The organism is Paenirhodobacter populi, assembly GCF_004022215.1.
GTDB lineage: Bacteria > Pseudomonadota > Alphaproteobacteria > Rhodobacterales > Rhodobacteraceae > Rhodobacter > Rhodobacter populi.
The window spans coordinates 57,672-114,093 of record NZ_SAUZ01000017.1; the positions used below are offsets into that span (position 1 = coordinate 57,672).

The window sequence follows — 56,422 nt, forward strand, 5'->3', positions numbered from 1 at the left end:
CTGGCACGGCAGGCCGAGCGGCGAGTTGAAGGCCTCGTGGTCGATGACGAAGGGCGTGCCGATCATCGGATAGGTCGATCCGACGCCGTGGCCCGAGACGAGCGAGTCCATGTCCACGCCTTCGGCCGGGCGCAAAGTCACCACCTGCGGCATGCGGATGTCGTTGACAAAGAGGAAACCGTTGCGCTTGTCCAGCGCCGCGCTGCCCCAGTTGAAGCCACCGTAGTAGCCCGGATAGATCAGCGTCGGTTCAAGGCTGGGGGCGGTGAATTCGCCCTTGTAGTTCAGCTTTTTGAACGCGATCCGGCAGGCGAGCTGGTCAAAGAATGTGGCGCCCCACATGTCCTGTTCGGTCAGCGGCTTGGTCCCGAAGGACGGCATGTCGACCGTGTAGGGCTGGGTCGGCGAAACGCGGTCGCCAAAGGCCACTTCCTGCGGCACGGGGCGTTCCTCGACCTTCGAGATCGGTTCGCCGGTGCGGCGGTCCAGCATGAACAGCTGCCCGCGCTTGGTCGGCTGGATCAGCGCCGGGGTGCCGTCGGGCAGGTCATAGAGCGTCGGCTGCGAGGCGAGGTCATAGTCCCAGATGTCGTGATGCGCGGTCTGGAAGACCCATTTGTCGCGCCCCGTGGCGATATCCAGCGCGACCACGCCCGTCGAATATTTGTCGGTCAGCGGCGGGCGATCGCCACCCCAGAAGTCGGGCTGCTGATTGCCGAGCGGCATGTAGACGAGGCCGAGCTTTTCATCGAAAGCCGGATGGGTCCACATGTTCGGCGTCGAACGGGTGTAGGTTTCGCCTTCCGGCGGCAGGCGGGTGATCTCGGGGTTGCCCAGATCCCAGGCCCAGACCAGTTCCCCCGTATCGGCGGAAAAGGCCCGGATCACGCCCGAAGGCTCGTCCAGCGCGCGGCCGTCGAAGACCCAGCCGCCGACCACGATCAGGTTGCGGATGATCGTCGGCGCCGAGGTATAGGCGTAGGAGAAGCTATGGCCGAATTTCACATCGCCAAGGCCGGTCATCATCGAAACCTTGCCGTCCGTGCCGAAATCGGTGCAGAGCGCGCCGGTATCCGCGTCGAGCGCGACGATATCGGCGTCCATCGTCACCTGGATGATCCGGCGTTCGCACAGCGCGCCTGCTGCCGGGACCACATGGGTCTCGCCCTCGATCGGATAGGGGGCGGAGACGGCGGCGGGTTCGTAATAGCCGACACCACGGCAGCGGTTCCAGACGGTCTTGGTGTTCTGCAACTCGACCCGGTGACGCCATTTGACATCGCCCGTATCGGCGTTCAGCGCGATCACCTCGGAGGTCGGCGTGCAGGTGTAAACCGTGTCGCCGATCTGCGAGGGCGTGTTCTGCGATTCCGAGGCGCCCACGGCAAGCTCGCCCGAGCGGAACTGCCATGCGATCTGAAGATCCTTGACGTTGTCCTTGTTTATCTTGTCGAAAGCGACGAAGCGCGTGCCCTCGGGATCGTTGCCGTAGAATTCCCAGTTGGCGGTGCCGTCATCCTGCAGCGCGATGGGATCGTTCTGCGCGGCGACGTTGTTTTCGATCACGCCATGCGGCTTGAACATCGCGGCGAAGCCCGCCACCAGCAGCAGGGCAAAGACACCCGCCACGGCGAAGCTTTCCTTGCGAAAGCGGCCGCCGGTCAGCAGCGGATGGATCAGCCCCGCGATCAGCCCCATGACGAGGAAGGGCGCCAGCCGCGGCACGAGGCCCCAGTAGTCGAACCCGACCTCATGGAGCGACCACAGCACGGTGAAGACCGTCAGCGCGGCCAGCAGAGCCGCCGCCGCCGGCCTGCGCAGGATATACAGGATCCCCGCCACCAGCATGACGACCCCGGCGATCAGGTAATACCAGCTTCCGCCGAGCGAAATCAGCTCGACCCCTCCGAGTCCCAGTCCAAGCCCGCTGAGCGCCAGCAGGCCGCCCAGAAGCCACAGGACAATGCGACTCCATCCGGTGGCCGAGGCCCCGGTGGCAGAGATTTTATCCATGTCTTTTCCCAAAATATGTCGGTTCACGACCGCGCGGGGCGGTGATTCCCTCCCGCAACGAAACTGCGCGGTTTCATTAGAGCACTTTTGCGTGTTCCGAAAGACATTTTGTCGCACCCTTGCCCGTGGCGCATGGGGGGCTTGCGGGGGCGGTTCCGTCTCTGGGCCGGACGGGGTGTGTCAGGACAGGCGAAGCAAGGGGGCCAGCCCCCTCGCGGCTTCGCCGCTCACCCCCGGGATATTTCTGGAAAGATGAATGGAGAAGGAACTCCTGCGGAGAGGAAATGCGATCCGCGATCCGTGGAGCCATTTTTCCGTGGATTGTCAGACGGTCAGGTTGCCGCGGTCCACAGGCGGAAACGGCTCTGGCCGGTGATCTCGCGCACCACGCCGGCGTCAAGCATGCGCGCCAGCATCCGTTCGGCGCTGTCGCGGCTGATGCCGGTTGTCAGCGCCGCATCCTCGGTGCTGAGCAGCGGGCGGCTGATCAGCGCGTCGATCAGCCGGGCGGGCGTGCGGCCCTTGATGCCGGCGGTCGTCGCGCGGGCCGAAACGGCCCATGCGTCCAGTCGCCGCAGGTCGAGCATCGCCGCCAGTGCTCCGGACCGGACCGAGACGATCCAGCGTCGCAGGCGTTCCTCGGCGGTGCCGCCGGAGTTCCACACCTGCCGCGCCGTCGCGCAGGGCGCGAAGCCGATCATCCGGTTCTCGCTTGCCGCGATGCGCGAGGCCGCCGTCGCCGGTTCCGTCACCACGCCCGAGGCGGACAGGCTGCACAGCGGCCACAGCCGGTAGGCGAAGGCCGCGCGGGTGAGGGGGTGGGCGTCGTCCAGCTCGGCCAGCCCCATGCCGAAATCCGCGGCGGCGGCGGAAAACTCGGCCCCCGCGAGCCTGCGGCGGAAATCGCCCGGAACGGCGGAGACGGCATCCGGATCGGCCTCGTGCAGGCCGAGGAAGTCGCGCAGCCCGCCGGGCGGGGCAGGGCGCTGTTCCAGCCGCCGCAGCGCCCAACGCGCTCGTGCCAGATCGGTGTGCAGGCGCGGATCCGTCGCCCGTGCCATCAGGTCGCGGCCGATCTCCTCCCGGCGCAGGCGGGTGCCTTCGGCCCAGGCCATCGCCTCGGCCTCGATCAGGGCAAGGCGGGTCACGGCGCCTTCGCCCAGATGTTCGGTCATCATGTCGAGGCGCCCCAGCTCCGCCGCCGCACGGGCAAGCTCGGCCGCCTGCGCGGCCTCGGCCAGCCGCCATTCCCCGGCATCCACCAGAATGCGCCGGTCGGCCCGGGGGCCGGGCTGATCGGCGGGATCGTCGTCCGGCAGGTCGGGCAGGAACCAGGCCGTGTCGCCCGCCTCCGGATCGGGATCATAGGGGGAGGGGAGGCCGAAGGCCTCGTCCGGGTCGTCCTGCGGAAGATTGCGATGCGAAGTCATGCCACCACTATATATCGTGATCGCCCCTCCCCGCCAGAGCGGATGGCGCGCCGCGCTGGCCTCCGGCGCGGCAACGTGGCAGGATCGCGCCCGTCCCAAGCAAGAGCCGGAGCCCCGATGCCGATCCGCAACCGATTTTCCGAGATGCTGCCCGAAATGACCGCCTGGCGGCACGATTTCCACGAACATCCCGAGCTGCTTTACGACCTGCCGCGCACCTCGGCGCGGGTGGCCGACCTGCTGCGCGGCTTCGGCTGCGACGAGGTGGTGACGGGTATTGCGCAAACCGGCGTTGTCGGCGTGATCCGGGGGCGGGGGCGGGGGCCGGGCCGGGTCGTCGGCCTGCGCGCCGACATGGACGCCCTGCCGATCGGGGAAACCACGGGGCGCGCCTATGCCTCGCACACGCCGGGGCGGATGCACGCCTGCGGGCATGACGGGCACATGACGATGCTGCTTGGCGCGGCGAAATACCTGGCCGGGACGCGGAATTTCGACGGCACGGTCGTGGTCATCTTCCAGCCCGCCGAAGAAGGCGGCGGTGGCGGGCTGGCGATGGTGCAGGACGGGCTGTTTGTGCGCTGGAACATTCAGGAGGTCTACGGGATGCACAATCATCCGGGCCTGCCGGTCGGGCATTTCGCCATCCGGCCCGGGGCGATCATGGCCTCGGCCGACAGTTTCGAGATCATCCTGACCGGCAAGGGTGGCCATGCGGCGCGCCCGCATCTGTGCGTCGATACGATGGTCGTGGCGGCGCAGGTCATCACCGCCTTGCAAACGGTCGTGTCGCGCGGTGTCGATCCGATGGAACAGGCGGTGCTGTCCGTCAGCACTATCACCACCGACAGCCCCGCCTACAATGTCCTGCCGCAGGTCGTGCGGATGAGCGGCACCGCCCGCACGATGAGCGAATCCGTCCGCGGCTTCATCGAGAGCCGCGTGAAGGAAATCGTCACCGGCGTCGCGACCGCCCTTCAGGCGCAGGCCGAGGTGATCTGGCAAAGCGGCTATCCGGTCACGGTGAACGGCGCCGCGGAAACCGACCATGCCATCGCCGCCGCCCGCGCTGTCAGCGCCGATGTGGATGCCGATGTCGCCCCGCAGATGGCCGCCGAGGATTTCAGCTACATGCTGCGCGAATGCCCGGGCGCCTATATCCTGCTGGGCAACGGTGCATCCGCCCCCGTGCATCACCCGGATTACGATTTCGACGATGCCGCCTTGCCCTTCGGCGCAAGCTGGTATGTCGAGATCGCCGAAAATCGCCTTGGAGCGCCAGAAGGAGATCGCCATGACCTACAATCCCGCTGAAACCCGCTACGATAGCGCGCAATACAAGCGCTGCGGCCGCTCCGGGCTGCTGCTGCCGCGCCTCTCGCTTGGCCTTTGGCACAATTTCGGCGAGCCGGTGCCGTTGACGACGCAGAAAGAGATGATCTTTCGCGCCTTCGACCTTGGCATCACGCATTTCGATCTGGCCAACAACTACGGCCCGCCTCCGGGCAGCGCCGAGCGCAACTTCGGCCGCATCCTCGCCGACGACCTGAAGGCCTATCGGGATGAGATCATCATCTCGACCAAGGCCGGCTGGGACATGTGGCCCGGTCCCTACGGTCAGGGCGGTGGATCGCGCAAGATGCTGCTGGCGAGCCTCGACCAAAGCCTGTCGCGGATGGGGGTCGATTATGTCGACATCTTCTATTCGCACCGCTTCGACGCGGAAACGCCGCTTGAGGAAACCGCCTCGGCGCTGGCGCAGGCGGTGAAGCAGGGCAAGGCGCTGTATGTCGGCATCTCCTCCTATTCCGGCCTCAAGACGCGCGAGATGGCCGCGCTGCTGAAGGCCGAGGGCGTGCCCCTGCTGATCAACCAGCCCTCCTACAACATGTTCAACCGTTGGGCCGAACAGGACCTGTTCGCCGCCTGCGAAGAGGTGGGATCGGGTGTCATCGTCTTCACCGCGCTGGCGCAGGGACTGCTGACCGGGAAATACCTGAACGGCGTGCCGGAACATGCGCGGATCCATCAGCCGGGCGGCGGATCGCTGCTGCCCGCGCATCTGAAGCCCGAAAACATCGCCCGCGCCCGCGTATTGAACGAAATCGCCGCGCGCCGCGGGCAGAGCCTTGCGCAGATGGCGCTGGCATGGGTGCTGCGGCTGCCCGCCGTCACCTCGGCGCTGATCGGGGCGTCAAGCGCCGCGCAGATCGAGGAAAACGTCAAGGCATTGGAAGAGCTCGATTTCACCGAGGCCGAACTGGCCGAGATCGAAACCTATGCGGTCGAGGGCGGGGTAAACCTGTGGGATAAGCCCTCGCACGATCAGGCGGTCTGAACGGGGAGGGGCGGGCTTCGGCCTGCCCTGTCCGTTTCGCACAGGCCCCCGTGCGCCCGCGCGCAGATTTCCGTCACCGGCGCTATTCCATCACGCTTCTTAGCACGCTAATTAATGTGCCTGCTTATGAATGAGTCGGTGATGGACGACACTCTGCTTCTGGAAAGCCTGCTTCGGGTGATGCGCGAACTGCGCAGCCAATATGACGCCTCGGCGCGCGATCTCGGCCTCACGATGGCGCGGGCGCGGGTGGTGACCATGCTTGCCCGGATGGAGGGGGCGACACAGTCCGAACTCGCCGCCGCGCTGGAAATCGAGCCGCCGACCCTGAAACGCCAGATCGACGCGCTGGAACGCGACGGCTTCATCGAACGGCGCGAGGCGCCGGGCGATCTGCGCAAGCGCGCGCTGTATCTGACCGACCGCAGCCGCGCCGCGCCCACGACCCGCTTTCTGGACCATATCCGCGCCGAGCTGTTGCAGGGCATCTCGCCCGAGGAACAGGAAACGGTGCGCAGGATCCTCGACCGGATCGCTGACAACGCGGTGGCGCTTTCCCGGAAATGAGCGAGCCCGCGCAAAATCCGGCGCCGCAACCCGCGCCGCAGATGTCCTTGCCACGGACGCTTGCCTATATGTCGGCGGCGGTGCTGATCGCGCTTGGCGCGGGGCTGGGGCAGGGGTTCGTCTCGGCCAATATCTCGCAGATCGCCGGGGATCTTGGCGTGACCACGACCGAGGCAAGCTGGCTGTTGATCGCCTTCATCGTGCCGCGCAGTTGCCTGCCGATCCTGCTGATCAAGATCCGCACCCAATACGGCCTGCGCCGCTTTACCGAAATCTCGACCATCGTCTATGTTCTCGCCGATTTCGCCGCCGTCTGGATGGACGATCTGCGCTCGGCCATTCTTGTGGAGTTCCTGTCCGGCTCGGCCTCGGCCTCGCTGTCGACGCTGGCCTTCCTCTACATGATCGAGCCCTTGTCGCAGCAATGGCGGATGCGGCTCGGCCTGCCGATGGCGCTGTGCTTTCTGGCCATGGGACCGTCCTTCGCGCGGGTGATCTCGCCCGCGCTGATCGGCGACGGCGGGCTGTTGCGGGTCCATCTGATGGCGCTTGGCATGGCGCTGATATCGCTGGTGTCGGTCTACGTGCTGCCGCTGCGTCCGGTGCCGCATATGAAGGTGATCCGGCCGCTCGACCTGATCAGTTTCGCGCTGATCGCCTGCGGGTTCAGCGCGGTGATCACCGGCTTCGTCATGGGGCCGCTGCGCTGGTGGACGGATGCGCCGTGGCTGGGCGCGCTTCTGGCGGCGGGCGTCGGTGCCTTCGCCGTGGCGATGGTGATCGAGCTGCACCGCAAGGAGCCGCTGCTGGACATCCGCTGGCTCGCCTCGCCGGCAATGGTGCATCTGACGGGGGCGCTGCTGATCTTCCGCATTATCCTCTCGGAACAAAGCACCGGCGCGCCGCGGATGTTTCAGGTGCTCGGGATCGCGCCGTCACAGCTTGTGACGCTGTTTTCGGTGATCTGCCTGTTCACCCTGCTGGGCACGCTGGCCTGCGTCGCGTGGATGAAGCCGACCCGGGTGCCGCAGTTCCATTTCATCGCGCTGATCCTGATCGCCTGTGGCGCGTGGATGGATTCGCAGGCGACGATGGACACACGGCCCGAACAGATGATCCTGTCGCAGGCGCTGATCGCCTTTGCCGGGATGCTGTTCATGCCGCCCGCGATGATCTCCGGGCTGATCTCGGCGATGAAGAAGGGGCCGCAATACATCCTGTCCTTCATCATCATCTACATCTCGACGCAGAGCGTGGGCGGGATGATCGGCTCGGGGCTGTTCACCACGCTCGTCAACCGCCGGCAAGCCTTTCACTATCAGGGCCTGATGGAAGAGCTGGCGACAACCCGCCCCATCGTCGCGCAGACCCTGACGGATCAGGCCACGGCCCTTGCGCCGCAGATCACCGATGCGGCGCTGCGCCGCGCGCAGGTGGTGACGCAGATGGCGACGGATGCCTCGAACCAAGCCTATGTCATGGCCTATAACGACCTCTATTTCCTCACATTCCTCCTTGCGGTTCTGGCCGCCTCGGCGCTGTGCCTGCATGTCTTCCGGGACTGGTTGGCCGCGCGGATCGAGGCCCGCCGGACCCCCACGCCCGAGACCTCCTCATGACCAGATCCCATATCCTCCCCACCATTGTCGCCGTGCTGATCGGCCTTGCCGGCGTGCTGCTGCTGCTGTTCGCATGGCATCTGCCGCCCTTCGCGCATAGCGACCCCTTCACCGAGAACGCCTATCTGCGCGGCAAGGTCACCACCATCGCGCCGCAGCTTTCGGGCTATCTGCACGAGGTGGATGCCGTCGATTTTCAGGAGGTGAAGAAGGGCGACCTGATCGCCCGGATCGACGACCGGATCTACCGTGAAAAGCTGGCGCAGGCGGAGGCGGGCCTTGCCGCCGCGCAGGCCGCGCTGAAGATCGCCGAGCAGAACATCGCCTCCACCAAGGCGGTGGAGCGCGCCAATCAGGCGGCGCTGGCCTCCGCGCAATCGGTCCTTGCCACGGCGCAGACCAATGCCGAACGGTCGCGCGCGCTGACCCATCAGGGCGTGACTTCGCAGCAGACCGCCGATCAGACCGAACTGGCCCTGCGTCAGGCCGAGGCCGCCGTCCGTCAGGCCGAGGCGCAACTGGATGTCCAGCATGAGGCGATCCTGTCCGCGCAGGTCCAGCTATCGGCCCGGCAAGCGGATATCGCCAATGCTGCGGCCGCGGTCGAACTGGCCCGAATCGACCTCTCGAACACCGAGATCCGCGCCCCCGAGGATGGCCGTCTGGGTCAGGTCAGCGCCCGCACCGGGCAATATGTAACGGCGGGAACGGCGCTCGTCTCGCATGTCGGGCGCGATCTCTGGGTCATCGCGAATTTCAAGGAAACCGAGCTGCACGGCATGGAGATCGGCCAGAAGGTCCGCTTCCGCGTCGATGCGCTGGCCGGCCGGACCTTCACCGGCCGGGTCGAGGCCTTTTCGCCCGCGACCGCCTCGGAATTCAGCCTGCTGTCGGGCTCGAACGCCACCGGCAACTTCACCAAGATCGCGCAGCGCCTGCCCGTGCGGATCGCGATCGACCCCGATCAGGACAGGATCCCCCAACTCGCCCCGGGCATGTCGGTCGAGGTCACGGTTTCCACCCAGGGGTAACGGTCGAAGGATCGGGCGTGAACTCATGAAGAAATGCTTAACATAATTTGCATTATTCGTCATTCGGACGGTCAGGGCATCGTCCGAATGCGACAGGCTCAGGCCAGCCTCTTTCTGACATCGAAGCCGGAGGCGCCACGGTCCGGAATTCCGTCATGCCGATGGCCCCGGCTGAGCCGCCGAACGTCAGAACCGCCAGGTCACGCCAAGAAGCGGCCCGGCCATCGTCACGTCCATCCGGGTGCCGCCGCTCCGGTAATCGACGTTCAGCTGCCGGTAGCCGGCGGACACGTAAAGATTGTCGTTCACCTGATAATTCGCGGTGGCGACGATCTGGAACGTGCGATCCGATCCCACGCCGAAACCGCCCGCATCGGCATAGAAGATCGCCGACCAGCGCGGCGCCAGCGCGACATTCGCCCGCAGCGCGAGGATGGGATCGACGAAATCCTTGCCGGGCGACGCCTGCGCCGCGCCCCCGGCGACCGAGATCGTGCTTTTGACATTCCACGCCCGGGCGCCGGCCAGAACGTCCAGCGACATCCCGTCGTCGGCTATGGCGCGATACCCCGCGGCCAGCGTCAGGGACCGCTGCGAAAGCTTGCCGCGCGCCGGATAACCGGGCGGGATCCGGCCGTCTTTCGAGCTTGAGGAATAGCTGAAATCCCCCAGAACCACGAAGCGGTCCCTGCGGGCATAGCCCGACAGGAAGAAGGCCCCGTCCAGATCCTCCATCACCTCCGAAAACGACTTGTCGAGGGACAGGGTCGGCGTCCCGCTGAACGGCGTCAGCTTCCCGCCAAGGCCCGAGGCCCAGACATAGGGCGTGATCTGCCCGCTCCAGCCGTCCTGCGCGGCGGCGGGCAAGGCGGTTGCGATCGTCAGGGCCGCCGCGGCCAGCAGGTGACGTGCCATCGGGCCTCCCCTCACAGGCTGTCCTTCACGACGCGCCCGCCCTTCATGATGAGCCGCAGGTTGTCGGAATCGGCAAGCCACGACAGGTCGGTGTCGGTCTCGCCGTCGATCACCAGCAGATCGGCCAGCGCCCCTTCGGCGATCACGCCAAGCCGCCCGTCATAGGGCGCACGCGCGCCGGACAGGGCCAGAAGCTGACCGGCAGCGCCGGTCGCGCGATGCAGCGCCTCGAGCGGCGACATGAAGCGCGCCAGTTTCGCCAGTTGCCGCGCCTGACTTTCGCCGCCACCGTAAAGGATGTCCGTGCCGAAGGCCCAGTTCACCCTGTGCTTCTGGGCCCATTCAAAGGCCTGCACGGTGCCTTCCGATACCGCTGTCTGCGCGGCGACCGCCTTGGGATCGGTGTATTGGTTGGCGTCCTCGTCTGCGAGGAACGGCTGGATCGACCACCATGCCCCGGCATCGGCCATCATCCGGACCGTATCCTCGTCGGCCAGTTGCCCGTGTTCGATGGACTTCACCCCGGCCGCAAGGCAGCGCCGGATCCCCGGCGAGGTATAGACATGGGCGCAGACATAGGTGCCCCAATCCGCCGCGGCATCGACGGACGCCCGCATCTCGGCCTCGGTGAATTGCAGCGATTCCAGCGGATCGTATTGCGAGGCGACACCGCCCCCGGCCGCGATCTTGATCTGGCTTGCACCTTTCATCAGCTGTTCGCGGGTGCGGCGCAGGACCTCGGGCACGCCATCGGCGATGGCGGCCATGCCCTGAGCCTCGGGATAGGAGGCGGGATCCAGCGGCATCTTCGGCAAGGTATTGGCAAAGCGGAAATCGCCGTGCCCCGAGGTCTGCGAGATGATCGCGCCCGCCGGGAATATCCGTGGCCCCTCGACGACACCGCGGTCGATGGCCGCCTGCAACGCGAAGGCCGGGCCGCCGACATCGCGCACCGTGGTGAACCCGCGCATCAGCGTCGCACCGGCCTCGCGCCCCGCCACGAGATGCACGAAACCGGGTTCCTGCGTCATGGCGACAAGCTGGCTGACCGCGACCAGCGTCGTGTGCCAATGCGTGTCGATCAGGCCGGGGATGACGGTGCGCCCGCCGCAGTCGATGCGCTCCGCGTCCTCCGGCCCCTGCCCGGGCGCAGGCAGCGCGGCGATGCGGCCATCGCGGACAAGGATGTCATTCCCCTCGCGGATAGACAGCGTCTCGCCGTCGAAAAACCGGAGGTTGGTCAGCAGCAGCGGCCGCCCCGCCGTCTGGGCGCGCAGCTCCCGTGGCGCAAGACCGAAGCCCGCGAACATGCCGATCACCGCCGACATGCCGCCCAGCATCTGCCGGCGCGAGATATCGGCCTCGATCCGCCGCATCGCGGCCAGGGTCTCCGGCGTGCCGCAGTGGCAGAAGTGAAGCCTGCCGTTGGCAGAAGAAGGTGCGAAACAGGCCTGGCACATGGGGTATCCTCCCGTCGAATCCGCGCGCTGCGAGATTGCCGATGCTGAAGGTATCAGCAAAACGAAGGGGAAACTCAATCGCCGTGAAAGAATGCACCCCAATTCGTCTTTCGGCCCGTCGGTTGGCCGGCGCGGCGATTCGCCCCTCGACTCCGCCGCGCCGATAATTGCGGCATATGCGGCTGCGATAGCGTGATCCGGCCCAACAAATAGACACGATCCGCAGGCCGGCGGCGTTTTTCACCCCCTTGCGTTTCGCGTCATTGACGCGAACGGCCGCCGATCGCTATCCGGGAATCATTCAGAGTTGGCGGCTAGGGTTCCGGCACCGAAAGGTGTGACTGGTCCGAGAGCTACCACCAGCGGGGGAGACATCCCCGTTTGGCGCACGGCGGGATAAAAGCCCGGGAGACCTCGTCCAGCCAAGGGATTGGCGGCGATGGTCCGTCATTCCCTCATGTATATGAAAGGAAGGACCCATGTCGACTCGCCGTAGCGTTCTTGTCGCCACCCTTGCCGCGCTGAGCGCATTCGCCCTCTCTCCGGCGCAGGCCCAGACCAAAACCGATTTCAAGGTCGCCTGGTCGATCTATGTCGGCTGGATGCCCTGGGGCTATGCCGCCGATCATGGCATCGTGCAGAAATGGGCGGACAAATACGGGATCACCATCGAGGTGACCCAGTTCAACGATTATGTCGAATCCATCAATCAATATACCGTCGGCGCCTATGACGCCGTGACGCTGACCAATATGGACGGGCTTTCCATCCCGGCCGAAGGCGGCGTCGATACGACCGCGGTGATCGTGGGCGATTTCTCGGCCGGCAATGACGCGGTGATCCTCAAGGACAGCGACAATCTGGCGGATATCGCGGGGCGCAACGTCAATCTGGTGGAATTCTCGGTCTCGCATTACCTGCTGGCCCGGGCGCTGGAAAGCGTGGGGCTGAGCGAGCGGGACCTGAAGGTGGTCAATACCGCCGATCCCGACATGGTCGGCGCGTTCCAGACGCCGGATGTGACGGCGATGGTCACATGGAACCCGATGGTGTCGGAAATCCTCGCCCTGCCCGGTGCCAACAATGTCTTCGACAGCTCCGACATCCCCGGCGAGATCATCGACCTGATGGTCGCCAATACCGCGGTGCTGGCCGACAACCCCGATTTCGGCAAGGCGCTGGCGGGGATCTGGTATGAGACGGCGGCCCTGCTGACCGCCGACACGGCCGAAGGCGCCGCCGCGCGTGCGGCGATGGGCGCGGCCTCGGGCACCGATCAGGCGGGCTACGAGGCGCAGCTGACCGCCACCCGGCTGTTCGACCAGCCCGCGGATGCGGTGGCCTTCGTCACCTCGCCCGCGCTGGAAACCACGATGGACCATGTGCGCACCTTCCTGTTCGAAAAGGGGCTGCTGGGGGCGGGCGGTTCCTCGCCCGATGCGGTGGGCATCGAATTTCCCGGCGGCACGGTGATGGGGGATGCGGGCAATGTCGCCTTCCGCTTCACCGACACCTACATGAAACTCGCCGCCGACGGCGCGCTCTGACGGATGGCCGCCATGCGTCTCGTCAATGTCAGACCCGACCGCACGGTTCGGCTGATGCTTGGCCTGCTGCCGTTCGTGCTGCTGGTGATGGCTTATGTCATCGGCTCGGCCGCGCGGCTTGCCGAGAACCCGAACGACAAGCTGCTGCCCGCGCTTTCCACACTGGCCCAGACCATCAACACGCTGGCCTTCGTGCCCGACGCGCGGACGGGCAACTACATTCTTTGGACCGATACCCTTGCCAGCCTGACGCGGCTGGCTTGGGGGCTGGGGATCTCGACGGCCTCGGCGCTGGTGATCGGGCTGGTGACGGGCATCCTGCCGGTGGCGCGGGCGGCGCTGGCGCCGGTGGTGACCTTCGTTTCGATGGTGCCGCCGCTGGCGCTGTTGCCGATCCTGTTCATCGTGCTGGGTCTGGGCGAGGTGTCGAAGATCGCGCTGATCGTCATCGGGGTGACGCCGATCATGGCGCGGGACCTTGCGCTGGCCGCCGCCGCCCTGCCGCGCGAACAGATCGTCAAGGCCGAGACGCTATCGGCGTCAAGCTGGCTCATCGCCTGTCGCGTGGTGCTGCCGCAGATCCTGCCGCGCCTGATCGACAGCCTGCGGCTGCAGCTTGGCCCGGCGTTCCTGTTCCTGATCGCGGCCGAGGCGATTTCGGCGGATGCGGGGCTCGGCTACCGGATCTTCCTCGTGCGACGCTATCTCGCGATGGATGTGATCTTCCCCTATGTGGCGTGGATCACGCTCCTGTCGGTGCTGATCGACATCGGCCTGAGCACGCTGCGCCGCCGCCTGTTCCCCTGGTCGGAGATGGCGCGATGAGCGGGATCGAGATCCGGAACCTGTGGAAGGAATACGGCGATCAGATCGTGCTGGAGAATATCTCCCTCACCATCGCGCCGCGGGCCTTCGTCGCGCTGGTCGGGCCCTCGGGCTGCGGCAAGACCACCTTCCTGCGAATGATCCTCGGGCAGGAAAGCGCGACGCGGGGCGAAATCCTGCTCGACGGCAAGCCCCTGCCGAAGGAGCCGGGGCCGGATCGCGGCGTGGTCTATCAACGGTATTCGGTCTTTCCGCATATGACGGTTCTGGGCAATGTCATGGCGGGGCCGGAAATGCGCACGGCCCGCATCCTTGGCCGCCGCTTCGGCGCGGCGCGCCGGGCGATCGCCGACGAGGCCCGCGCCATGCTGGCCGAGGTCGGACTGGCGGGGTCCGAGGACAAGTATCCCGCCCAGCTTTCCGGCGGGATGCAACAGCGGCTGGCGCTGGCGCAGGCGCTGATGATGAAGCCGCGGGTGCTGCTGCTCGACGAACCCTTCGGGGCGCTCGACCCCGGCATCCGCGCCGACATCCACGCCCTGATGCGGCGCCTGTGGAACGAGATCGAGATGACGGTGATCATGGTCACCCACGATCTGCGCGAGGCCTTCACCCTCTCGACCCGGATCATCGCCTTTGAGCGGCGCCGGGACCGCCCCGAGGAACAGGCCCGCTACGGCGCGACCATCGCGCAGGACATCCTGATCTGGCCGCCGCGCGTGGCCGGGCGCAGGACCATGTATGAAATCGACCTTCACAGCCTTCGGGACGACCCGACCACGATGGGACAGTTCGCCGGGACGACCCGGCCTACCGGAGATGGACATGCTCAAACATATTCCGCGCTCGGCTGAGGCGATCGCCGCGGACCGGGCCCGTTACGAGGCGCATCAGAAAAGGGGCCTCGAATTCGCCCCCAAGGCATTGCCGGAACCAAGCCCCCGCCCTGCGCCCGCCCCCGCGCCGCAAGAGGTGATCGGAACGGAAACCGTTCCGGGCGGCTGGTATCACGTGCTGAAGCTCGCGCAGGGCGAGCGGCTGCGGATCGCGGCCGGCGGCCCCGGTTCCTCGGTCTCGCTGGCCGTATGGGCGGCGGCCGACAGTTCGGAACGGATGAACCTGCCCGACACGGTGAAACTCCAATGGACGACCGAGCTGCGCCGCGGCCGCGTGGTGTTTTCCGACATGGGGCGGGTGCTGTTCTCGATCACCGAGGACAGCTCGGGCGCCCATGACGTGCTGACCGGCGGCAGTCCGGCGCGCGCGCCCTTCACCCCCGGCGCCCGCAACACGCGCGAGAACATGGTCATCGCCGCCGCCAAGCTCGGGCTGGACAAGCGCGACCTGCCGGCGCTGCTGACCTTCTTCGCCCCGGTCCGGGTCGATGCGGGGGGCGGGTTCTTCTGGAACCCCGCGCTTCTGGCGGGCGACGACTGGGTGGAGCTGCGCGCCGAGATGGACCTGCTGATCGCGCTGTCGAATACCCGCCATCCGCTCGACCCCTCCGGCCCGACGACGGGCGAAGGACCGGCCATCACCGTGACGCGGCTTGCCGCCGCGCCCATCGCCCAGGACGACCTGTGCCGCACCGCCACCGCCGAAGCCGTCCGCGGCTTTGAAAACAACGCGCGCGCCTGAGGGTCACGACAATGGAACAGATCCACGACATTCCCGCCAACCGCCCCTGGTCGGGCCTTGTGAAAAAGGGCCAGACCATCCGCATCATCGACAGCTACGGCCAGCAGGCGATCGACACGATCTTCTACAACGCCCATGACGTCGCCGAGCGCTATTCCAGTCAGGACACGATGCGTGAACAGAATGGTGCCTATATCACCACGGGCACCAAACTGATGTCCTCGGAAGGCAATGTGATGCTGACCGTCACCGCCGATACCTCGGGCCGGCACGACACCAACGCCGGCTGCTGTTCGTGCGAAAGCAACACGGTGCGCTTTGGCCATGACACCCGCCATCTGCATGCCTGCCGCGACAATTTCATCCTCGAACTCGCCCGGCACGGCATGACCAAACGCGACATCGTGCCCAACATCAACTTCTTCATGAACGTGCCGATCAGCCAGAATGGCGCGATGACCATCGACGACGGCATCTCCGCGCCCGGCGATCACGTCGAGATGCTGGCCGCGATGGATGTGCTGTGCGTGATTTCCAACTGCCCGCAGATCAACAACCCCTGCAACGGCTTCGACCCGACGCCGATCCGCGTCGTGATCCGGGGGTGAAAGCGATGTTCAGCAAGGTCCTTGTGGCGAACCGCGGCGAGATCGCGGTCCGCATCCTGCGCACGCTGAAGAAGATGGGGATCGCCTCGGTCGCCGTCTATTCCGATGCCGACCGCTTTGCCCCCCATGTGCGTCTGGCCGACGAGGCGGTGCGCCTTGGCCCCGCGCCCGCCGCCGAAAGCTACCTGAACGCCGAGGCGGTTCTGGCCGCCTGCCGCGCGACGGGGGCCGAGGCGGTGCATCCGGGCTATGGCTTCCTGTCCGAGAACACCGGCTTTTCCGCGCGTCTGGCCGCAGCGGGCATCGCCTTCATCGGCCCGCGCCCGGAACATGTCGAGGCCTTCGGGCTGAAACATACCGCGCGGGAACTGGCCAAGGCGGCGGGCGTGCCGCTGCTGCCCGGCTCCGGCCTCTTGTCCGACGCCGATGCGGCGGCGGAGGAGGCCGCCCGCACCGGCTACCCCGTGATGCTGAAATCGACGGCGGGCGGCGGCGGCATCGGCATGAGCCTGTGCCCTGACGAGGCCGCATTGCGCGCGGCCTTCGCCGGCGTGCAGCGCACCGCCAGCGCCAGTTTCGGCGATGCGCGGGTCTATCTGGAACGCTTCGTTCCGGATGCGCGGCATGTCGAGGTGCAGGTCTTCGGCAATGGCACGGGCCGGGTGATCGCCCTCGGGGAACGGGACTGCTCGCTCCAGCGGCGCAACCAGAAGGTGATCGAGGAAACCCCGGCGCCGCTTTTGCCCGATGCGGTGCGGGCGCGGCTGCACAGGGCGGCGGCGGATCTGTGCGCGCGCGTCTCCTATGCCTCGGCGGGGACGGTCGAATTCATCTACGATCCGCGCCGCGCGGAGTTCTATTTGCTTGAGGTCAACACCCGCCTGCAGGTCGAACATCCGGTGACCGAGGCGGTCTTCGGCATCGATCTGGTCGAATGGATGATCCGGCAGGCCGCGGGCGAGGATCCGATCCCCGCGACGATGCCCGCCCCGCAAGGCGCGGCGATCGAGGCGCGGCTTTACGCCGAAATGCCCCATGCGGGCTTTCGCCCCTCGGCGGGACTGCTGACCGAAGTGGTCTTTCCCGATACCGCCCGCATCGACGGCTGGATCGAGACGGGCAGCGAGGTCACCACCTTCTACGATCCGATGCTGGCCAAGATCATCGTCCACGCCGCAGACCGTTCCGCCGCGCTCGCCGGATTGCGCGATGCGCTGGCGCGCACCCGCGTTTCGGGGATCGAGACGAACCTCGAGTATCTGCGCGCCATCGTCGGGTCGGAGCTTCTGGCCTCGGGCAAGGTGGCGACGACGGCGCTGGCGGCCTTTGCCTTCGCGCCCGAGGGGATCGAGGTGCTGTCCCCCGGCCCGCAGTCGAGCCTTCAGGAACTGCCCGGGCGGCTGGGGCTGTGGCATGTCGGCGTGCCGCCCTCGGGGCCGATGGACGCGCGGTCGCACCGCAACGCCAACCGGCTTCTGGGCAACCCGCCCGACACCACCACGCTGGAAATGACGGTGAGCGGGCCGGTGCTGCGCTTTCTTGCCCCGGCGCGGGTCGCGCTGGCCGGGGCGCGGATGCGGCTGACGCTCGACGGCACGCCGGTCGAGGGGCCGGTGGTCGAGGTGCCGGCGGGCGCCACGCTTGCCATCGGCGCGATCGAGGGGCCGGGCCAGCGCGCCTATCTGGCGGTCGCGGGCGGGTTCGACGCGCCGGAAATCCTCGGCTCGCGCGCGACCTTCGCGCTTGGCCATTTCGGCGGTCCTGCGGCGGGGGTGCTGAAGACCGGCGACGTGCTGCATATCGGCCGGGCCAAGGTGGGCCCGCCCCTGCCCCCGGAGCCCGGCGGACTGACCCATGACTGGGTGCTTTCGGTGGTCTACGGTCCGCATGGCGCGCCGGATTTCTTTCGTGACAACGACATCGCGACCCTGTTTTCCACCGCATACGAGGTGCATTTCAACTCGGCCCGCACCGGCGTGCGGCTGATCGGTCCGGCGCCGGACTGGGCGCGCAGCGACGGCGGCGATGCCGGGCTGCATCCGTCAAACATCCACGATACCGCCTATGCGATCGGCGCCATCGACTTTACCGGCGACATGCCGATCATTCTTGGCCCGGATGGGCCGAGCCTCGGCGGCTTCGTCTGCCCGGCGGTGGTGACGGCGGAGGATCTGTGGAAGCTTGGGCAACTGCGCCCCGGCGACCGGGTGCGGTTCCGCGCGGCGGAACGCCCGGCGGATCCGGTGGCGGGGCCGGCGCTGCTGCGCATGGGTTCGCCCGTGGTCAGCGCCGTGGAGGGCGCCGTGCCGGTGACCTATCGCCGGCAGGGGGATGAAAACCTGCTGGTCGAATACGGGCCGATGGTGCTGGACATCGAGCTGCGGCTGCGGGTGCAACTGCTGATGCAGGCGGTGCGGGCGGCGGCTCTGCCGATGATCGACCTCACCCCCGGGATCCGCTCGCTGCAACTCCACTACGACAGCAGGCGGATTTCCCGCGCCGACCTTCTGGCGGAACTGCAGCGGATCGAGGCGGCGCTGCCCGCGGCGGATCAGGTCCGGGTGCCTTCGCGCACCGTCTGGCTGCCACTGTCGTGGAACGATCCGCAGGCGGAGCTTGCGATGCGCAAGTATCAGGATCTTGTGCGCCCGAACGCGCCATGGTGCCCGTCGAATATCGAATTCATCCGCCGGATCAACGGGATGGAGGACGAAGCTGAGGTGCGGCGCACGATCTTTGATGCCCGCTATCTGGTGATGGGGCTGGGGGATGTCTATCTGGGCGCGCCGGTGGCGACGCCGGTCGACCCCCGCCACCGGCTGGTGACGACGAAATACAATCCGGCCCGCACATGGACGCCGGAAAATGCCGTCGGCATTGGCGGCGCCTACATGTGCATTTACGGGATGGAGGGGCCGGGCGGCTATCAGCTTTTCGGCCGCACGATCCAGGTCTGGAACACCTGGCGGCGGACGGCGGCCTTTCGCGACAGGCCGTGGCTGCTGGATTTCTTCGACCAGATCCGCTTTTTCCCGGTCAGTCATCAGGAGCTGGAAGAGGCCCGCGCCGCCTTCCCCCACGGCGGCTATGATCTGCGGATCGAGGAAGGCACCTTCGACTGGGCGGCGGAAAAGCGGCGCCTTGCCGAGGAGGCGGACAGTATCGCCGCCTTCAAATCGCGCCAGCAGGCGGCGTTCGGGGCGGAAAGGGCGCGGTGGAAGGCGCTCGGGCTCGATCATTTCCTGCCCGATGAAGGCGCGCGGCTGGAAGGCGCGGACCTGCCCGCCGGCTGCATTGGCGTGGAAAGCCCGGTGCCGGGCAATCTGTGGAAATACCTTGTCGCGCCGGGGGCGCGGGTCGCCGCGGGCGATCCGATCGCCATCCTTGAATCGATGAAGATGGAAATTACCGTGCCGTCGCCCGCGACGGGCCGGCTGCGCGAATTGCGCGCGGCGCCGGGCCGGACGCTGCGCGCCGGCGATGTTCTGGCCGTGATGGAGACCGAATGATGCTGTTGCCCCCGATGATGACCCTGCATTCCATCCGCGCCGCCTATGCCGCGGGCGCGACCCTCCTCGATATCGTCGAGGAAGTGATCGCCCGCCGGGCGCGGCTGGCCGCGCGGGACCCGGCGGTGTTCATCACCCCCGTGCCCGACGCGGCGCTGCGCGCCACCGCCCGCGAACTGACCGCTCGCGGGCCGCAGGGCCTGCCGCTTTTCGGCATCCCCTTCGCGGTCAAGGACAATATCGACGTGGCGGGCCTGCCCACCACGGCGGCCTGCCCCGCCTACGCCTATGACCCAGCGGCGGATGCGACCACGGTGGCGCGGCTGATCGCGGCCGGGGCAATCGTGATCGGCAAGACCAATCTGGACCAGTTCGCCACCGGGCTGAACGGCACCCGGTCGCCCTACGGGGCGCCGCGTTCGGTCTTCGATCCGGATCATGTCTCGGGCGGGTCTTCCTCCGGTTCGGCGGTCGCGGTGGCGGCGGGGGTCTGCGCCTTCGCGCTCGGCACCGATACGGCGGGGTCGGGCCGGGTGCCGGCGATGTTCAACAACCTCGTCGGCATCAAGCCCACGCCGGGCCTTGTCCCCTGCACCGGGGTGGTTCCGGCATGCCGGTCGATCGACGTGGTGACGGTGCTGGCCCTGACCGTGCCCGAGGGGGTCGAGATCCGGCGGATCATGGAAGGTCACGATCCCGCCGACCCGTTTTCGCGCCATGCCGCCCCGGTGGCCCTGCCCCCGCGCCCGCGCATCGGCATCCTTCAGGGGGCCGAGCGGAATTTCTACGGCAATGCCGAGGTCGAGGCGCTCTATGACGCCGCCGCCGCCCGGGCCGAGGCGCTTGGCGCCACGCTTGTCCCCTTTGACTACGCCCCGTTCCGCGAGGCGGCGGCGCTGCTCTATGACGGGCCGTGGGTCGCCGAGCGGCTGGCGGCGGTCGAGGGGTTCCTCGCCACCAACGCAGGGGATTTCGACCCCGTGGTGCGCGGGATCGTCGAGGGCGCGCAGAACCGCAGCGCGGTCGAGGCGTTCCGCGGTCTCTACCGGCTGAAAGAGCTGTGCCAGCAGGTCGCCCCGGTCTGGGAGGCGGTCGACATGCTGATGCTGCCCACATCGCCCACCACCTGCACCGTGGCGGAGATGCTGGCCGATCCCGTCCGGCGCAATAGTGAATTCGGTCTTTACACCAATTTCGCCAATCTGATGGGGCTTGCCGCCATCGCCGTGCCGGGCGGGTTCGGCGCCTCTGGCCTGCCGGCCGGGGTGACGCTGGTGGGGCCGGGCTTCAGCGACGATGCTTTGGCCGGGTTTGCGGCGGCCCTGCATGCGGCGGCGGCCTGCGGTCTGGGGGCCGACCGTGCCGCCCCCGTCCCGCCCGCTCCTCTGCCCGATTTGCCCGAGGACTGGCTGACCCTTGCGGTGGTGGGTGCGCATCTGACGGGGATGCCGCTCAACCACGAACTCACCGGCCCGGGCGGCGTCCTTCTTGCGCGGACGCGCACCGCGCCCGGCTACCGGCTTTACGAGCTGCCGGACAGCGTGCCGCCGAAGCCGGGCCTGATCCGCGACCCGGATTTTACCGGCGATGGCATCGAGGTGGAGCTGTGGGCGCTGCCCGCCGCGGCCTTCGGGCGGTTCGTGGCCCGCATTCCGGCGCCGCTGGGGATCGGCAAACTGGAACTGGCGGATGGCGGGCAGGCCAGCGGTTTCCTGTGCGAAGGCCATGCGCTCCGCGATGCGCGGGAAATCACGTCCTTCGGCGGCTGGCGCGGCTGGCTGGCCGCGCGATAGGATCCGGGCGGGGCGTCAAGACGCCCTGCGCCGGTGGTTTCCCGGCGACACGCCGACGATCCTCTTGAACGCGCGGGCGAAGGCGGCCTGCGATCCGTAGCCAAGACGATGGGCCACCTCGGCCACGGAACTGCCCTCGCGTTCCAGCCATTGCGCGGCCAGCCGCATGCGCAGATCGGTGACATAGCGCAGCGGGCTGATGCCGACGGTCGCGGTGAACCGCTCGGCAAAGACGGATCGCGACGACCCCATCAGCCGTGCCATCGCCGGGATGTCCCAGTCCCGCGACGGATCCTTGTGCAGTGCGACCAGCACCTGGGCGAGGCGCGGATCGCGCAGCGCGGTGATGACGGTCGAGACATTGTCGCAGCCGCATTCCACCCATCCGCGCACGATCAGCGCCGCGATCACATCGGCCAGACGCGCCAGAATGCCGGCCGAACCGGGCCGGTCCTGCGCCATCTCGGTTTCCATGGCGGAGAGGATCGCGCGCATCTCGGGCTGGCGGTGCAGCAGCGCATCGACGGACATCGCCTCGGGCATGAGTGCGACCAGCGGGTGCATTGTCGCCAGATCAAGCTCCATCGCGCCGGTCAGGATCATCGTGTCCTTGCTGCGGCAGGCGGTGGCGTCGCAGGCGCGGATTTCGCAAAAGGCGGGGCAGAGCGGTTCGGGCGTATAGCTGTCGAAATCGCGGGCGGCGACGCGGGGGCCTGACAGGATCCGGTGCGGATGCCCGCGCGGGATCAGCACGGCGTCGCCGGCCCGCATTGCGCGGGGGGCCTGATCGGGCAGGATCAGCACCGCCTCGCCCTGCCCGATGAAGTGAAAGCGCGCGCCCCCGTCCGCCCGGAAATTGACCCCGAAGGGCGGGGACAGGCGCAGCCGCCAATAGCTGGCCCCGCGCAGGCGCATCCCAAGGAGCACCTCGCTGACGGCATCGCGGCTGCCCGCGGTTTCGGAGCTTCGATCAAACATGGCGGACAGACTGGCATGATTTGTCCGGAATTTCCACGCACATTCTGATCATCCGCATTCATAGCGCCAAGGATCGACCCATGCCGACCGACACCACCATGATCGACACGCCCGCCTTTGAAACGACCGCCCCGCCCGAGGCGCCCACGCATGCGGCCTGGGGGGCCGTCTTTTCCATGTCTCTCGGCGTTTTCGCGCTGGTCACGGCGGAGTTCCTGCCCGCCTCTCTCCTGACGCCGCTGGCGCAGGGGTTGCGGGTCAGCGAGGGCATCGCCGGTCAGGCGGTGACGGCCACGGCCTTCGTCGCGCTGCTGACCAGCCTGTTCATCTCGACGCTGGCGCGCGGGATGGACCGGCGGGTGGTGCTGATCGGGCTGTCCGTCCTGCTGATCGCGTCGAACCTGATCGTCGCCGCGGCGCCGGGGGTTGTGACGCTGCTGTTCGGCCGGGTGCTGATGGGCATCGCCCTTGGCGGATTCTGGAGCCTGTCCGTCGCCATGGTGATGCGGCTGGTGCCGGCGGCGATGATCCCGCGGGCGCTGTCCATCATGTTCATGGGCGTGTCGGCGGCGACGGTCTTTGCCGTGCCGGTCGGCAGCTATCTGGGCGCGATCATCGGCTGGCGCGGGGTCTTTCTGGCGGCCGCGGTGCTTGGGGTGCTGGCGCTGATCGTTCAGGCGGCGACCCTGCCCGCCCTGCCCGCGCGCGGCAATGCGCGGGCGGGCATGCTGATCGAGGTCCTGACGCGGCCCGGCATCGGGATCGGCATGGCTGCGGTGCTGTTGGTCTTCGCCGGGCATTTCACCTTTTTCACCTATATCCGCCCCTTCCTTGAAACCGTCACCGGCGTCGGCATCGATGGCGTCACGGCGATCCTGTTCGGCTTTGGCATCGCCAATTTCGCCGGAACCTATCTGGTGGCCTACGCGATACGGTGGTCGCTCCGCGCCACGCTGATGCTGCTGCCGCTGATCATGGGGGGCCTTGCCGTTCTGCTGGTGACCTTCGGAGGTGTCACGGTTCTGGACGCGGCGCTGATCGCGGTGTGGGGGCTGTTCTTCGCCGGTGTTCCCGTGTCCTGGTCGACCTGGATCACGCGTGCCATTCCGGATCAGGCCGAGGCGGGCGGCAGCCTGATCGTGGCGGCGATCAACATCGCCATCGCGACGGGGGCAGGACTTGGCGGTGTGCTGCTGGAAAGCACGGGCCCGCGCGGTGTCTTTCTGGCCAGCGGCCTGATCCTGATCGCGGCGGCGGCGCTGGTGACGGCACGGGTCAGGATCGGCCCCGCGACCTAGGTCGGATGCCCCAACGCCCTGTTGCTGCCCAGGGGCGATCTTTGATACCCTTGTTTCCAACGAGGGCAAAATGCCCCGGGCAGCAGCACAGGCGAACCATGACATTCCCGATCCCGGCGTTGCGGACGGCGCTTTCCCTGACCACGGTGGTTTTCGCACTGGCGGGGTGTTCGCTTTTCCATCGGCATACCGAACAGGAATGCATGGAGCGGGCGATGTATTTCGAATCCAACCGCTCAAGCCGCGACGGGATGATCGCCGTTGGCAGCGTGGTGATGAACCGGGCACAGTCGGGCCGGTTCCCCGGCTCGGTCTGCGGTGTCGTCGGGCAGAAGGGCCAGTTCGCCCGGGGGATCATGTCGCAACGGATGCACTCTGACCCCAAGGTGCAGGAAGTGGCGCGCTCCGTGCTGAAAGGCGAGCGCCATCCGATGATCGGGAACGCGATGTTCTTCCATACCGCGGGCCACAGCTTTTCCTATGACAACATGCACTATGTCCTCGTGGCGGGGGGCAACGCCTTTTACGAAAAACGCGCCAGCAGTCTGGTGACGCAGCCGGTCCCGCCGCCAGCGATCGAGGGGGTGACGGGGCGCTGAATGCGGGGGCTGCCTGACGTAACGGCACGGAAGCACAACGGATTTCCGCCATGATCCGGCCCGACGGCCGGTGACCCTGCCGGCAGGAGGTGGGCCAAGACGAGGCCCAAATGCGCGCCCTGTCAGTGGCCCCCTGAAAACATGGGGAAAAACCAGCTTCAATTTGTCGCAGTTCGGGTCTAAGACAAAGGGGAATCTGTTACCAACCTCACAAGGCAGGCAATACAAGATGACCGATCTTCCCGGCTATCCAAGCCGCCGCAGCTTTCTGAAAGCATCTGCGGCCGGCGTGGCGATCGCGGGCGTGGCCGGCACCGCACAGGCGGAAGCGACCCCCCAGGCACCCCCCCTCGAAGCCTACGAGCCCGCCTATTTCACGCCCGAGGAATGGCAGTTCATCCTTGCCGCGACGGCCCGCCTCATCCCGTCCGAAGGCAATGGCCCCGGCGCGATCGAGACCCGCGTGCCGGTGTTCATCGACCTGCAGCTTGCCGATGACTACGGCCGCGCCGACGACTGGTACATGATGGGACCGCATGATCCCACGGCGGGCGCTGACCGCGGCTGGCAGACGCCGCTGAACCCGGCGCAGCTTTACCGCCAGGCGATCCCCGCCTTCAACGCCTGGTGCGAGGCGCAATACGGCAAGGCCTTCGCCGTGCTCGACACCGCGCAGCAGGACGCGGCGCTGACCGCCCTGCAGAAGGGCGACGCGGATCTGGGGGACGAACTGAAGATCTTCTTCGCCACCCTGCTCGCCAATACCAAGGAAGGCTATTTCGCCGATCCGATGTATGGCGGCAACCACGGCATGCAGGCCTGGGTCTATATCGGCTTTCCGGGCGCCCGGGCCGCCTATCGCGAATGGCCCACGCGCCACAACATCAAATATCCGCTCGGCCCCGTGTCGATCAAGGGCGAGAGGGCTTAATCATGGCACGTCAGGAAGCAAAGAAGGACGTGGTCATCGTCGGCCTCGGCTGGACCGGCTCGATCATGGGGATCGAACTGGCGCAGGAGGGACTGGAGATCGTCGCGCTGGAACGCGGCCGCGACCAGCACACCGTGCCCGAGTTCAAATATCCGAACCAGATCGATGAGCTGAAATACGGCGTCCGGTTCAAGAACATGCAGCACCCTGCCCAGCAGACGGTGACGGTGCGCCGCAATCTCGATGAAACCGCCCTGCCTTATCGTAACATGGGCTCCTTCCTGCCCGCAAACGGGGTGGGCGGCGCCGGCACGCACTGGAACGGCCATACATGGCGCCCGCAGGAGGTGGAATTCCATCTGCGCAGCTACATCCGCGACCGTTGGGGCGAACAGATCATCCCCGAGGACATGACCATCGCCGATTATCCGGTCAGCTATGCCGAACTCGAACCCTTCTTCACCCAGTTCGACAAGGTCGCCGGCATCTCGGGCTATGCGGGCAACCTGAACGGCCAGATCCGCGAAGGCGGCAACCCGTTCGAGGCGCCGCGCTCGGAAGACTATCCGATGCCGCCCCACCCCGCGACCTACGATTCGGCCAAATTCGGCGAGGCGGCCAGGGCACTCGGCTATCATCCCTTCACGATGCCCGCGGGCATTGCCTCGACGGCCTACACGAACCCCTACGGGATGCAGATGGGGCCGTGCAACTTCTGCGGCTTCTGCGAGCGCTACGGCTGCTATCAGTATTCCAAGGCCTCGCCGCAGACGGCCATTCTCGATGCGCTGAAACGCTACCCGAACTTCTCCTACCGGACCCATGCCGAGGTGCTGCGCGTCGAGAAATCGGCGGATGGCAAGACCGCGACCGGCGTGACCTATTTCGACGAGGCGACGCAGGAAGAGGTCTTCCAGCCCGCCGACATCGTCATCATGTCGAGCTATCAGCTCAACAACGTCCACCTGATGCTGGTCTCGGGCATCGGCCAGCCCTACGATCCGGCTACGGGCGAGGGCGTCACCGGCAAGAACTACGCCTATCAGATCACCGGCGGCACCACGCTCTTCTTCAAGGACGAAATCTTCAATCCGTTCGTCGGGCATGGCGCGAACGCCACCGTCATCGACGATTTCGGCATGAACCAGAACGATTTCGGCGCGCTCGGCTTCATCGGCGGATCGTATCTCTTCTCGGGCACCTTCAACGGCCAGCCGATCCGCTCGATGCCGCTGCCGACGGGCACAGCCGCCTGGGGCGCCGCCTGGAAGGAGGGCATCGGCGAATGGTATGGCCATTCCATGACCATCGCCACCCACGGCTCGGTCATGTCCTACCGCACCCACAGCCTCGACCTCGACCCGACCTACACGGACCGGCACGGCCGCCCGCTGATGCGGATGACCTATGACTGGAACGACAACGAGCTGAACATGGAGGCCTATCTGACGGGACAGATAGAGAAATTCGTCGATTTCCTCAAACCCGATGCCGTGGCCAGAGGGCACAAGCTCCCCGGCGCGCATTACGACGTGCGCCCCTATCAGTCGACCCACAACACCGGCGGCCACATCATGTCGGAAACCCCCGACACCGGCGTGGTGAACAAGTTCAGCCAGGTCTGGGGCATGCACAACGTCTTTGCCTGCGGTGCGGGGAATTTCGTGCAGAACACGCAGTATAACCCGACGGGCCTTGTCGGCGCGCTGGCCTATCACACGGCCCATGCGATCCGGACGCAATACCTGTCCAATCCGCGTCCGCTGGTGTGAGGAGCACGAAAATGGTCACATTCCTGCGTATCCTCGGCGGTCTCGTCATCCTCGGCGTGCTGGCGCTTCTGGCGTTCCTGTTCGTGCCGGTGCAGCGCACCGCCCCCACGGCGCAGCTTCCGGCGGACTGGACGCCCGCGCCCGGTCAGGGCGAATATGTCGCCATCGCCTCGGACTGCGTCGCCTGCCATACGGCGCCCGACGGCCAGCCCTTCGCCGGCGGCCGCGCGATCGTCAGCCCGATGGGCACCATCTGGTCGACCAATATCACGGCGGACAAGGAAACCGGCATCGGCAACTGGACGCTCGACGATTTCCGCGCGGCGATGGTCGACGGGGTTACCCCGGACGGCACCCATCTGTATCCGGCGATGCCCTATGAAAACTACCGCCTGATGACGGAAGAGGACATCCGCGCCCTCTACGACTACCTCATGCACGAGCTGCCGGCCGTTCACGCCGCGGCGCCGAAGACCGAACTGACCTTCCCCTTCAACCTGCGCTTCGGCATCCGGGCGTGGAACTGGCTCGCGCTGTCGCACGGGGCGGGCTTCAAGCCCGAAGGGCGGAGCGAGCTTGAAGATCGCGGCCAGTATCTGGTCGAAGGCCCGGCCCATTGCGCCGCCTGCCACAGCCCGCGCACCCGGTTCATGTCGCAAGACGGCATCCTCGCCACCGACAGGTCCTTCCTGACCGGCGGGGTGATCGACGGCTGGAACGCGCCCGCGCTGCGCGGCCCGGAGTCCGCCCCGCAGAAATGGACCTTGGACGAACTCGCGACCTATCTCGCCACCGGCCGCAACGCCCATTCCACCGCGAACGGCGAGATGGGGCTGGTCGTCGAACATTCGCTGCAATACCTGACGGATCGCGACAATCTCGCCATCGCGGCCTTCCTGAAAGGCATCGACGGCGCGGCGGTCGAAGTGCCCGAAACCTTCGCCGCCATCACCGGCGCGCAGCCCCCGGCCGAGGCGGATGCCGCGGGCGCGGAAACCGAACGGCTACTGACCGAGGCATCGCCCGATATGCCGCTCGGCGCGCGGCTCTACCTCGACAACTGCTCCGCCTGTCACTTCGTCACGGGCAAGGGCGCGCCGGGGATCTTCCCGGAACTTCAGGCCAATGAGCTCGTGACGGGGTCGGAAACCAAGCCGCTGATCTCCATCATCCTGAACGGCGCCGAGGTGCAGGGCACGCAAAAGCGCCCGATGAATCTGGTGATGCAGGGCTATGCCGACCGGCTGACCGATGGCGATGTGGCGGAACTGGCGAACTTCCTGCGCACCGCATGGGGCAACGATGCCGCCCCGGTCACCTCCGCGGATGTCGCCAAGGTCCGCGCCGAGGGCGTCCACTGACCCGGATGGGGGGCCTCCGCGCCCCCCATTCACACCCCGAAAGCGCCACAGGCCCGTCGTTTTTCCATAAATATCCCGGGGGAGTCCGAAGGACGGGGGCAGCGCCCCCTCTTCGCTCTCCACCCGCGACAGCCTCAGGCATCGCGCGCCGCGGGATCTTGCAGGAATCGGATGATCGCGGAAAAATCCTCGCCGCCATAGCCGGCCCCGGCGAAGGCTTCGTAAAGCCGTGCCGCATGGGCGCCCAGAGGAATGCTGGCCCCGGACGCTTCCGCCGCCGCCCGCGCCAGACGCAGATCCTTGAGCATGAGCGCCGCGGCAAAGCCCGGACGGTAATCGCGGTTGGCGGGCGATGTGGGCACCGGACCCGGCACCGGACAATTCGTGTTCACCGCCCAACACTGCCCGGATGAGGTTGAAATCACGTCGAAAAGCGCCTGATCCTCCAGCCCCAGACGCGCGCCCATCGCAAAGGCCTCCGCCGCCCCGATCATCGAGATCCCCAGCAGCATGTTGTTGCACAGCTTCGCCGCCTGCCCCGCGCCCGCGCCACCGCAGGGGATGATCCGGCCCGCCATCGGTTGCAGGATCGGCGCGGCGGCGGCGAAAGCCTCGGGCGTCGCGCCGACCATGAAGCTCAGCGTGCCGGCCTCGGCCCCGACGGTGCCGCCCGAAACCGGCGCGTCCAGCGTCAGCCGCCCGTCCAGCAGCGCATGGGCCTTGCGGGCGCTGTCGACGTCGATGGTCGAGCTGTCGATGACGATCACGCCGGGGCCGGTCAGGCGGGCCAGCTCTTCCCACACCTGCAGGACCAGCGGGCCGCTCGGCAGCATGGTGATGACGGCATCCGCACCCGCGACCGCCTCGGCGATCGAGGCGGCGATGGTGACGCCGCGCCCGGCGGCGGCGGTGCGCGCCTCGGGCGACAGGTCGAAGCCGGTCACGTCATGCCCCGCTTTCACAAGGTTTCCGGCCATCGGCCCGCCCATGTTGCCAAGGCCGATGAAGGCGATCGTGGTCATGTCTTCCTCCCGTATGAAATGCCCGGTCCATGGCCGCCGTTCCGGGGTCGGAACGCCTCCTGCGGCGATGGCCGGGTCGCCCTTAGCCTATGGCGCGCGGGAAACGGGTCAAGCCGTTTCCCGCGTATCGTCCACCGGGATCAGCCGGTGACGGTGAAGCTCCATCCCGTCGCGGATCAGCTGGCTCACCTGCCGCACGATGGGCGATTGCCAGACATCGCGGTGGCAGGTCATCCAGTAGGTGCGCCGCAAGACCAGCTCGCCCGGCAGCACCGGCACCAGATGGGCAAGGCGCCGGGCCAGAAAACAGGGCAGGACCCCCAGCCCCGCGCCATCGGAAACCACGGCCAACTGGCTGAAGATGCTGGAGCTTTTGAAATTGCAGCGAATGCCCGGATGGACATCTTCGAGATAGTCGAGGCCGCGGGCGAAGATCATGTCCTCGATATAACCGATGAAGGGATGGGCCAGCAGATCGCCCCTTTCCCGGATCGGCGGGGCCTGCCGCAGATAGGTTTCCGATCCATAGACCCGCAGCATGTAATCGCCAAGCGCCTCGCTGTGATAGGGCGAGGCGGGCGTGGGGTCGAGCGCGATCATCAGATCCGCCTCGCGCCGCGACAGCGTGCCGACCTGCGGCAGCGTCACCAGTTCCAGCCAGAGGTTGGGGAACCGCTCCATCAGCCCCGCCCGCAGATGCTGGCAGAAGAAGCTGGCGAACCCCTCGGGCATCGAGATGCGGAACACCCCGCGATGGCCGGACACGGTGCCCGACATTTCCTCGCGCAGGCGCTCCGCCTCGCGTTCCATGCGTTCGGCGGCGGGCAGCATCCGGCGCCCCTGCGGGGTCAACTCGTAACCCCGCGCGGCGCGGTCGAACAGCCGCATCTTCATGCGCGCCTCGAGCCGGTCGATACGGCGCGCGACGGTCACGTGGCTGGTGCCGATCTGCCGCCCCGCCGCCGACAACTGGCGGAAGCGGGCCACGGCCAGAAAATACGGCAGGTCGTCCCAATCGAACATCTTTCCCCCCTGTCTGAACGTTTCTGAACAAGGCCTGTTCACAATTCGCCTTGGAAACAGGCTTGCCTGAACAGAATTTATCCGCAATCCTGAATTCGTCGGATCGGGGAGAGGAGCCCCGGCACGACTTCAAGACATATGATCGGGGTATTTCGCCCGACGGATGCGGCGACGTGTCCAGTCACATGCTTACCATCGGGGAGGATGGAATGCGCAGCTATTATCTTTCGACGGCGCTCGCGGGCGCCGCCATGGCTTTTGTCACCCTGCCGGCCGCGGCGCAGGGGATCAGCGACAACATCGTCAAGATCGGCATCCTGAACGACCAGTCCGGCGTCTATGCCGACTTCGGCGGCAAGAACAGCTATGAGGCCGCCCGGATGGCGGTCGAGGATTTCGGCGGCACGGTTCTGGATGTGCCAGTCCAGGTGGTCACCGCCGATCACCAGAACAAGGCCGACATCGCCTCGAACATCGCGCGGCAATGGTATGACACGCAGCAGGTCGACACGGTGATGGAGCTGACGACCTCTTCGGTGGGGCTGGCGGTTCAGGCGCTGTCGAAGGACGCGAAGAAGATCACTATCAACACCGGCGCGGCGACGACCGAACTGACCGGAGAGCAATGTTCCCCCTACGGGTTCCACTGGGTCTATGACACCCACATGCTGGCGGTCGGCACCGGCGGCGCGCTGGTCGAGGCGGGCGGCGAAAGCTGGTATTTCCTGACCGCCGATTATGCCTTCGGCTATTCGCTGGAAGAGAACACCGCGAATTTCGTCAAGGAAAAGGGCGGGACCGTGCTGGGGGCGGTGCGCCATCCGCTGGCGACCAACGACTTTTCCTCGTTCCTGTTGCAGGCGCAAAGCTCGGGCGCGCAGGTGATCGGGCTGGCGAATGCCGGGGCGGATACGCAGAACGCCATCAAACAGGCGGCGGAATTCGGCATCACGCAGGGCGGGCAGAAGCTGGCGGCGCTGCTGTTCACGCTGGCCGAGGTGCATGGGCTGGGGCTTGATGCCGCGCAGGGGCTGAACCTGACCGAGACCTTCTACTGGGACCGCACCGACGAAACCCGCGCCTTCGCCAAGCGGTTTCAGGAACGCACGGGCGCGATGCCGAACATGGTCCATGCCGGCACCTATTCGGCGGTGACCTCCTATCTGAAGGCGGTCGAGGCCGCGGGCACCGATGACAGCGACGCGGTGGCGGCCAAGCTGCGCGAGCTGCCCGTGCATGACGTCTTTGCCCCGAACGGCAGGGTTCAGGCCAACGGGCGGATGGTGACGGATGCCTATCTGATGCGGGTCAAGTCCCCGTCGGAATCCACGGCCCCCTATGACTATTACGAGATCGTGGCGACGATCCCCGGCGATCAGGCCTTTCTTCCCGCCGAGCAGTCCGGCTGCCCTCTGGTGGAATGAGGCCGTGATGAACGCCATTCCTGCCGCCGCGCCGGAAGAGCCGCGGGTGGTGCTGACCGCCCGCGGACTCGGCAAGGACTTCGCCGGGTTCACCGCCGTCAACAATGTCGATCTGGATGTGGAACATGCGCGGATCCACGCCCTGATCGGCCCGAATGGCGCCGGAAAAACCACTGTCTTCAACCTGATGACCAAGTTTCTTCAACCAACGCGGGGGCAGATCACCCTGCTTGGACAGGACATCACCAAAACCCGCCCGGACCGTATCGCGCGGATGGGGATGGTGCGGTCGTTCCAGATCTCGGCCGTGTTCCCGCATCTGACGGTGCTCGAAAACATCCGCGTCGCGTTGCAGCGTCCGAACCGGCTGGCCACGCAGTTCTGGCTGCCGCTGTCGGCGCTGGACCGGCTGAACGGCCGGGCCGAGGAACTGATCGAGACGTTCGGGCTGGCGGAATGGACCGACACCCGCGCGGCCGAATTGTCCTACGGGCGCAAGCGCGTGCTGGAAATCGCGACGACGCTGGCGCTCGATCCGCAGGTCCTGCTGCTGGATGAACCGCTGGCGGGCATGGGGCTGGAGGATGTGCGCATGGTCGCGGGCATCATCCGCGAACTCGGCAAGACGCGGGCGGTGCTGATGGTGGAACACAACCTGTCGGTCGTGGCCGACATCTGCGACCACATCACCGTCCTGCAACGGGGCGAGATCATCGCCAGCGGCAGCTATGCCACCGTCTCGCAGGATCCCCGCGTGCGCACCGCCTATATGGGGACGGAGGAACCATGAACCCGCTTCTTGAGGTCAGCGACCTGCAGGCCTGGTATGGCGAAAGCCATGTGCTGCACGGGGTGAACCTGCATGTGAACGAGGGCGAGACGATCTGCATCCTCGGCCGCAACGGCATGGGCAAGACGACGACGCTGCGCACCATCATGGGCATCCTGCGCAAGCGCCGCGGCACGATCCGCTTTGCCGGCGAGGACATGATGGGCGTGCCGCTGCACCGCTCGGCCCGCGCCGGGCTGGGCTTCGTGCCCGAGGAGCGGGGCATCTTCGCCTCGCTCACCGTCGACGAGAACATGACCCTGCCGCCGAAAGTGGCCGAGGGCGGCATGACGTCCGATGAGATCTACACGCTGTTTCCCAACCTGCTGGAACGGCGCGGATCGCAGGGCACCAAGCTTTCGGGCGGCGAACAGCAGATGCTGGCGATGGCGCGCATCCTGCGCACCGGCTGCCGCTGCATCCTTCTGGACGAACCGACCGAGGGTCTGGCCCCGGTCATCATCCAGCGCATCGGCGACGTGCTGCGCACGCTCAAGGCGCGGGGCATGACCGTGGTTCTGGTCGAACAGAACTTCCGTTTCGCCGAAAAGGTCGCCGACCGTTTCTACCTGATGGATCACGGGCAGATGGTCGAGGAATTCCCGACAGCCGATCTGCCACAGCACCGGGACGCGCTGCATCGCGCCCTGGGCGTATAGGGAGGGGACAGGATGACAACCATTCTCGGCGTGCCCTTGCAGGCGCTGCTCGGCCAGCTTCTGGTCGGGCTGATCAACGGATCCTTCTATGCGCTGCTCAGTCTCGGGCTTGCGGTGATCTTCGGTCTGCTCAGGGTCATCAACTTCGCCCACGGGGCGCAATACATGCTGGGGGCCTTTGCGGCGCTGCTGCTGCTGAAGGGGCTGGGGCTGAACTACTGGTTCGCGCTGGTGCTGGCGCCGGTGCTCGTCGGGCTGTTCGGCGCGGTGATCGAGCGGCTGTTCCTGTCGCGGCTCTACAAGCTCGACCCGCTTTACGGGCTGTTGTTCACCTTCGGTCTGGCTTTGACGATCGAGGGGGTGTTCCGCTGGCTCTACGGGTCCTCGGGGCAGCCCTATTCGGTGCCGGAGCTGCTCAGGGGCACGGTCAATCTGGGCTTCATGTTCCTGCCCATCTATCGGGGCTGGGTGGTGATCGCCTCGCTTGTCGCCTGCCTTGTCGTCTGGTTCGTGATCGAGCGCACCAAGCTGGGCGCCTATCTGCGGGCCGCGACGGAAAACCCGGTGCTGGTGCAGGCCTTCGGGATCAACGTGCCGCTGCTGCTGACGCTGACCTATGCGCTTGGCGCGGCGCTGGCGGCATTCGCCGGGGTGCTGGCCGCACCGATCTATCAGGTCAGCCCGCTGATGGGGACGAACCTGATCATTGTGGTCTTCGCCGTGGTGGTCGTGGGGGGCATGGGCTCGATCCTCGGCGCGGTGTTCACCGGCTACATGCTGGGCATCGCCGAGGGGCTGACCAAGGTGTTCTTCCCCGAGGCCTCGAACATCGTGATCTTCGTCATCATGGCGATCGTCCTGTTGCTGCGCCCGGCCGGGCTTTTCGGAAAGGAGGCCTGACATGTCGGGTCATCACCCCACCACGCCGCTGACGCCGACCGCGCGGCCCCATTCCGCGGCCGCGGTGATCCGCAAGGGTCTGCTGCTGGTCGTGCTGGTGCTTTTGCTGGCGGCGCCGTTTCTGGTCTATCCGATCTTCGCGATGAAGCTGTTGTGCTTCGCGCTGTTCGCGGCCTCGTTCAACCTGCTCCTGGGCTATACGGGCCTGCTCAGCTTTGGCCATGCCGCGTTTTTCGGCGGGGCGGCCTATTTCACCGCCCATGCGGCCAAGGTCTGGGGCCTGACGCCGGAGCTGGCGCTGGTCGTCGGCGTTGCCGGGGCCTCCGCGCTCGGTCTGGTGTTCGGGCTGCTGGCGATCCGCCGTCAGGGCATCTATTTCGCCATGATCACGCTGGCGCTGTCGCAGATGTTCTTCTTCTTCTGCCTTCAGGCCCGGTTCACGCATGGCGAGGACGGCATCCAGTCGGTGCCGCGCGGGGCGCTGTTCGGGCTGATAAACCTGTCTGGCAACTATGCGATGTATTACTTTGTTCTGGCGGTCTTTTTGATCGGTGTCGGGATCATCTACCGCTTCGTCAATTCGCCCTTCGGCATGATCCTGAAGTCGATCCGCGAGAACGAACAGCGCGCGGTGTCGCTTGGCCTGTCGGCGGCGCAATACAAGCTCGGTGCCTTCGTGATGTCGGCGGCGCTGGCGGGTCTGGCGGGCGGGCTCAAGGCGCTGGTCTTCCAGTTCGCCACGCTGACCGATGTCGGCTGGCAGATGTCGGGCGAGGTGATCCTGATGTCCCTGCTGGGCGGGATCGGCACGATCATCGGCCCGATGGTCGGCGCCGGTCTGGTGGTCACGCTGCAAAACGTGCTCGCCACGTCGGAATTCCCGGTGACGGTCATCACGGGCCTTGTCTTCATGGTCTGCGTGATGGTCTTCCGCCGCGGCATTCTGGGCGAGTTCTATGCCTCGCGCCTTGGCCGCAAGCTGGGCTTCGGCCTGCCCGGCTGATTTCTGACAGAACCGGGGGGCGGTTGTCCCCCGGACCTTTCGCCAGACGCCGCAGGCGTCGGAACAGAAGATGGCACCCCCATGGAACATTATGACTTCATCATCGTCGGCGCCGGCAGCGCGGGTTGCGTTCTGGCGGCCCGGCTGTCCGAGGATCCGCGCAACCGCGTGCTGCTGATCGAGGCGGGCAAGCGCGACAACTACCATTGGGTGCACATCCCCGTGGGCTATCTGTATTGCATCAACAACCCGCGCACCGACTGGTGCTTCAGCACCGAGCCGGAGCCCGGCCTGAACGGCCGCGCGCTGGCCTATCCGCGCGGCAAGGTGCTGGGGGGCTGCTCCTCGATCAACGGCATGATCTACATGCGCGGACAGGCGGCGGATTTCGACGGCTGGCGGCAGCTGGGCTGCACCGGCTGGGGCTGGGACGATGTGCTGCCGCTGTTCCGCGCGCAGGAGGATTTCTACGGCGGCGCCTCCGACATGCACGGCGCGGGTGGCCCGCTGCGGGTGGAAAAGGCGCGGGTGCGCTGGCAGGTGCTGGATGCCTTTCTGGAGGCCGCCGAACAGGCAGGCATTCCGCAGACGCCCGATTTCAACACCGGCACTAACGAAGGCGGCGGCTATTTCGATGTGACGCAGAAGAATGGCTTTCGTTTCAGCGCGGTGCGTGCCTTTCTTAATCCTGCGTTGAAACGGCCGAACCTGCGGGTGATGACCGAAACGCAGGTCGAGCGGCTGTCGATCGCCTCGGGCGAGGTGCAGGGTGTGATCGTCCACGGCCCGGCTGGACGGAGTGAAATTCGTGCCCTGCGCGAGGTGATCCTGTCGGCGGGTGCGATCGGCTCGCCGCATATCCTCGAACTGTCGGGGATCGGCGCGGGGGCGCAGCTTGCGGCGCTTGGCATCACCCCGGTGCTGGACCGCCGCGATGTCGGCGAGAACCTGCAGGACCATCTGCAATTGCGCATGATCTACAAGGTGACCGGCGTGCCCACCCTGAACGAAAAGGCTACGCGGCTGACGGGCAAGGCGCTGATCGGGCTGGAATATGCGCTGAAACGGTCGGGGCCGATGTCGATGGCGCCGTCGCAGGTGGGCATCTTCACCCGCTCCGGCCCGGAAAAGGCGACGCCCGATCTGGAATACCACCTGCAACCCGTCAGCCTCGACAAATTCGGCGAGGGGGTGCACCCGTTCCCGGCGATGACCGCTTCGGTCTGCAATCTGCGGCCGGAAAGCCGGGGCTCGGTCCATGCCCGGGTGTCGGATTTTCGCGCGGCCCCGGCGATCCGGCCGAACTATCTGTCGAGCCCCGCGGATACCGAGGTGGCGGCCCGCGCCATCAGCCTGACGCGGCACATCGCCTCGATGCCCGCGTTCATGAAATACCACCCCGAGGAATACCGCCCCGGCCCGGATTACCAGACGCGCGAGGATCTGGTCCGCGCGGCGGGCGAAATCGGCACGACGATCTTCCACCCCGTCGGCACCTGCCGGATGGGCACGGATGACGGCGCCGTGGTCGATCCGCAACTGCGGCTGCGCGGGATCGGCCGGTTGCGGATCGCCGATGCCTCGGTCATGCCGCGCATCACCTCGGGCAACACCAATGCGCCGACGATGATGATCGGGGAAAAGGCGGCGCGGATGATCCTTGGGTGACGAGGACCTTCAGCCTTCGACCCCCGACCAGTCCAGCACGATGAACGGCTCCGCGATGCGGCGCGCGGCGATGTCGGCATAGAGGGCCGCTGGATCGTCGGGCGCGCGGATCCGCACCAGACCGTCGAGCGGAATCCGCCCCTCGGCCAGCCAGCGCAGCGCCCGCTCGAACCCGCCGAAGATGCTGTGCGGCGCGTTGTTGTAGCCCCCGAGGAGTTCCTCCCACCGGAAATCGCGCCCGAGCAGCGGTAATTGCCATTCCCAGCCCGACCGCAGGGTGATGAGGCCGTTGAACACGACATCGAGCAGATCATGCGCCGAGATGTCGGTCAGCTTGCGCCACGGCACGCCGATCAGCACCGCCTCGCCGTCTCGGCGCAGCATCCGGCAGCCGTCGCGCACGGCGCCTTCATGCCCCGAACATTCGACGATCAGCGCCACCTTGCCGGGCAGCTCCGCATCGTCGAGCGGCATGGCCGCGCGCACGTCGGCAATGCCGCTTTGCTCCGCCATCGCCCGGCGACCGGGATCCGGGTCGACCACCGTGACCCGGTATCCGCCGATGCGGAACAGATGCGCCGCGAGGAAGCCGACAGGCCCCGCCCCGGTGACGATGACCGGATCGCCCGGCCGGGCGCGGGTGGTCATCAGTGTGGTCATCGACACGCCCATCAGCCGCGCGATCACCGCCGTTTCGGGGGCCATTCCGTCGGGCAGCGGCAGGGTCAGCGCGGCGGCATGGGTCTGCACCGAACGGTGCGGCCCCATGGCAAAGCGCAGCGCGCCCGGCCGGACGCCGGTGACGGCAGCGCCGACCTCGTCCACCCGGAACACCGCCGCATAGCCGGGACGGATGGGGAAATCGTCGCCATTCGCCCAGCCAAGCTCGGTCCCCTGACTGACGAGGGTGCACAGCGTCCGGCCGCGGATTTCATCCGGGGCGAGCGGCGCATCGGTGCAGGGCGCGAGCGTAAAGCTGTTGCGGGCGGGAAACAGGATCTCTTGCGGCATTCCGGCCCCCTATCCCCGCGCCTTCGGCGACCATTGCGGCGGACCACCGGCCCGTTCCGCGCCAAGCGGGCCGTCCATGCTGACGATTTCCAGAAACTGTCCCCACGGCGTGCGCAGATAGCACCATGTCAACCCCTCCATCGGCCCGGCGTCGACATAGGTCGGGCCATCGAAGACATCGACCCCGGCCGCGCGCAGGCGATCGGCGGCGGCAAGGCAATCGTCCACCTCGAAGGCGATGTGATAGCCGCCGGGCTGCGAGTTGCGTGGGACGGGGCTGTCGGCCTCGGGATCGCCCGCGTATTCGAAGATCTCGAGGTTCGCGCCGTTGCCCGCCCGCAGCACGCGGATGTCACGGATGCGGCTGGCCTCCGCCGCGCCCAGACGGCGCGCCATATAGGCGTCGTCCACCAGCAGCGGCCCGGTGGAGAGGCAGGTGACCGCGCCGAACAGGGTCTCGAAGAACGACACCGCCTGCGCCATGTCGGGCACGGTGAAGCCGACATGCTGAATTCCATGAACCTTCATCGGATGATCCTGTTGTCAAAGGGAAAGCCCGGCCCGATCAGGCCAGGACGGCTGCGCGATCCTGTGCGGCCTGCGGCACCTCGGCGGGTGCCGGCGCCTGCCGGCCCCGGATCAGATCCGCGGCCTTTTCGGCGATCATGATCGTTGCCGCATTGGTGTTGGCCGAGGGGATCAGCGGCATGACCGAGGCATCGGCGATCCGCAGCCCCGTCATGCTGCGCAGCCGCAGATCCGGCGTCACCACCGCCATGTCGTCATGCCCCATCCGGCAGGTTCCGACGGGATGGTGATCGGTCTTGGCCATGCGGCAGGCGTAATCGAACAGCGCCCCGGGGGTGTTGACCTCGGGTCCCGGCAGGGCCTCGCGCCGGATGTAGGGGCGCAGCGCGGGCTGGGCCAGAATCTCGCGCGCCATCCGCAGCCCTTCGAGCGACATTTCCAGATCATAGGGATCGGACCAGTAGTTCGGATCGATCAGCGGCGCGGCGGCCGGATCGGCCGAGGCCAGCCGCACCGTGCCCCGCGAGCGCGGCCGCATCAGCGCGGAATTGAGCGTGACGCCCGAGCCCGAGAGCGACACGATGCCCTTCTCGATCCCCGAGCCCTGACCGAAATGGAACTGCATGTCCGGCCATTCCGCCGCCGGATCGGCATACCAGAAACCGCCCGTTTCAAACAGGGAAGCCGTCACCGGACCGGATTTGAACAGCAGATATTGCAGCCCCGCCAGCGCCGAACGGTCGAGCCGCCGGACCGGATCGTAACTGTGCGGGCCGGTGCATTCCGCCAGCACGCACAGGTCGAGGTGATCTTGCAGGTTCTCCCCGACGCCGGGCAGATCGTGCCGCACCGGCAGGCCGGTGCCGCGCAGATGATCCGCCGGGCCGATGCCCGACAGCATCAGCAGACGCGGCGAGCCGATGGCCCCGGCGCTCAGCACCACCTCGCGCGCGGCGGGGATGAATTCGCCGGTGGCGGTTTCGATCCCGGTGGCGTGGGTGCCGTCCAGCCGGATGCGGGCGACCGTCAGGTCGGTGCGCACCGTCAGGTTCGGCCGCGCCGCCGCCGCGCGCAGATAGGCGACGGCGGTGGAGGACCGGCGCCGGTCGCGCTGCGTGAGTTGATAAAACCCCACCCCCGCCTGCGTCGCGCCGTTGAAATCCGGATTGTAGGGCATGCCCCATTCCTGTCCGGCGCGGATGAACGCCTCGCAGATCGGCAGGGCGCCCTTGGGGTTCGACACGCCAAGCGGGCCGTCCTCGCCGTGATAGGCGTTGAACAGGCGCTCATTGCCCTCGGCCCGGCGGAAATAGGGCAGGACATCGCGATAGGACCAGCCCTCGCAACCCGCCTCGGTTTCCCAGCGGTCGTAGTCGCGCCGGTTACCGCGCGCGTAGATCTGGGCGTTGATGCTGGACCCGCCGCCGATGACCCGCGCCTGCGTATACCACAGCACGCGGTCCCGCATGTGGCGCTGCGGCACAGTGGACCAGCCCCAGCTGCCGACGCCCCGCGTCATCCGCGCGAATCCCGCCGGCCAGTGATACAGGAAGGAACGGTCGCGCCCCCCTGCCTCGATCAGCAATACCGATGTTTCAGGATCTTCGGACAGCCGCGACGCCAGGACGCAACCCGCCGATCCTCCTCCCGCGACTATATAGTCGAAGCCGGTCATACACTCCTCCAGTATGTAACCAGTTCGTTATTTGCGCCACTATGGGGATCGGAAATGAAACGTCAAACGAAATCTTGCACCTGCCCATTACTCGGTGGTGTGTCGGCTCGGTGGATCACATAAATGTTGACCGGCCGCCTGTCCGTATGTAACTAACTAACTCGTTACTTTGTGAAGAGGGAGGCTTCATGAACGGACATTACCGCACGCCCCTGCGGCGCGCGACCGGGCGGACATAGCCCATGTCACCGGAAGCGAAAAGAAAGACATCCCCTGTCGCATTCGTGACCGGCTCCACACGGGGTATCGGGCTGGCGATCGCGACGGAACTGGGCCGCCGCGGCTTTTCGGTCGCGCTCAATGGCCGTGATGAGGGTGAGGCCATGACAGGCGCCCTCGACCAGCTGCATCGGGCCGGCATCCGGGCGATCGCCGCGGCGGGCGACATGTCGAAACCGGAAAACCACCGCCGTGTTCTTGACCGGATCGAGGATGACCTCGGGGCGATCGACTGTCTCGTGTGCAATGCCGGCGTGGGCCCCCTGCGGCGCACCGACCTTCTGGACGTTGCCGAGGACAGCTTTGACCATTGCCTTGCGTCCAATGCGCGCGGCCCGTTCTTTCTGGCGCAGGAATTCGCCCGGAGGGTCGGCGCGCGACAAGGGGGGCATCGGTCGCTCGTCTTCATCTCTTCGGCGAACGCCGAGGCGGCCTCGTTGAACAAGGCGGAATATTGCGTGTCCAAGGCCGCCGTCGCGATGGTCGCCAAGGTGTTCGCGATGAAGCTCTCGCCTCTCGGGGTGCAGGTCGTCGATGTCCGGCCGGGGATCATCCGCACGGATCTTTCCCGCCCGGTGCTGGCGGAATACGAACGGCGCATCCGCGAAGACGGGCTGACGCTGAGCCCGCGCATCGGCCTTCCCGAGGATATCGCCTGCACCGTCGCGGCGATCGCTGCGGGGGATCTGCCCTATCTGACCGGCGCCGTCCTGCCGGTTGACGGCGGCCTGTCCATGGCGAGGTTCTGACATGCAGATCAACGGGAAAACCGCCGTCTATCTGGTGCTCGGAAACCCGATCGCGCAGGTCAGATCGCCGGGCGTCTATACCGACTGGTGCCGGGAACGCGGCATCAACGCCGTTTTCGTCCCGTTCCAGCCCGCGGTCGAGGCCGGGGGCGAGGTCTTGAAGGCCTTGTCCCACGTGCCGAATCTGGCGGGCCTGATCGTCACCATTCCGTTCAAGCCCCTTGCCGCCGGACATTGCCGGACGCTCACGCAACGCGCCCGGGCGGCGGGGGCGGTGAACGTGATGCGCGCCAACGGCGACGGGACGTGGCATGGCGATGCGCTCGATGGTGTGGGCTGCGTCGCGGCGCTGCGCGGGCATGATGTCGCGATCCGGGGAAGCCACGTCCATGTCACCGGATCGGGCGGCGCGGGGGCCTCGGTCGCGGCGGCGCTGGCCGAAGCGGGCGCGGCGCGGCTGTCTGTCGAGGATCTGGTCCCCGAACGCGCGGCGGCGCTGGCCGGGCGTCTGCGGCAGACATTCCCCGGTCCGGATGTCCGCACCGGCCGGGACGGCGTGGAGACGGCCTCGATCATCGTCAACGCATCGCCCTCTGGCATGCAGGCGACGGATCCGTTGCCGCTGGCACCCGAGGTCTTCGCCCCCGGCAAGGTCTTCGTCGAGATGATCATGCAACCCGCATGCACCCCGATGATGGAACATGCCCGAGCGCGGGGCAGCCTCGTCCTGCCCGGCGCGGAGGTGCTGGAGGGGCAGAAACACGAAACACTGAGGTTCTTTGGCTTGTCTTGATGACCCCGAGCAGGGGATGGGAGGAGGAAACCATGAAATACGGAACACTGGGGATGATCGCGGCGGCGATCTCGCTGAGCGCGGCGCAGGCCATGGCGGTCGAACTGACCGCGGCGCATGTCAACCCGCCGGGAGAGCCGTCCAACATCGCCTTTCAGGAACTGGCGAAGCGGCTGAACGCGGGGGAGACCGGCATCACCTTGCAGGTTTTCCCGCAAGGGCAGATCGGCGGCGAGACGGACGCGCTTGAACAGGTCCGCTTCGGCGCGCTGTCGATGACGACCGTGGCCAATGCCTCGCTGTCCTCTTTCGCGCCGTCGGCGGGCGTCTATGACCTGCCCTACCTGTTCCGCGATGGCGACACCCATCCGTGGATCGTCGTGGACGGCGAGATCGGCAAGGATATCGAAGCCAGGATCGAGGCCGAAACCGGGATGGAGGTCCTTGGCTGGTGGAGCGGCGGCCTGCGCCATGTCTTCACCCGCAACAGCCCCGTCACCACGCCCGCGGACATGTCCGGCCGCAAGCTGCGGGTGATCGGCAGTCAGGTCTATCTGGACAGCTTCAACGCCATGGGCGCGCTGGCCACCGCCATGCCCTACGGCGAGGTCTACACATCGCTGGCGACGGGCGCCATCGACGGGGCGGAAAACGACACCTCGGGCTACAGGAACGTGAAGTTCTACGAACAGGCGCCGAACCTCAGCCTGACGGGGCACTTCTTCTTGTTCAAGCCGGTTCTGGCCAACCGCCGCGAGATGGATCGCCTGTCGCCCGAACAGCGCGCGGAATTCGACCGGATCTTCGCCGAGGTGACCGCCATGCAGCGCGACCTGTTCCGCAGCAATTTCGAAAGCGACATCGAATGGCTGAAGGCGAACGGCGTCAATGTGGTCGAGGTCGACCGCACGGCCTTTGCCGAAAAGGTCCAGCCCGTCGTCGAAAAGCTGTCCGCCACCTTCGGGGCCGATCTGGTCCAGCGGATCCGCGATGCGCAGTAACCCGATCCCTTCCCGGTCAATCGCAGAGGCCGGTTTCTCCGGCCAAGTGAGGTCATGATGCGGCGTTCCATTGTCACGCTGGAAAACTGGGCCGTCCGGCTCGAAGGGGCGATCCTGTTCGTCACCCTCTTTTCCCTGATCGTCCTTCTGGTGCTGCAGGTGCTGTTCCGGTTCGTGCTGCAGGCCCCGCTCGCCTTCACCGAAGAGGCGGGGCGGGTCTTCTTTGCCTGGCTCGTCTTCGTCGGTGCGGCACGGGCCCTGTATGTCTCTCAGCATTTCATGGTGGATATTCTTTACAATCACGTCCCGGCGACGCTGCAAAGGATCTTCGGCTATGTGTCCGACGCGGCCTCGCTGGGGCTTGCGGTGATCTTCGCCTATGCGGGCTTTCGCATGATCGGGCACGGCGGCCAGATCCTTCCGGTGCTGGGTGTCCCGGCATGGGTGCAGAACCTGGCGCTTCCTGTCGGGATGTCGCTGCTCGCCTTTCACGCGCTCTGCTTCATCCTGCGCCGCGAACATGTCGGCGACGGCGCGAAGCATGATTTCGAAGAAGAATAGGAACCGAAAATGATCAGCTGGATCTTGTTGGCAATCTTCGTCCTCATCGTCATCCGGGCGCCGATCTTCGTGGCGCTCGGCGCGCCGGCCATGGCCTATCTCTGGCTGCGGGGCATCCCGATCGAACTTGCGCCCCAACGCATGTTGGGGACGGTGAACGAATCCATCCTGCTTGCCGTGCCGATGTTCCTGCTCGCCGGGGCGCTGATGAACCGCTACGGGGCGACGGCGCGGATCTTCGATTTCGCGCAGGCGGTGATCGGCCATGTGCGGGGCGGGCTGGGGTATGTGACGGTGCTGGCCTCGATGGTGTTCTCGGCCATGTCGGGATCCGCGGCGGCGGATGCGGTCGGCGTGGGCAAGATGACCGTCGCCGCGATGCGCAAGCGCGGCTACGACCCGAATTTCGCCGCGGCCGTGACGCTCAGCTCGGCGACGCTGGCGCCGGTCATCCCGCCCTCCATCATCATGATCATCTACGGCGCGACGGCGAATGTCTCCATCGGCAAGATGTTTCTGGGTGGCGTGTTTCCCGGCCTGCTCATGGCCGCGTCGCTGATGGCGATGGTCGGCTGGCTCAGCGCAAGGCGCGGTTACGGCCGGGGCGAGCCCTTTGCCTGGAGCCGGGTGTTCAGGACCTTCTGGCGCGCCGGGCTGGTGATGCTGACGCCCGTTCTGGTGATCGGCGGCATCTTCTCGGGCGTCCTGACGCCGACCGAGGCCAGCGCGATCGCCGTCGTCTACGTGATCTTTCTGGGCATCGTCTATCGCAAGCTCAATTTCGGAGAGTTCTATCGCAACCTGATCCAGACCGGCACGGCGGTGGGGGCGCTGATGATGGTCGTGGCGGTCTCGGGTCTGGACGCCTGGGTGATCGCGCGCGAACAGGTGCCGGTGATGCTGGCCCAGAACGTGTCCGAGGTGGTGTCGAGCCCGACCCTCGTCTTCATCGCGATCCTGCTGGTGGTGCTGGTCCTGGGTCTGTTCATGGACGCCACCCCGGTGATCCTGATGCTGGTTCCCGCGACGACGCCACTGGTGACCGCCTTCGGCATCGACCCGCTGCATCTGGGCGTGCTGTTCTGCATCGTCTGCGTGCTGGGTCTGATCACGCCGCCTGTCGGGGTTGCGCTATATGGCGTGGCGCTGGTGTCGCGATTGCCGATGGAACGGATCTTCGTCGCCTCGCTGCCCTTCTTCATCATGCTTCTGGTGCTGGTCGCGGTGATGGTGGCTTTCCCGCCGATCATCACCTGGCTGCCGGGCAAATGGGGATAGGGATCTGATCGGGAGGCCGGATACCGGCCTTCCGACTTCATCGGGTGCGGTCATTGCAGGAAATCATAGCTCCGCAGGATCCAGCTCACCTGATAAGCGATGGCGATCACGACAAGCGCCAGTTGAAAACGTTTGTTCGCAATGAACATCGCGCTGACCGACAGCAGGACGAAAGCTGCCTGACGGACAAGATATTCGACGCCAAGAGCCCGGAAATAATCGCTGCCCTTGATCAGCGTGTCGCCGACATCCATCACGAACAGGATCGCGAGAAGACCGAAAAACCATCGCTTGCGAGATTCGAAATAATCCTCGAATCCCTTGTAGTCGTTCATCTGATCCGGAAACAGCAACGCCGTCAGCGCCGCGAAGATCATCGTGTAGACGACCAGAAAGAGATAGATGGGGAAGGTCCATTCGCGGATGCGCGAAAGATGGAACTCATACCACCAGAAATGCACGATCGAGATGAGCAGGAAGATGACCCAGCCCAGATGAACCGCATATATCCTGTTGCTTCCCGGGTGCTGGACGAACCGCGTCAGACCATTGACGAGCCGCGCCAGACTGAGGCCGAGAACCATGCCGATGATGATGCGGATATGCGCGAAATCTTCGGGATGCGGGACGGGTGTATCCATGTTCGCGGATCGTCTTTCCTGTGTTCAGCTATCCTTCGAGGCCGTCATGGACGCCGCCTCCGCCGCAACCGAACCGCCCCGGATTTTCCACGGGCGGTCCGTATCAGGGTATGCGACCATCGCCGGGGCGTCCAGCGGGGGTGAGAGGGCGGTTCCCGGCGGGTCGTGCTGGAATAGGAACGGGGTCATGGATCGCTGTGCGGCAATTCCGGTCTTCGCGGGCATTCCATCCCGGGCGCGTCGAAATCCTCCGCACGTGTGGACCGCGCCTCTGCCGAGGCACAGTCGCGGATCGTGTTGCCAGATATCGAACGGGGTCGGACCCCTGCCCCGTCCCGCCAAGACCTCCATCTGCTCTCCGCTGGACTGAGCCGGGTCGAGGCGTTCCAGCCGATGGTCCTGTTTTCCTTGCGATGAAATCTCGGGTCGCCGCATCCATCCGCGGCCTTAGCCAATCGGACCTGTGCCCGGAGCGACAGCGTTCGGCCGAGGCTGTGTCAAAACGCGCCTTTATGACAGTGACGTAGAACGAAATTCCCTCGTGAGCCAACCTTGGGCCATATACGCGCGTCGATGTGGAGATAGGTACCACTGTGGAGAACCGCATTCTCCGCTGCGACGCAGAATCCGGGTTTCGACAAAACTCGGTCCGGACGCATCGGCAAAGTTCCGCCGGTTCTGATGCAAGGCTGGGAACCGACCCAGGGGTTGCCGGATTGATCGATACCGTGCGCCCGCACGGATTTCAGGAGCGGTTGCAGATGAACCCGACCCCGCCGAGTTTCGCGATACGCAGGGGGCAAGAATGACCTCGAGCCGCGGGGACATACGCATCGGCGTATCGGGCTGGACCTATCCGCCCTGGCGCGGCCACTTCTATCCGAAAGGGCTGGTGCAGAGGCGCGAGTTGGCCTTTGCCGCATCGCGCTTCCCGACGCTTGAGATCAACGGGACGTTCTACGGGCTCCAGCGCCCCGAAAGCTACAGCCGATGGGCGGAGGCGGTGCCCGGAGATTTCGTCTTCGCGGTCAAGGGCTCGCGCTTCATTACCCACACGAAACGCCTGCGCGATGTCGAAACCCCGCTGGCGAATTTCCTGGCCTCGGGCCTGCTCTGCCTCGGGCCGAAACTCGGGCCTCTGCTGTGGCAATTCCCGCCGAGCTTCAGCTTCGACGCCGGGCTGATGCGCGATTTTCTGGATCTGCTGCCGCAGGACACGCAGGCCGCCGCGCGCCTCGCGCAGCGCCACGACGGGCAGGTCGAGGGCAGGTCCGCGACCCAGACCGATGCGAAGCGCCCCCTGCGTCATGCGGTCGAGATCCGCCACGAAAGCTTCCGCACCCCGGCCTTCATCGACATGCTGCGCGACCACAACGTCGCGCTGGTCTGCGCCGATACGGTGAAATGGCCGCGGCTGATGGATCTGACCTCGGATTTCGTCTACTGCCGCCTGCACGGCCAGACCGAGCTTTACCGTTCGCAATACAGCGACGACGATCTGACCCGATGGGCCGGGCGCGTGCGGGCATGGACCGCGGGCAAGCCGATGCGCGACGGCGATTTCGCCGGCGATCCGGGGCGCGACATGCCCCGCGACGTGTTCCTGTTCTTCGACAACACCGACAAGCTCCACGCCCCCGACAATGCGCGCCACCTGATGGACATGCTGAATGTCCGCTGGGACCGGGCGGAAACGGCCGCATGAGCCCGGATCCGCACGACCGCGCCTGTTGCTGCCGCAAGGGATGGTCTTCGTCTCGTCCCGTCTATGGGCCCGTCGATGGGGATGAAACAGTTGACGCTTACCGCGTCCCACCTACAATCCGGCCATGATGTTCCATCGGGGAGGCGGTCCATCTTGAAATACCCTCTGTTCCTGTCGGGCGGCGGACGGTCCGCGGATGCGATCATGGCGCGGGACTGGTCCGAGACGCCTCTCGGACCGATGGATGACTGGCCACAATCGCTCAGGATCGCGCTTGGCATGATGCTCGCCTCGCACTTTCCCAAGGCGATCGTCTGGGGCGAGGCGCTGACAACGTTCCACAACGACGCCTTCCTGCCGATCATCGGCGAAAAGCCCGATGCGATCGGCCGGGGGTTCGACGAGGTCTGGTCCGAGATCTGGCCCGACCTCGAACCGATGATCCAGCGCGCCTATGCCGGCGAGGCCACGTTCATCGAGAACTTCCCCCTGACGATCCGCCGCCACGACTATCCCGAGGAAGCCTATTTCACCTTCTGCTACAGCCCGATCCGCGACGAGACCGGCAAGGTCGCCGGCATGATGGACACGGTGATCGAAACGACGCAGACCGTCCTGTCGCAACGTCAGCTTGGCGTGGTGAACGGCGAACTGGCCCACCGGATGCGCAACATGCTGACGATGGTGACGGTGATCTCGAACATGTCCCTGCGTCATGCCCGCACCCTCGAGGAAGGGCGCGCGGCGCTGTCGCAGCGGCTGGCGGCCCTTGGGCGGGCGCAATCGCTGCTGCTTGCGGAAAAGGGCTCCGCGATGGATGTGGCCGATCTGGTCGAACATGCCTTCGCGCCGCATGCCTGCCTGCGCGACCGGCTGATCCTTTCGGGGGGTGAATGCCCGTTGCCGTCGAAACAGGGGCTGTCGCTTTCGCTGGCGCTGAATGAACTGATCACCAATTCGATCAAATACGGCGCGCTGTCCGGCGCGGGCGCGGTGCGGATCGACTGGACCCAGACCGGGCCGGACGATCCTTTCCGCTTCATCTGGACGGAAACCGGGGTCGAGAATGCGCATGAACCCGAACGCCGGGGCTTCGGGACAAGAGTGCTCATGGAATTCGTTCCGGCGAACTTTCTGGGCGAGGCGCGGCGGGAATTCGGCGGGGATCGCTTCGTCTACGAACTCATCGCGCCGCTGGCCGTCGTCCGGTCGGCGCCTGCCCCCGGCGCGCGAGGCGACGGCATGACGGCCGACCCTCAGGCCGGGAACGAAACCGCCCGGCCCGCGTTCCCGTCCTGATGATCGGGGGCCGCCGGCCCTTTGCATTGCGAGGAACGGAGCGGACGGATGGCACCGAAATCCTTCTGGAAAGGTTATCTCAAGCTTTCCCTCGTGACCTGCGCCATCTCGATGCAAAGGGCGGTGTCCGAGAATGCCGGGATCCGCTTTCACACGCTGAACGGCCAGACCGGCAACCGTGTCGTCAGCCGCTATGTCGATGCCGTCACGGGCAAGCCTGTGGGCGAGGAAGATCAGGTCAGGGGCTATCCGCGCGGCGAGGATGATTACGTCATGCTCGAAGACGACGAGATCGACTCCGTCGCGCTGGAAAGCAGCCGCACGATCGACATCGCGACCTTCGTGCCCGCCGATACGATCGAATGGATCTGGTATGACCAGCCCCATTACCTGTCGCCCGACGATCCGGTGGGTCAAGAGGCCTTCTGCGTGATCCGCGACGCGATGGCCGCAACCGGAACGGTGGGAATTTCGCGGCTGGTTCTGTATCGGCGCGAGCGGGCGGTGATGCTGGAACCGCGCGGCAAAGGCATCGTGCTCTGGACCCTGCGCTATGGCGACGAGGTGCGCGACCCGGCTTCCTGCTTCGACGGGCTGACGGAAGACAAGCCCGAAGCGCCGCTGATGAAGCTGGTGAAGACGCTGATCAAGGCGCGCACCCAGCCCTGGGATCCGGCGATGGTCCACGATCCGGTGCAGGACCGCCTGCAGGAAATTATCACCGCCAAGAAGAAGGGCCGCAAGCGCCCAGCCAAGGCCAGCCCGCAGGAGGACAAGCCCGGCAATGTGGTCAACATCCTCGACGCCCTGCGCCGCAGTATCGACCGCGACGGCAACGATACCTGAGGGCGCATTTGATCCCACCCGGGTCCTCCTTCTTCCCGTCGTTTTTCCATAAATATCCCGGGGGTGAGGCTGAAAGCCGAGGGGGCAGCGCCCCCGTGCGCCCCCGCCGCGCGCATAGGCGGTTATGATTCTGTGAACCTGCTCCAAAAGCGCTTTGAAACCCGCGTCCGGGGCGTGTGGAGAGCGGAAGAAAGGGGGCCAGCCCCCTCGCCCGTTCCGGGCTCACCCCCGGGATATTTATGGAAAAACGACGGGAAGAAGGTTTGGCAGGACGGTTCCGGAAACCGCCTCCCGGTTTTCGGGCTTCAGACCTTCAGTGGCGCCGCGGCGGCGCGGAAATCGGCCCAGGGGTCGTCGTCCAGTGCGGCAAGGCGGGCGGGCGTATTCCCGATGGTGAAATGTCGCGGCCCGATGTCGGGACCAAGTTCGGACCAGCCGAGCGGCATCGAGACCGCGGCGCCCGGCCGCGCCCGCGGCGAATACGGGGCGACCGCCGTCATCCCGCGCTGGTTGCGCAGATAGTCGATGAGGATACGACCACGGCGCTTGGCCTTGGTGATCGTCGCCACATAAAGCGCCGGGCTGTCGGCGGCCATCGCGACGGCCATCGCCTTGGTGAAGGCCTTGAGCGCCGGCCAGTCGGCCTCCGGTTTCAGCGGCGCCACGACATGCAGCCCCTTGCCGCCCGAGGTCTTGACGAAGGGTTCGAGCCCGGCCTGTTGCAGCCTCTCGCGTACTTCCCGCGCGGCGGTGATCACCGCCTCCCATGCGACGCCCTCGCCGGGGTCGAGGTCCATCACCAGCGTGTCCGGATGCTCCCAGTCGGCCAGCGTCGCGCCCCAGGGATGGATTTCCAGCACCGCCGCCTGCACCAGCCCGATCAGCCCGTCCAGATCGTTGATCGATACAAGCGGCGCCTCGCCGGGTTTCGCCGGATCCGGGACCAGGGTGATGGCCGGGTTCAGCCCCTTCCAGGCGTGTTTCTGAAAGAAGGTCTGGCCCGCGATCCCGTCCGGCCCGCGCAACAGCGCCAGCGGCCGGCCGGTGATGTGGGGCGCGATCCGGCGCCAGACGTCGGTGTAGTAGTCGGCCAGCCCTTCCTTGGTCACGCCCTCGTCGGGCCAGTAGAGCCGATCGGGATGGGTGAGCTTCACCCGCCGCCGCTGCGGCCGGGGCGCGGGGTCCGAGGTGGGCGTCTCGCGGATGATCTCGGCCGCCGGCTTGTCCTCGCGCAGGCCGCGGAACGAGGCATGACGCAACTGTCCATCCGCCGTCCAGGCGCGGAATTCGACCTCGGCCACCAGTTCGGGGCGGACGAAATGCACCTGCCGGGCCTGATCCGCGGTCAGCGGCTGGTCGAAGGGGCTTTGCGCCACTTCCAGCGGCGCGAGGCGGGCATGAAGGTCGCGCGCGACAGCGGCGGTGAAGCCCGTGCCCACGCGCCCGACATGGCGCAGCCCGCCGCCCTTTTCATGCACGCCGAGGATGAGCGAGCCGATCGCGTCGGGCATCGTGCCCGACGGCATGTAGCCCGCCACGACGAATTCCTGCCGCGCCGAGCATTTGGACTTCACCCAGTCCCGCGTGCGGCCCGAGCGGTAGGGCGCGTCGCGCAGCTTGGAGATCACGCCCTCAAGGCTCAGCCGGCAGGCGTGGCGCAGGACCAGCGCGCCGTTCTCGTCGAAATGGCGGCTGTAGCGGAGGGGACCCGTCTCCGCGCCCAGCAGGGTTTCCAGCGCCGCCTTGCGCCGGATCAGCGGCAGCGGGCGCAGATCGCGGCCATCGAGATGCAGCAGATCGAAGGCGTAGAAGGTGAAACGATCCAGCCGCCCGGCGGCAAGATCGGCCTGCAAGGCCGGGAAATCCGACGCGCCGGAGCCTGTCTCGACCACCAGTTCGCCGTCGATCAGCGCGGTCTTGGCGGGCAGGTCGCGCAGTGCCGCCACGACCGCCGTGCCGAACCTGTCCGTCCAGTCGAGCCCGCTGCGGGTCAGCAGCTTCACCTCTCCCTCCGCGATCCGCGCCTGCAGGCGGTAGCCGTCGAACTTGATCTCATGCAGCCATCGCGCGCCCGAGGGTGGTGTGGCGCGCAGGGTGGCCAGTTCGGGCGCGACGAAATCTGGCAGGTCGCCGGGGGGCGCATCCCCGATCCCGGCGGGCGCCGGTGGATCGCCCGAAGATGAGGCCGTCGTTTCAGGCGCGCGGGCCGCCTTGGACGCGCCGCGGCCTTCGGATCGGGACGCGGCGGTGCCGCCTTTGGCTGTCTTGCGTGCCGCCGGCTTTTCCCCTTCTGCCTCGGCCGCGACCTCCTCGATCAGGCGGCCGGTCTTCACCGATTCCGGGCGCTCGACAAGAATGTCCGGCGCCCCCTCGGGGCGGGCCGCCGCATCGTCGGCCTTGATCAGCAGCCAGTTCTCGCGCGTTTCGCCACGCTTGCCGCGCATCCGGACCAGATGCCAGCGCCCGGTCAGCTTGTCGCCGTGCAGCTCGAATTCCAGATGGCCCTTGGCATAGCCCTGTTCCGCATCCCCGACCGGGGTCCAGGTGCCGCGATCCCAGACGATCACCGTGCCACCGCCGTAAGAGCCCTTGGGGATCGTCCCCTCGAAATCGCCATAGGACAGCGGATGATCCTCCACCTGCACGGCCAGCCGCTTTTCGCCGGCGACGAGGCTTGGCCCCTTGGTGACCGCCCAACTGCGCAAGACCCCGTCCATTTCAAGCCGCAGGTCGTAGTGCAGCCGCCGCGCCGCGTGTTTCTGGATGACGAAGCTGTGGCCGGCCTTGCGCGCCTTGCGGCCCTTCGGTTCCGGGGTCGCGGCGAAGTCGCGCTTCTTGCGGTAGGTGTCGAGTGTCGCCATGGCTATCGCGCCTTTCGCTGCGCGGGGGCGGCCTTGCCGCCCGTCTTGCCGGTCTTGCGCCCCCCACCCGCGCTTTTGCGCAACGCGGTCATCAGATCGACCACCTTGCCTTGTTCAGCCGCCTTGCGCTTGGGGATCCGGCGGCCTTCGGCCTTGGCCTTCACCACCTCGGCCAGCGCCGCCTCATAACGGTCGTCGAACGTCGCCGGATCGAAGGTTCCGGATTTGGTGGCGATGATATGTTCCGCGAGATCAAGCATTTCGCCGGTGATCTTGATGTCGGGAATGTCCGCGAAGGCCTCGGCGGCGGGCAGGACCTCATAGTCGAAATTCAGCGTGGTGGCGATCAACCCCGCCCCATGCGGGCGGATCAGCACATTGCGCACCCGCCGGAACAGCACCGTCCTCGCCAGCGCCGCGACCTTCGTCGCGCGCATCCCCTCGCGGATGAGCGCATAGGCCTCGCGGGCGTCGCGGTCGGCGGGCGCGAGGTAATAGGGGCGGTCGAAATAGGTGTCGTCGATCTCGCCGCAGGGGATGAAGGCCGATACTGCCAGTGTCCTGTCGCTTTCCGGGACGGCGGCGGCAACCTCTTCGGGGTCGAGGGCGACATAATCGCCCGCGCCGACCTCATAGCCCTTGACCTGATCCTCGCGATCCACCGGGGCGCCCGTCTCGCTGTCAAGGAACTCCCGCCGCACGCGGTTTCCGGTGGCCCGGTTCAGGGTGTTGAACGCGATCCTGTCCGAGGTCGATGCCGCGGTATAAAGCCCGACCGCGCAGGACAGCTCCGCAACCTTGAGAAAGCCCTTCCAGTTTGCCCGCGGCGCCATGGCACGCCCTCCACGATGGTTGCTGCCAAACCGATCCCGCGCCGGTTTTGTTCCCTTGGGGACCGGCCTTCACGCGATCCGCCGGGCGGAAGACGGAACCTGCGCCGGGCATCCGCGTTAACATATCCTCAATACGAGCGTTTCAGGAGAGCCAGATGACCCTATCACGCTACCTTCCCCTGCTCGTTGCATTCGGCTTCGGCTATGCGTTCCATGCGATGTCGAGGCCGGTCGAAGCGGTGCCCCGCCCCCGTCCCGCGGGCGACAAGGAGGCATCCCGCCACATCCGTGAAGCCGGGCCGGAGGGGATGACGGATCCACCGCCGGACTGGGGCCTTGTCGACGAGCAGGCCGACGAATCCTTTCCCGCCAGCGATCCGCCGTCGAACTACTGAACATCCGCCCGGCATCCCCTGCTATGGAACCGCTCCGGCGGCGGGTTGCCTGACGGCCCATACCCGACGAAAGGCCAGACAGATGACCGACTATCCCAAGCCCCCGTTCCCCGAACAACACCAGTCGCTGCCCGGCAGTTTCATGAAGATGCAGCCCCGCCCCGATCACGGCGAGACGAGCTGGAAGGGCGCCGGCCGGCTGCAAGGCAAGGTCGCGCTGATCACCGGCGGCGACAGCGGCATCGGTCGCGCCGTCGCCATCGCCTATGCCCGCGAGGGCGCCGATCTGGCGCTGTCATGGCTCGATGAAACCGAGGACGCCGCCAGCACCGCCGATCTGGTGCGCGAGGCCGGGCGGGACTGCCTGTCGATCCCCGGCGATATCTCGGACCCCGGCCATTGCCGCGAGATCGTCAAGGCGGTGGTCGAGTGTTTTGGCCGCATCGACATTCTGGTCAACAACGCCGCGCATCAGGCGCTGTTCGACAGTATCGAAGATATTCCGGACGAGGAATGGCGCCATACCTTTGCCGTCAATATCGACGCGATGTTCTATCTGACCAAGGCGGCGGTGCCGCATATGCCCGAGGGCGGCGCGATCATCAACACCGCCTCGATCAATGCCGATACGCCCAACCCCAAGCTGCTGGCCTATGCCACGACCAAGGGCGCGATCCAGAACTTCACCACCGGCCTCGCGCAGATGCTGGCCGGGCGCGGTATCAGGGTCAATGCGGTGGCGCCGGGGCCGGTCTGGACGCCGCTGATCCCCGCCAGCATGTCGCCCGAACAGGTGGCGGAATTCGGGGCGAAATATCCGATGAAGCGCCCGGCGCAGCCGGTCGAGCTGGCCTCGGCCTATGTCATGCTGGCCGAACCGATGTCGAGCTACGTTTCGGGCGCAACCATCGCCGTGACCGGCGGCAAGCCGATGATGTGAGACGGGTGCGGCCGCCTTTGAGCGAGCGGGGTCAAGATCGAGGTCCGGCTGCGTGGAGAGGGTGGCAGGGGGCCAGCCCCCTCGCCCGTTCCGGGCTCACCCCCGGGATATTTATGGAAACACGAAAGGGAGAAGAGAGGAGAAGGTTCGCCCGGCGTCTTTGACAGGCGCGCCTATTCCTGTGTGGCGCGGGGTTTGAAGCGCGCCTGAAGCACGAAGCCCGAGGCCGGATAGGTGAACCGGACATGGGTCACGAGCATCCCGAGCTTCCACGTGCGGCGCTCGATGATCAGGCAGGCCGCGCCGTTGGCGATCCGTAGGTCGGCGGCGTGGGCGGCGTCCGCGTTCCCGGCGCTGATGCGGTGTTCCGCCTCGGACCAGGGAACATGCTCGATCAGCCACGGGCTGGGGGAGATGCGCGCGAATTCCTCGGTCCGGGCTTCGGGGACGACGACGGGGTTGATGATCCGTTCCTCGAGGCAGAAGGGGATCTCGTCCGCTAGATGCATGCAGCGCAGCGCCACGACCCGGTGACGCGCGCCAAGCCCGGCGCCCTTGCGTTCGGCGGTGGTGACGGCCCTTTCGGACCGCTCCAGCAGGTCGTAGCGATAGCTCTTGCCCTGCGCCAGAACCTCATCCCGCACGTCATGGATTTCGAGGATCGCGTTTTGCGACCTTTGCGGCAGGACCACGCTGCCGATCTTGCGTTTGCGCAGGATCAGGCCCGCGCGGGCAAGTTCGGTCACCGCCTTGCTGACCGTCATCCGCGAACAACCGTATTGCCGGCCGAGTTCCAGCTCGGACGGGATGCGGTGACCCGGCGGCCATGCGCCCGACAGGATCTTGTCCTCGATCCCGGAGCGGATCGCCTCGTGCAGGGAACCTTTGGTTTCGCTCTCGGACATCGCCTCAGGCCAGCATGGACGCACCGCGGTCGATATAGGTATCGAGGAATTGTTCAAGCCGTTGCGGACGCGGCTTGCGGAAGACCTCCTCCGGCGGGCCGGAAAACAGGAGCCGCCCCTGATCGAGGAAGTTGATCTGGGTGCCGACGCTGGCGGCAAAGCCGATCTCATGCGTGACCACCACCATCGTCATGCCCTCGGCGGCAAGGGTGCGCATCACGGTCAGCACCTCGCCCGTCAGTTCGGGGTCGAGCGCGCTGGTCGGTTCGTCGAACAGCATGATCTTCGGTTCCAGCGCCAGCGCGCGGGCGATGGCCACCCGCTGCTGCTGACCGCCCGAAAGCTGCGAGGGATAGTGATGCGCCCGTTCGGCCAGCCCGACCTTGGTCAGCTGCGCCATCGCGCGGGCCTCGGCCTCGGCCTTGGGCAGCTTGCGCACCACCTTCAGCGCGGCCGAGACATTGCCGAGCGCTGTCATATGCGGCCAGAGGTTGAACTGCTGGAACACCATGCCGATATTCGCCCGCACCGCGCGGGTCTGGGCGCGGGACTGGCGCGCGCGATAGCCGCTGTCCTGCTCGCTGAAGCCAAGCGGCTGGCCCTCGATCAGGATCCTGCCGCTGGTGGTTTCCTCCAGAAAGGCGATGCAGCGCAGCAGGGTGGATTTGCCCGATCCCGAAGGTCCGATCAGGCACGACACCTGCCCCGCCGGAATGTCGAGGCTGATGTCGTGCAGCACCTCGGTCTGGCCGAAGCTTTTCGAGACGTTGACAACCGAGATGGCGGGGGTGGGTCTGGTCATTTCAAGGCCAATCTGTAGCGCGAGAAATACCGCTCGGCGAGGCGGCCGAGCGTTCCCGCGAGTTCCACAAGCGCCCAGTAGACAAGGGCGAGCACGACGAGCGATTCAAGGAAGGCATATTGCTGCGAGCCGATCGCCTGCACCGTCAGGGTCATCTCGGGCACGGTGATCAGCGACAGGAGCGCGGTTTCCTTCAGCAGGATGATCGCCATGTTGACCGAAGGCGGCAGCACGATCAGCGCCATTTCCGGCAGGAGGATGCGCAGGACCGTCTGGCCGCGCGAAAAGCCGAGGCAATCGGCGGCCTCGACATGGCCCGGGGGGACCGACTGGTAACCGGCGCGGAAGATCTCGGCGTAATAGGCGGCGCCGTAGACCGACAGGCCCAGCAAGCCCGCCGGGATCGGGTCCAGCGTGATACCGATATAGGGCCCGCCGAAGTAAAGCAGGAAGATCTGCACGAGGAAGGGCGTGCCGCGCAGCACCTCGACCGGGATGGCCAGCACCGCGCCGATCAGCGGGCCGCCGTAATGGCGCGCCGTGGCGATGACGAAGCCGAG

Annotated in this window: 49 protein-coding genes and 1 riboswitch (2 of these 50 only partly in view); of the genes, 33 read left to right on the forward strand and 16 right to left on the reverse strand. The window is 66.5% G+C overall.

Going from position 1 to position 56,422, the window contains the following annotated elements; genetic code table 11:
• Both D2T30_RS14790 and D2T30_RS14795 read right to left on the reverse strand, forming a co-directional pair.
• Positions 1-2,013 carry the 5' portion of a membrane-bound PQQ-dependent dehydrogenase, glucose/quinate/shikimate family gene (locus D2T30_RS14790; protein WP_128209509.1) on the reverse strand. 396 nt of this gene lie to the left of the window's left edge, so 2,013 of the gene's 2,409 nt are visible here — the first part of the coding sequence; the start codon lies at positions 2,011-2,013; its stop codon lies beyond the left edge, outside the window.
• A 332-nt stretch (positions 2,014-2,345) separates the two neighbouring features.
• Positions 2,346-3,443, reverse strand: coding sequence for a hypothetical protein (locus D2T30_RS14795; protein ID WP_128209510.1), 1,098 nt, complete (start codon positions 3,441-3,443; stop codon positions 2,346-2,348).
• Positions 3,444-3,560: 117 nt separating this feature from the next.
• On the opposite strand from D2T30_RS14795, the gene D2T30_RS14800 reads away from it, so the two are divergent.
• The 5 genes from D2T30_RS14800 (at position 3,561) to D2T30_RS14820 (ending at position 8,998) form a co-directional block, all read left to right on the forward strand.
• Positions 3,561-4,757, forward strand: a complete 1,197-nt coding sequence (locus tag D2T30_RS14800; RefSeq protein ID WP_128209511.1) for an amidohydrolase — start codon at positions 3,561-3,563, stop codon at positions 4,755-4,757.
• Positions 4,738-5,781, forward strand: a complete 1,044-nt coding sequence (gene mgrA / locus D2T30_RS14805; protein WP_128209512.1) for an L-glyceraldehyde 3-phosphate reductase — start codon at positions 4,738-4,740, stop codon at positions 5,779-5,781. Before D2T30_RS14800 ends, mgrA begins: the two co-directional genes overlap by 20 nt.
• Positions 5,782-5,922: 141 nt before the next feature.
• Positions 5,923-6,348 (forward strand): MarR family winged helix-turn-helix transcriptional regulator, encoded by a 426-nt coding sequence (locus D2T30_RS14810; protein WP_128184891.1) that lies wholly within the window; start codon positions 5,923-5,925, stop codon positions 6,346-6,348.
• Between the two features lie 41 nt (positions 6,349-6,389).
• Positions 6,390-7,967 (forward strand): efflux MFS transporter permease, encoded by a 1,578-nt coding sequence (locus D2T30_RS14815; RefSeq protein WP_380730249.1) that lies wholly within the window; start codon positions 6,390-6,392, stop codon positions 7,965-7,967.
• Positions 7,964-8,998 (forward strand): HlyD family secretion protein, encoded by a 1,035-nt coding sequence (locus D2T30_RS14820; protein ID WP_128209514.1) that lies wholly within the window; start codon positions 7,964-7,966, stop codon positions 8,996-8,998. The genes D2T30_RS14815 and D2T30_RS14820 overlap by 4 nt, the downstream gene beginning before the upstream one ends.
• Positions 8,999-9,184: 186 nt before the next feature.
• On the opposite strand, the gene D2T30_RS14825 is transcribed toward D2T30_RS14820, so the two are convergent.
• Positions 9,185-9,913: an outer membrane beta-barrel protein gene (locus D2T30_RS14825; protein WP_128209515.1), complete on the reverse strand. Its 729-nt coding sequence runs from the start codon at positions 9,911-9,913 to the stop codon at positions 9,185-9,187.
• A gap of 11 nt (positions 9,914-9,924) precedes the next feature.
• Complete coding sequence (locus D2T30_RS14830; protein WP_128209516.1) at positions 9,925-11,373, reverse strand: metal-dependent hydrolase family protein; 1,449 nt, start codon at positions 11,371-11,373, stop codon at positions 9,925-9,927.
• 303 nt (positions 11,374-11,676) lie between these two features.
• Positions 11,677-11,786: riboswitch (guanidine-I (ykkC/yxkD leader) on the forward strand.
• A 66-nt stretch (positions 11,787-11,852) separates the two neighbouring features.
• Between D2T30_RS14830 and D2T30_RS14835 the strand changes: the two genes are divergently transcribed.
• The 7 genes from D2T30_RS14835 to atzF are packed head-to-tail and all read left to right on the forward strand — an operon-like array spanning position 11,853 to position 21,293.
• On the forward strand, positions 11,853-12,920 hold the full coding sequence (locus D2T30_RS14835; RefSeq protein WP_128209517.1) for a putative urea ABC transporter substrate-binding protein: 1,068 nt from the start codon (positions 11,853-11,855) through the stop codon (positions 12,918-12,920).
• A 12-nt stretch (positions 12,921-12,932) separates the two neighbouring features.
• Complete coding sequence (locus tag D2T30_RS14840) at positions 12,933-13,745, forward strand: ABC transporter permease (protein ID WP_128209518.1); 813 nt, start codon at positions 12,933-12,935, stop codon at positions 13,743-13,745.
• The gene (locus D2T30_RS14845) at positions 13,742-14,599 is read left to right on the forward strand and encodes an ABC transporter ATP-binding protein (RefSeq protein ID WP_128209519.1); all 858 of its coding nucleotides are present in this window, start codon (positions 13,742-13,744) and stop codon (positions 14,597-14,599) included. The genes D2T30_RS14840 and D2T30_RS14845 overlap by 4 nt, the downstream gene beginning before the upstream one ends.
• The gene (locus D2T30_RS14850) at positions 14,571-15,383 is read left to right on the forward strand and encodes an urea amidolyase associated protein UAAP1 (RefSeq protein WP_128209520.1); all 813 of its coding nucleotides are present in this window, start codon (positions 14,571-14,573) and stop codon (positions 15,381-15,383) included. Before D2T30_RS14845 ends, D2T30_RS14850 begins: the two co-directional genes overlap by 29 nt.
• Before the next feature lie 11 nt (positions 15,384-15,394).
• Positions 15,395-15,991: an urea amidolyase associated protein UAAP2 gene (locus tag D2T30_RS14855; RefSeq protein WP_128209521.1), complete on the forward strand. Its 597-nt coding sequence runs from the start codon at positions 15,395-15,397 to the stop codon at positions 15,989-15,991.
• 5 nt (positions 15,992-15,996) lie between these two features.
• Positions 15,997-19,500, forward strand: coding sequence for a 5-oxoprolinase/urea amidolyase family protein (locus tag D2T30_RS14860; RefSeq protein ID WP_128209522.1), 3,504 nt, complete (start codon positions 15,997-15,999; stop codon positions 19,498-19,500).
• A complete protein-coding gene (atzF, locus tag D2T30_RS14865) occupies positions 19,497-21,293 on the forward strand; it encodes an allophanate hydrolase (RefSeq protein ID WP_241651300.1) in 1,797 nt (598 codons plus the stop codon). The genes D2T30_RS14860 and atzF overlap by 4 nt, the downstream gene beginning before the upstream one ends.
• A 15-nt stretch (positions 21,294-21,308) precedes the next feature.
• On the opposite strand, the gene D2T30_RS14870 is transcribed toward atzF, so the two are convergent.
• On the reverse strand, positions 21,309-22,271 hold the full coding sequence (locus D2T30_RS14870) for an AraC family transcriptional regulator (protein WP_128184927.1): 963 nt from the start codon (positions 22,269-22,271) through the stop codon (positions 21,309-21,311).
• 80 nt (positions 22,272-22,351) lie between these two features.
• Between D2T30_RS14870 and D2T30_RS14875 the strand changes: the two genes are divergently transcribed.
• From D2T30_RS14875 to D2T30_RS14895, 5 genes are all read left to right on the forward strand, one after another.
• The gene (locus tag D2T30_RS14875; protein WP_128209523.1) at positions 22,352-23,569 is read left to right on the forward strand and encodes an MFS transporter; all 1,218 of its coding nucleotides are present in this window, start codon (positions 22,352-22,354) and stop codon (positions 23,567-23,569) included.
• A gap of 98 nt (positions 23,570-23,667) precedes the next feature.
• Positions 23,668-24,168: a cell wall hydrolase gene (locus D2T30_RS14880; RefSeq protein WP_128209524.1), complete on the forward strand. Its 501-nt coding sequence runs from the start codon at positions 23,668-23,670 to the stop codon at positions 24,166-24,168.
• A 229-nt stretch (positions 24,169-24,397) separates the two neighbouring features.
• Complete coding sequence (locus tag D2T30_RS14885; RefSeq protein ID WP_128184933.1) at positions 24,398-25,099, forward strand: gluconate 2-dehydrogenase subunit 3 family protein; 702 nt, start codon at positions 24,398-24,400, stop codon at positions 25,097-25,099.
• A 2-nt stretch (positions 25,100-25,101) separates the two neighbouring features.
• On the forward strand, positions 25,102-26,871 hold the full coding sequence (locus D2T30_RS14890; RefSeq protein ID WP_128209525.1) for a GMC family oxidoreductase: 1,770 nt from the start codon (positions 25,102-25,104) through the stop codon (positions 26,869-26,871).
• Positions 26,872-26,882: 11 nt separating this feature from the next.
• Positions 26,883-28,232, forward strand: coding sequence for a c-type cytochrome (locus tag D2T30_RS14895; RefSeq protein WP_128209526.1), 1,350 nt, complete (start codon positions 26,883-26,885; stop codon positions 28,230-28,232).
• A gap of 134 nt (positions 28,233-28,366) precedes the next feature.
• Here D2T30_RS14895 and mmsB read toward each other — a convergent pair whose 3' ends face one another.
• The gene (mmsB, locus tag D2T30_RS14900; protein ID WP_128209527.1) at positions 28,367-29,254 is read right to left on the reverse strand and encodes a 3-hydroxyisobutyrate dehydrogenase; all 888 of its coding nucleotides are present in this window, start codon (positions 29,252-29,254) and stop codon (positions 28,367-28,369) included.
• A 108-nt stretch (positions 29,255-29,362) separates the two neighbouring features.
• A complete protein-coding gene (locus D2T30_RS14905) occupies positions 29,363-30,277 on the reverse strand; it encodes a LysR family transcriptional regulator (RefSeq protein WP_128209528.1) in 915 nt (304 codons plus the stop codon).
• 209 nt (positions 30,278-30,486) lie between these two features.
• Between D2T30_RS14905 and D2T30_RS14910 the strand changes: the two genes are divergently transcribed.
• The 6 genes from D2T30_RS14910 (at position 30,487) to D2T30_RS14935 (ending at position 36,760) form a co-directional block, all read left to right on the forward strand.
• Entirely contained in the window at positions 30,487-31,701 is a 1,215-nt protein-coding gene (locus D2T30_RS14910) for an ABC transporter substrate-binding protein (protein WP_128209529.1), read from the forward strand.
• A 7-nt stretch (positions 31,702-31,708) separates the two neighbouring features.
• Positions 31,709-32,491 carry an ABC transporter ATP-binding protein gene (locus D2T30_RS14915; RefSeq protein WP_128184945.1) on the forward strand — a complete coding sequence of 261 codons (783 nt, stop codon included), beginning with the start codon at positions 31,709-31,711 and terminating at the stop codon, positions 32,489-32,491.
• Positions 32,488-33,189, forward strand: a complete 702-nt coding sequence (locus tag D2T30_RS14920) for an ABC transporter ATP-binding protein (protein ID WP_128209530.1) — start codon at positions 32,488-32,490, stop codon at positions 33,187-33,189. The genes D2T30_RS14915 and D2T30_RS14920 overlap by 4 nt, the downstream gene beginning before the upstream one ends.
• 12 nt (positions 33,190-33,201) lie before the next feature.
• The gene (locus tag D2T30_RS14925; protein ID WP_128184949.1) at positions 33,202-34,089 is read left to right on the forward strand and encodes a branched-chain amino acid ABC transporter permease; all 888 of its coding nucleotides are present in this window, start codon (positions 33,202-33,204) and stop codon (positions 34,087-34,089) included.
• A 1-nt stretch (position 34,090) separates the two neighbouring features.
• Positions 34,091-35,092: a branched-chain amino acid ABC transporter permease gene (locus D2T30_RS14930; RefSeq protein ID WP_128184951.1), complete on the forward strand. Its 1,002-nt coding sequence runs from the start codon at positions 34,091-34,093 to the stop codon at positions 35,090-35,092.
• An 81-nt stretch (positions 35,093-35,173) separates the two neighbouring features.
• Entirely contained in the window at positions 35,174-36,760 is a 1,587-nt protein-coding gene (locus D2T30_RS14935) for a GMC family oxidoreductase (RefSeq protein ID WP_128209531.1), read from the forward strand.
• A 9-nt stretch (positions 36,761-36,769) separates the two neighbouring features.
• Here D2T30_RS14935 and D2T30_RS14940 read toward each other — a convergent pair whose 3' ends face one another.
• Genes D2T30_RS14940 through D2T30_RS14950 form a run of 3 tightly spaced genes read right to left on the reverse strand, consistent with a single transcriptional unit; the run spans position 36,770 to position 39,974 of the window.
• Positions 36,770-37,771: a zinc-binding dehydrogenase gene (locus tag D2T30_RS14940; RefSeq protein WP_128209532.1), complete on the reverse strand. Its 1,002-nt coding sequence runs from the start codon at positions 37,769-37,771 to the stop codon at positions 36,770-36,772.
• 9 nt (positions 37,772-37,780) lie between these two features.
• Positions 37,781-38,299, reverse strand: a complete 519-nt coding sequence (locus D2T30_RS14945; RefSeq protein WP_128209533.1) for a VOC family protein — start codon at positions 38,297-38,299, stop codon at positions 37,781-37,783.
• Between the two features lie 37 nt (positions 38,300-38,336).
• Positions 38,337-39,974, reverse strand: coding sequence for a GMC family oxidoreductase (locus tag D2T30_RS14950; protein ID WP_128209534.1), 1,638 nt, complete (start codon positions 39,972-39,974; stop codon positions 38,337-38,339).
• Positions 39,975-40,216: 242 nt separating this feature from the next.
• On the opposite strand from D2T30_RS14950, the gene D2T30_RS14955 reads away from it, so the two are divergent.
• From D2T30_RS14955 to D2T30_RS14975, 5 genes are read left to right on the forward strand one after another with little or no spacing between them, the layout of a single operon-like run.
• On the forward strand, positions 40,217-41,002 hold the full coding sequence (locus tag D2T30_RS14955) for a 3-ketoacyl-ACP reductase (RefSeq protein WP_128209535.1): 786 nt from the start codon (positions 40,217-40,219) through the stop codon (positions 41,000-41,002).
• Position 41,003: 1 nt separating this feature from the next.
• Positions 41,004-41,795 (forward strand): shikimate dehydrogenase family protein, encoded by a 792-nt coding sequence (locus D2T30_RS14960; RefSeq protein ID WP_128209536.1) that lies wholly within the window; start codon positions 41,004-41,006, stop codon positions 41,793-41,795.
• A gap of 32 nt (positions 41,796-41,827) precedes the next feature.
• Positions 41,828-42,796, forward strand: a complete 969-nt coding sequence (locus D2T30_RS14965; protein ID WP_164884315.1) for a TRAP transporter substrate-binding protein — start codon at positions 41,828-41,830, stop codon at positions 42,794-42,796.
• A 57-nt stretch (positions 42,797-42,853) separates the two neighbouring features.
• Positions 42,854-43,357, forward strand: coding sequence for a TRAP transporter small permease (locus D2T30_RS14970; protein WP_164884316.1), 504 nt, complete (start codon positions 42,854-42,856; stop codon positions 43,355-43,357).
• 9 nt (positions 43,358-43,366) lie between these two features.
• The gene (locus D2T30_RS14975; protein ID WP_128209539.1) at positions 43,367-44,635 is read left to right on the forward strand and encodes a TRAP transporter large permease; all 1,269 of its coding nucleotides are present in this window, start codon (positions 43,367-43,369) and stop codon (positions 44,633-44,635) included.
• Between the two features lie 50 nt (positions 44,636-44,685).
• On the opposite strand, the gene D2T30_RS14980 is transcribed toward D2T30_RS14975, so the two are convergent.
• Positions 44,686-45,276, reverse strand: a complete 591-nt coding sequence (locus D2T30_RS14980) for a hypothetical protein (protein WP_128209540.1) — start codon at positions 45,274-45,276, stop codon at positions 44,686-44,688.
• A gap of 805 nt (positions 45,277-46,081) precedes the next feature.
• On the opposite strand from D2T30_RS14980, the gene D2T30_RS14985 reads away from it, so the two are divergent.
• The 3 genes from D2T30_RS14985 to ku (D2T30_RS14995) all read left to right on the forward strand — a co-directional run bounded on the left by D2T30_RS14985 (position 46,082) and on the right by ku (D2T30_RS14995) (position 49,126).
• Positions 46,082-46,981 (forward strand): DUF72 domain-containing protein, encoded by a 900-nt coding sequence (locus D2T30_RS14985; RefSeq protein WP_128209541.1) that lies wholly within the window; start codon positions 46,082-46,084, stop codon positions 46,979-46,981.
• Between the two features lie 153 nt (positions 46,982-47,134).
• Complete coding sequence (locus D2T30_RS14990) at positions 47,135-48,280, forward strand: sensor histidine kinase (RefSeq protein ID WP_206612978.1); 1,146 nt, start codon at positions 47,135-47,137, stop codon at positions 48,278-48,280.
• A gap of 48 nt (positions 48,281-48,328) precedes the next feature.
• Positions 48,329-49,126 (forward strand): non-homologous end joining protein Ku, encoded by a 798-nt coding sequence (ku, locus tag D2T30_RS14995; protein WP_128209543.1) that lies wholly within the window; start codon positions 48,329-48,331, stop codon positions 49,124-49,126.
• 305 nt (positions 49,127-49,431) lie between these two features.
• Here the strand turns inward: ku (D2T30_RS14995) and ligD are convergent, their stop codons facing one another.
• Positions 49,432-51,987, reverse strand: coding sequence for a DNA ligase D (gene ligD, locus D2T30_RS15000; RefSeq protein ID WP_128209544.1), 2,556 nt, complete (start codon positions 51,985-51,987; stop codon positions 49,432-49,434).
• Positions 51,988-51,989: 2 nt separating this feature from the next.
• On the reverse strand, positions 51,990-52,820 hold the full coding sequence (gene ku, locus D2T30_RS15005; RefSeq protein WP_128209545.1) for a non-homologous end joining protein Ku: 831 nt from the start codon (positions 52,818-52,820) through the stop codon (positions 51,990-51,992).
• A 155-nt stretch (positions 52,821-52,975) separates the two neighbouring features.
• Here ku (D2T30_RS15005) and D2T30_RS15010 point away from each other — a divergent pair, with 155 nt between their 5' ends.
• A complete protein-coding gene (locus tag D2T30_RS15010; protein WP_128209546.1) occupies positions 52,976-53,215 on the forward strand; it encodes a hypothetical protein in 240 nt (79 codons plus the stop codon).
• Positions 53,216-53,297: 82 nt separating this feature from the next.
• Entirely contained in the window at positions 53,298-54,155 is an 858-nt protein-coding gene (locus tag D2T30_RS15015) for an SDR family oxidoreductase (protein ID WP_128209547.1), read from the forward strand.
• A gap of 173 nt (positions 54,156-54,328) precedes the next feature.
• Here the strand turns inward: D2T30_RS15015 and hutC are convergent, their stop codons facing one another.
• The 3 genes in view from hutC to D2T30_RS15030 are tightly spaced (at most 4 nt apart) and all read right to left on the reverse strand, a layout consistent with a single transcriptional unit that may run on beyond the window.
• Positions 54,329-55,060 carry a histidine utilization repressor gene (gene hutC / locus D2T30_RS15020; RefSeq protein WP_128209548.1) on the reverse strand — a complete coding sequence of 244 codons (732 nt, stop codon included), beginning with the start codon at positions 55,058-55,060 and terminating at the stop codon, positions 54,329-54,331.
• Between the two features lie 4 nt (positions 55,061-55,064).
• Complete coding sequence (locus tag D2T30_RS15025) at positions 55,065-55,862, reverse strand: amino acid ABC transporter ATP-binding protein (RefSeq protein ID WP_128209549.1); 798 nt, start codon at positions 55,860-55,862, stop codon at positions 55,065-55,067.
• Positions 55,859-56,422, reverse strand: the 3' portion of a protein-coding gene (locus D2T30_RS15030) for an amino acid ABC transporter permease (protein WP_128209550.1). Its footprint extends 105 nt past the window's final position; only the last 564 of its 669 coding nucleotides appear in the window; the start codon falls outside the window, past its right edge — the gene reads right to left on this strand; the stop codon is at positions 55,859-55,861. Before D2T30_RS15030 ends, D2T30_RS15025 begins: the two co-directional genes overlap by 4 nt.

Excerpts from the sequence above, each read along its gene's own strand:
- D2T30_RS14795 (WP_128209510.1), bottom strand. The coding sequence starts at position 3,443 with ATGACTTCGCATCGCAATCTTCCGCAGGACGACCCGGACGAGGCCTTC.
- D2T30_RS14800 (WP_128209511.1), top strand. The coding sequence starts at position 3,561 with ATGCCGATCCGCAACCGATTTTCCGAGATGCTGCCCGAAATGACCGCC.
- mgrA (WP_128209512.1), top strand. The coding sequence starts at position 4,738 with ATGACCTACAATCCCGCTGAAACCCGCTACGATAGCGCGCAATACAAG.
- D2T30_RS14810 (WP_128184891.1), top strand. The coding sequence starts at position 5,923 with ATGGACGACACTCTGCTTCTGGAAAGCCTGCTTCGGGTGATGCGCGAA.
- D2T30_RS14815 (WP_380730249.1), top strand. The coding sequence starts at position 6,390 with ATGTCCTTGCCACGGACGCTTGCCTATATGTCGGCGGCGGTGCTGATC.
- D2T30_RS14820 (WP_128209514.1), top strand. The coding sequence starts at position 7,964 with ATGACCAGATCCCATATCCTCCCCACCATTGTCGCCGTGCTGATCGGC.
- D2T30_RS14825 (WP_128209515.1), bottom strand. The coding sequence starts at position 9,913 with ATGGCACGTCACCTGCTGGCCGCGGCGGCCCTGACGATCGCAACCGCC.
- D2T30_RS14830 (WP_128209516.1), bottom strand. The coding sequence starts at position 11,373 with ATGTGCCAGGCCTGTTTCGCACCTTCTTCTGCCAACGGCAGGCTTCAC.
- D2T30_RS14835 (WP_128209517.1), top strand. The coding sequence starts at position 11,853 with ATGTCGACTCGCCGTAGCGTTCTTGTCGCCACCCTTGCCGCGCTGAGC.
- D2T30_RS14840 (WP_128209518.1), top strand. The coding sequence starts at position 12,933 with ATGCGTCTCGTCAATGTCAGACCCGACCGCACGGTTCGGCTGATGCTT.
- D2T30_RS14845 (WP_128209519.1), top strand. The coding sequence starts at position 13,742 with ATGAGCGGGATCGAGATCCGGAACCTGTGGAAGGAATACGGCGATCAG.
- D2T30_RS14850 (WP_128209520.1), top strand. The coding sequence starts at position 14,571 with ATGCTCAAACATATTCCGCGCTCGGCTGAGGCGATCGCCGCGGACCGG.
- D2T30_RS14855 (WP_128209521.1), top strand. The coding sequence starts at position 15,395 with ATGGAACAGATCCACGACATTCCCGCCAACCGCCCCTGGTCGGGCCTT.
- D2T30_RS14860 (WP_128209522.1), top strand. The coding sequence starts at position 15,997 with ATGTTCAGCAAGGTCCTTGTGGCGAACCGCGGCGAGATCGCGGTCCGC.
- atzF (WP_241651300.1), top strand. The coding sequence starts at position 19,497 with ATGATGCTGTTGCCCCCGATGATGACCCTGCATTCCATCCGCGCCGCC.
- D2T30_RS14870 (WP_128184927.1), bottom strand. The coding sequence starts at position 22,271 with ATGTTTGATCGAAGCTCCGAAACCGCGGGCAGCCGCGATGCCGTCAGC.
- D2T30_RS14875 (WP_128209523.1), top strand. The coding sequence starts at position 22,352 with ATGCCGACCGACACCACCATGATCGACACGCCCGCCTTTGAAACGACC.
- D2T30_RS14880 (WP_128209524.1), top strand. The coding sequence starts at position 23,668 with ATGACATTCCCGATCCCGGCGTTGCGGACGGCGCTTTCCCTGACCACG.
- D2T30_RS14885 (WP_128184933.1), top strand. The coding sequence starts at position 24,398 with ATGACCGATCTTCCCGGCTATCCAAGCCGCCGCAGCTTTCTGAAAGCA.
- D2T30_RS14890 (WP_128209525.1), top strand. The coding sequence starts at position 25,102 with ATGGCACGTCAGGAAGCAAAGAAGGACGTGGTCATCGTCGGCCTCGGC.
- D2T30_RS14895 (WP_128209526.1), top strand. The coding sequence starts at position 26,883 with ATGGTCACATTCCTGCGTATCCTCGGCGGTCTCGTCATCCTCGGCGTG.
- mmsB (WP_128209527.1), bottom strand. The coding sequence starts at position 29,254 with ATGACCACGATCGCCTTCATCGGCCTTGGCAACATGGGCGGGCCGATG.
- D2T30_RS14905 (WP_128209528.1), bottom strand. The coding sequence starts at position 30,277 with ATGTTCGATTGGGACGACCTGCCGTATTTTCTGGCCGTGGCCCGCTTC.
- D2T30_RS14910 (WP_128209529.1), top strand. The coding sequence starts at position 30,487 with ATGCGCAGCTATTATCTTTCGACGGCGCTCGCGGGCGCCGCCATGGCT.
- D2T30_RS14915 (WP_128184945.1), top strand. The coding sequence starts at position 31,709 with ATGAACGCCATTCCTGCCGCCGCGCCGGAAGAGCCGCGGGTGGTGCTG.
- D2T30_RS14920 (WP_128209530.1), top strand. The coding sequence starts at position 32,488 with ATGAACCCGCTTCTTGAGGTCAGCGACCTGCAGGCCTGGTATGGCGAA.
- D2T30_RS14925 (WP_128184949.1), top strand. The coding sequence starts at position 33,202 with ATGACAACCATTCTCGGCGTGCCCTTGCAGGCGCTGCTCGGCCAGCTT.
- D2T30_RS14930 (WP_128184951.1), top strand. The coding sequence starts at position 34,091 with ATGTCGGGTCATCACCCCACCACGCCGCTGACGCCGACCGCGCGGCCC.
- D2T30_RS14935 (WP_128209531.1), top strand. The coding sequence starts at position 35,174 with ATGGAACATTATGACTTCATCATCGTCGGCGCCGGCAGCGCGGGTTGC.
- D2T30_RS14940 (WP_128209532.1), bottom strand. The coding sequence starts at position 37,771 with ATGCCGCAAGAGATCCTGTTTCCCGCCCGCAACAGCTTTACGCTCGCG.
- D2T30_RS14945 (WP_128209533.1), bottom strand. The coding sequence starts at position 38,299 with ATGAAGGTTCATGGAATTCAGCATGTCGGCTTCACCGTGCCCGACATG.
- D2T30_RS14950 (WP_128209534.1), bottom strand. The coding sequence starts at position 39,974 with ATGACCGGCTTCGACTATATAGTCGCGGGAGGAGGATCGGCGGGTTGC.
- D2T30_RS14955 (WP_128209535.1), top strand. The coding sequence starts at position 40,217 with ATGTCACCGGAAGCGAAAAGAAAGACATCCCCTGTCGCATTCGTGACC.
- D2T30_RS14960 (WP_128209536.1), top strand. The coding sequence starts at position 41,004 with ATGCAGATCAACGGGAAAACCGCCGTCTATCTGGTGCTCGGAAACCCG.
- D2T30_RS14965 (WP_164884315.1), top strand. The coding sequence starts at position 41,828 with ATGAAATACGGAACACTGGGGATGATCGCGGCGGCGATCTCGCTGAGC.
- D2T30_RS14970 (WP_164884316.1), top strand. The coding sequence starts at position 42,854 with ATGCGGCGTTCCATTGTCACGCTGGAAAACTGGGCCGTCCGGCTCGAA.
- D2T30_RS14975 (WP_128209539.1), top strand. The coding sequence starts at position 43,367 with ATGATCAGCTGGATCTTGTTGGCAATCTTCGTCCTCATCGTCATCCGG.
- D2T30_RS14980 (WP_128209540.1), bottom strand. The coding sequence starts at position 45,276 with ATGGATACACCCGTCCCGCATCCCGAAGATTTCGCGCATATCCGCATC.
- D2T30_RS14985 (WP_128209541.1), top strand. The coding sequence starts at position 46,082 with ATGACCTCGAGCCGCGGGGACATACGCATCGGCGTATCGGGCTGGACC.
- ku (WP_128209543.1), top strand. The coding sequence starts at position 48,329 with ATGGCACCGAAATCCTTCTGGAAAGGTTATCTCAAGCTTTCCCTCGTG.
- ligD (WP_128209544.1), bottom strand. The coding sequence starts at position 51,987 with ATGGCGACACTCGACACCTACCGCAAGAAGCGCGACTTCGCCGCGACC.
- ku (WP_128209545.1), bottom strand. The coding sequence starts at position 52,820 with ATGGCGCCGCGGGCAAACTGGAAGGGCTTTCTCAAGGTTGCGGAGCTG.
- D2T30_RS15010 (WP_128209546.1), top strand. The coding sequence starts at position 52,976 with ATGACCCTATCACGCTACCTTCCCCTGCTCGTTGCATTCGGCTTCGGC.
- D2T30_RS15015 (WP_128209547.1), top strand. The coding sequence starts at position 53,298 with ATGACCGACTATCCCAAGCCCCCGTTCCCCGAACAACACCAGTCGCTG.
- hutC (WP_128209548.1), bottom strand. The coding sequence starts at position 55,060 with ATGTCCGAGAGCGAAACCAAAGGTTCCCTGCACGAGGCGATCCGCTCC.
- D2T30_RS15025 (WP_128209549.1), bottom strand. The coding sequence starts at position 55,862 with ATGACCAGACCCACCCCCGCCATCTCGGTTGTCAACGTCTCGAAAAGC.